This window comes from Methylobacterium sp. J-030, assembly GCF_022829545.1.
Taxonomy (GTDB): domain Bacteria; phylum Pseudomonadota; class Alphaproteobacteria; order Rhizobiales; family Beijerinckiaceae; genus Methylobacterium.
Genome location: NZ_JAKSYM010000270.1, coordinates 1 through 54,733, shown reverse-complemented (window position 1 = coordinate 54,733; position 54,733 = coordinate 1). Strand labels below are relative to the sequence as shown.

Annotated in this window: 56 protein-coding genes and 2 pseudogenes (1 of these 58 cut by a window edge); 25 read left to right on the top strand and 33 right to left on the bottom strand. The window is 71.1% G+C overall.

Annotated features, from left to right (window positions below):
* A protein-coding gene (locus MKK75_RS19995) for an SbcC/MukB-like Walker B domain-containing protein (RefSeq protein ID WP_244044264.1) crosses the window boundary here: on the bottom strand, positions 1 to 12 show its start. The gene continues 3,426 nt to the left of window position 1, outside the view; the window shows 12 of its 3,438 coding nt (coding positions 1-12); the start codon lies at positions 10 to 12; its stop codon lies beyond the left edge, outside the window.
* A 177-nt stretch (positions 13 to 189) separates the two neighbouring features.
* Between MKK75_RS19995 and MKK75_RS19990 the strand changes: the two genes are divergently transcribed.
* On the top strand, positions 190 to 1,866 hold the full coding sequence (locus MKK75_RS19990) for a methyl-accepting chemotaxis protein (RefSeq protein ID WP_244044263.1): 1,677 nt from the start codon (positions 190 to 192) through the stop codon (positions 1,864 to 1,866).
* A 19-nt stretch (positions 1,867 to 1,885) separates the two neighbouring features.
* Here MKK75_RS19990 and MKK75_RS19985 read toward each other — a convergent pair whose 3' ends face one another.
* From MKK75_RS19985 to MKK75_RS19955, 8 genes are all read right to left on the bottom strand, one after another.
* Complete coding sequence (locus tag MKK75_RS19985) at positions 1,886 to 2,512, bottom strand: DUF4194 domain-containing protein (RefSeq protein WP_244044262.1); 627 nt, start codon at positions 2,510 to 2,512, stop codon at positions 1,886 to 1,888.
* Positions 2,505 to 3,875, bottom strand: coding sequence for a Wadjet anti-phage system protein JetA family protein (locus MKK75_RS19980; protein WP_244044261.1), 1,371 nt, complete (start codon positions 3,873 to 3,875; stop codon positions 2,505 to 2,507). The genes MKK75_RS19985 and MKK75_RS19980 overlap by 8 nt, the downstream gene beginning before the upstream one ends.
* 35 nt (positions 3,876 to 3,910) lie before the next feature.
* The gene (locus tag MKK75_RS19975) at positions 3,911 to 4,240 is read right to left on the bottom strand and encodes an FKBP-type peptidyl-prolyl cis-trans isomerase (RefSeq protein WP_409567598.1); all 330 of its coding nucleotides are present in this window, start codon (positions 4,238 to 4,240) and stop codon (positions 3,911 to 3,913) included.
* Positions 4,152 to 4,874 carry a carbohydrate porin gene (locus tag MKK75_RS36400; RefSeq protein ID WP_409567597.1) on the bottom strand — a complete coding sequence of 241 codons (723 nt, stop codon included), beginning with the start codon at positions 4,872 to 4,874 and terminating at the stop codon, positions 4,152 to 4,154. The genes MKK75_RS19975 and MKK75_RS36400 overlap by 89 nt, the downstream gene beginning before the upstream one ends.
* An 842-nt stretch (positions 4,875 to 5,716) precedes the next feature.
* A complete protein-coding gene (coaBC, locus tag MKK75_RS19970; protein ID WP_244044259.1) occupies positions 5,717 to 6,937 on the bottom strand; it encodes a bifunctional phosphopantothenoylcysteine decarboxylase/phosphopantothenate--cysteine ligase CoaBC in 1,221 nt (406 codons plus the stop codon).
* Between the two features lie 44 nt (positions 6,938 to 6,981).
* Entirely contained in the window at positions 6,982 to 7,707 is a 726-nt protein-coding gene (locus MKK75_RS19965; protein ID WP_244044258.1) for a di-trans,poly-cis-decaprenylcistransferase, read from the bottom strand.
* A gap of 77 nt (positions 7,708 to 7,784) precedes the next feature.
* Positions 7,785 to 8,174 carry a transcriptional regulator gene (locus tag MKK75_RS19960; protein ID WP_244044257.1) on the bottom strand — a complete coding sequence of 130 codons (390 nt, stop codon included), beginning with the start codon at positions 8,172 to 8,174 and terminating at the stop codon, positions 7,785 to 7,787.
* Positions 8,161 to 8,778, bottom strand: a complete 618-nt coding sequence (locus tag MKK75_RS19955; protein ID WP_244044256.1) for a hypothetical protein — start codon at positions 8,776 to 8,778, stop codon at positions 8,161 to 8,163. Before MKK75_RS19955 ends, MKK75_RS19960 begins: the two co-directional genes overlap by 14 nt.
* A 277-nt stretch (positions 8,779 to 9,055) precedes the next feature.
* Between MKK75_RS19955 and uvrB the strand changes: the two genes are divergently transcribed.
* Positions 9,056 to 11,818, top strand: coding sequence for an excinuclease ABC subunit UvrB (gene uvrB / locus MKK75_RS19950; protein ID WP_244044255.1), 2,763 nt, complete (start codon positions 9,056 to 9,058; stop codon positions 11,816 to 11,818).
* A gap of 5 nt (positions 11,819 to 11,823) precedes the next feature.
* On the opposite strand, the gene MKK75_RS19945 is transcribed toward uvrB, so the two are convergent.
* Entirely contained in the window at positions 11,824 to 12,036 is a 213-nt protein-coding gene (locus MKK75_RS19945; protein ID WP_243904098.1) for a hypothetical protein, read from the bottom strand.
* 131 nt (positions 12,037 to 12,167) lie between these two features.
* Between MKK75_RS19945 and MKK75_RS19940 the strand changes: the two genes are divergently transcribed.
* Positions 12,168 to 12,701, top strand: a complete 534-nt coding sequence (locus tag MKK75_RS19940) for an ankyrin repeat domain-containing protein (protein WP_244044254.1) — start codon at positions 12,168 to 12,170, stop codon at positions 12,699 to 12,701.
* A gap of 3 nt (positions 12,702 to 12,704) precedes the next feature.
* Here the strand turns inward: MKK75_RS19940 and MKK75_RS19935 are convergent, their stop codons facing one another.
* Positions 12,705 to 13,025 (bottom strand): addiction module antidote protein, encoded by a 321-nt coding sequence (locus MKK75_RS19935; protein ID WP_244044253.1) that lies wholly within the window; start codon positions 13,023 to 13,025, stop codon positions 12,705 to 12,707.
* Complete coding sequence (locus tag MKK75_RS19930) at positions 13,022 to 13,330, bottom strand: type II toxin-antitoxin system RelE/ParE family toxin (RefSeq protein ID WP_244044252.1); 309 nt, start codon at positions 13,328 to 13,330, stop codon at positions 13,022 to 13,024. The genes MKK75_RS19935 and MKK75_RS19930 overlap by 4 nt, the downstream gene beginning before the upstream one ends.
* Before the next feature lie 161 nt (positions 13,331 to 13,491).
* Between MKK75_RS19930 and MKK75_RS19925 the strand changes: the two genes are divergently transcribed.
* The 5 genes from MKK75_RS19925 to MKK75_RS19905 all read left to right on the top strand — a co-directional run bounded on the left by MKK75_RS19925 (position 13,492) and on the right by MKK75_RS19905 (position 19,476).
* Positions 13,492 to 15,201, top strand: coding sequence for a pyrroloquinoline quinone-dependent dehydrogenase (locus tag MKK75_RS19925; protein WP_244044268.1), 1,710 nt, complete (start codon positions 13,492 to 13,494; stop codon positions 15,199 to 15,201).
* A gap of 56 nt (positions 15,202 to 15,257) precedes the next feature.
* Positions 15,258 to 15,677, top strand: a complete 420-nt coding sequence (locus MKK75_RS19920; protein ID WP_244044251.1) for an acyl-CoA thioesterase — start codon at positions 15,258 to 15,260, stop codon at positions 15,675 to 15,677.
* 242 nt (positions 15,678 to 15,919) lie between these two features.
* A complete protein-coding gene (locus MKK75_RS19915) occupies positions 15,920 to 16,837 on the top strand; it encodes a transglycosylase SLT domain-containing protein (RefSeq protein ID WP_409567596.1) in 918 nt (305 codons plus the stop codon).
* 83 nt (positions 16,838 to 16,920) lie between these two features.
* Complete coding sequence (locus MKK75_RS19910) at positions 16,921 to 17,823, top strand: alpha/beta hydrolase (protein ID WP_244044250.1); 903 nt, start codon at positions 16,921 to 16,923, stop codon at positions 17,821 to 17,823.
* 327 nt (positions 17,824 to 18,150) lie between these two features.
* A complete protein-coding gene (locus tag MKK75_RS19905; protein WP_244044249.1) occupies positions 18,151 to 19,476 on the top strand; it encodes an O-antigen ligase family protein in 1,326 nt (441 codons plus the stop codon).
* Between the two features lie 92 nt (positions 19,477 to 19,568).
* Here MKK75_RS19905 and MKK75_RS19900 read toward each other — a convergent pair whose 3' ends face one another.
* The gene (locus tag MKK75_RS19900; protein WP_244044248.1) at positions 19,569 to 20,948 is read right to left on the bottom strand and encodes a CoA transferase; all 1,380 of its coding nucleotides are present in this window, start codon (positions 20,946 to 20,948) and stop codon (positions 19,569 to 19,571) included.
* 93 nt (positions 20,949 to 21,041) lie between these two features.
* On the opposite strand from MKK75_RS19900, the gene MKK75_RS19895 reads away from it, so the two are divergent.
* From MKK75_RS19895 to MKK75_RS19880, 4 genes are read left to right on the top strand one after another with little or no spacing between them, the layout of a single operon-like run.
* A complete protein-coding gene (locus tag MKK75_RS19895; protein WP_244044247.1) occupies positions 21,042 to 22,679 on the top strand; it encodes an ABC transporter ATP-binding protein in 1,638 nt (545 codons plus the stop codon).
* A 2-nt stretch (positions 22,680 to 22,681) separates the two neighbouring features.
* Positions 22,682 to 23,902, top strand: coding sequence for a phosphopentomutase (locus tag MKK75_RS19890; RefSeq protein ID WP_244044246.1), 1,221 nt, complete (start codon positions 22,682 to 22,684; stop codon positions 23,900 to 23,902).
* Between the two features lie 8 nt (positions 23,903 to 23,910).
* Complete coding sequence (locus MKK75_RS19885; protein WP_244044245.1) at positions 23,911 to 24,102, top strand: DUF1192 domain-containing protein; 192 nt, start codon at positions 23,911 to 23,913, stop codon at positions 24,100 to 24,102.
* 3 nt (positions 24,103 to 24,105) lie between these two features.
* Positions 24,106 to 25,392: a leucine-rich repeat-containing protein kinase family protein gene (locus MKK75_RS19880; protein WP_244044244.1), complete on the top strand. Its 1,287-nt coding sequence runs from the start codon at positions 24,106 to 24,108 to the stop codon at positions 25,390 to 25,392.
* Between the two features lie 119 nt (positions 25,393 to 25,511).
* Here MKK75_RS19880 and MKK75_RS19875 read toward each other — a convergent pair whose 3' ends face one another.
* The 5 genes from MKK75_RS19875 to fliL form a co-directional block, all read right to left on the bottom strand.
* Entirely contained in the window at positions 25,512 to 26,111 is a 600-nt protein-coding gene (locus MKK75_RS19875; protein WP_244044243.1) for a cysteine hydrolase family protein, read from the bottom strand.
* A 366-nt stretch (positions 26,112 to 26,477) separates the two neighbouring features.
* The gene (locus MKK75_RS19870; protein ID WP_244044242.1) at positions 26,478 to 27,332 is read right to left on the bottom strand and encodes a MotE family protein; all 855 of its coding nucleotides are present in this window, start codon (positions 27,330 to 27,332) and stop codon (positions 26,478 to 26,480) included.
* Positions 27,329 to 27,826, bottom strand: coding sequence for a DUF6468 domain-containing protein (locus MKK75_RS19865; protein WP_244044241.1), 498 nt, complete (start codon positions 27,824 to 27,826; stop codon positions 27,329 to 27,331). Before MKK75_RS19865 ends, MKK75_RS19870 begins: the two co-directional genes overlap by 4 nt.
* 17 nt (positions 27,827 to 27,843) lie before the next feature.
* Positions 27,844 to 29,061, bottom strand: a complete 1,218-nt coding sequence (fliM, locus tag MKK75_RS19860; RefSeq protein ID WP_244044266.1) for a flagellar motor switch protein FliM — start codon at positions 29,059 to 29,061, stop codon at positions 27,844 to 27,846.
* Between the two features lie 28 nt (positions 29,062 to 29,089).
* Positions 29,090 to 29,650, bottom strand: coding sequence for a flagellar basal body-associated protein FliL (fliL, locus tag MKK75_RS19855; protein WP_244044240.1), 561 nt, complete (start codon positions 29,648 to 29,650; stop codon positions 29,090 to 29,092).
* A 253-nt stretch (positions 29,651 to 29,903) separates the two neighbouring features.
* Between fliL and flgF the strand changes: the two genes are divergently transcribed.
* The 4 genes from flgF to flgH are packed head-to-tail and all read left to right on the top strand — an operon-like array spanning position 29,904 to position 33,391.
* Positions 29,904 to 30,644 carry a flagellar basal-body rod protein FlgF gene (gene flgF, locus MKK75_RS19850; RefSeq protein ID WP_244044239.1) on the top strand — a complete coding sequence of 247 codons (741 nt, stop codon included), beginning with the start codon at positions 29,904 to 29,906 and terminating at the stop codon, positions 30,642 to 30,644.
* A gap of 15 nt (positions 30,645 to 30,659) precedes the next feature.
* Complete coding sequence (flgG, locus tag MKK75_RS19845; RefSeq protein WP_244044238.1) at positions 30,660 to 31,451, top strand: flagellar basal-body rod protein FlgG; 792 nt, start codon at positions 30,660 to 30,662, stop codon at positions 31,449 to 31,451.
* 23 nt (positions 31,452 to 31,474) lie between these two features.
* Positions 31,475 to 32,608: a flagellar basal body P-ring formation chaperone FlgA gene (gene flgA, locus MKK75_RS19840; protein ID WP_244044237.1), complete on the top strand. Its 1,134-nt coding sequence runs from the start codon at positions 31,475 to 31,477 to the stop codon at positions 32,606 to 32,608.
* Positions 32,609 to 32,641: 33 nt separating this feature from the next.
* A complete protein-coding gene (gene flgH, locus MKK75_RS19835; protein ID WP_244044236.1) occupies positions 32,642 to 33,391 on the top strand; it encodes a flagellar basal body L-ring protein FlgH in 750 nt (249 codons plus the stop codon).
* Positions 33,392 to 33,467: 76 nt separating this feature from the next.
* Here the strand turns inward: flgH and MKK75_RS19830 are convergent, their stop codons facing one another.
* The 6 genes from MKK75_RS19830 to MKK75_RS19805 form a co-directional block, all read right to left on the bottom strand.
* Positions 33,468 to 33,866, bottom strand: coding sequence for a type II toxin-antitoxin system VapC family toxin (locus MKK75_RS19830; RefSeq protein ID WP_244044235.1), 399 nt, complete (start codon positions 33,864 to 33,866; stop codon positions 33,468 to 33,470).
* Positions 33,863 to 34,138, bottom strand: a complete 276-nt coding sequence (locus MKK75_RS19825) for an AbrB/MazE/SpoVT family DNA-binding domain-containing protein (protein ID WP_244044234.1) — start codon at positions 34,136 to 34,138, stop codon at positions 33,863 to 33,865. Before MKK75_RS19825 ends, MKK75_RS19830 begins: the two co-directional genes overlap by 4 nt.
* A gap of 126 nt (positions 34,139 to 34,264) precedes the next feature.
* Entirely contained in the window at positions 34,265 to 35,569 is a 1,305-nt protein-coding gene (locus tag MKK75_RS19820) for a Gfo/Idh/MocA family protein (protein WP_244044233.1), read from the bottom strand.
* Between the two features lie 118 nt (positions 35,570 to 35,687).
* Positions 35,688 to 36,446 (bottom strand): phosphatase PAP2 family protein, encoded by a 759-nt coding sequence (locus tag MKK75_RS19815; protein ID WP_244044232.1) that lies wholly within the window; start codon positions 36,444 to 36,446, stop codon positions 35,688 to 35,690.
* Positions 36,447 to 36,477: 31 nt separating this feature from the next.
* Positions 36,478 to 36,996 carry a 2'-5' RNA ligase family protein gene (locus tag MKK75_RS19810; RefSeq protein WP_244044231.1) on the bottom strand — a complete coding sequence of 173 codons (519 nt, stop codon included), beginning with the start codon at positions 36,994 to 36,996 and terminating at the stop codon, positions 36,478 to 36,480.
* A gap of 25 nt (positions 36,997 to 37,021) precedes the next feature.
* Complete coding sequence (locus MKK75_RS19805; RefSeq protein ID WP_244044230.1) at positions 37,022 to 38,143, bottom strand: SPL family radical SAM protein; 1,122 nt, start codon at positions 38,141 to 38,143, stop codon at positions 37,022 to 37,024.
* 73 nt (positions 38,144 to 38,216) lie between these two features.
* On the opposite strand from MKK75_RS19805, the gene MKK75_RS19800 reads away from it, so the two are divergent.
* Positions 38,217 to 39,179: an alginate O-acetyltransferase AlgX-related protein gene (locus MKK75_RS19800; protein ID WP_244044229.1), complete on the top strand. Its 963-nt coding sequence runs from the start codon at positions 38,217 to 38,219 to the stop codon at positions 39,177 to 39,179.
* On the opposite strand, the gene MKK75_RS19795 is transcribed toward MKK75_RS19800, so the two are convergent.
* A complete protein-coding gene (locus MKK75_RS19795) occupies positions 39,173 to 39,397 on the bottom strand; it encodes a hypothetical protein (protein WP_244044228.1) in 225 nt (74 codons plus the stop codon). The genes MKK75_RS19800 and MKK75_RS19795 overlap by 7 nt on opposite strands.
* Before the next feature lie 241 nt (positions 39,398 to 39,638).
* Between MKK75_RS19795 and MKK75_RS19790 the strand changes: the two genes are divergently transcribed.
* The 6 genes from MKK75_RS19790 to MKK75_RS19765 all read left to right on the top strand — a co-directional run bounded on the left by MKK75_RS19790 (position 39,639) and on the right by MKK75_RS19765 (position 43,917).
* Positions 39,639 to 40,616 (top strand): glutathione S-transferase family protein, encoded by a 978-nt coding sequence (locus MKK75_RS19790; RefSeq protein ID WP_244044227.1) that lies wholly within the window; start codon positions 39,639 to 39,641, stop codon positions 40,614 to 40,616.
* A gap of 181 nt (positions 40,617 to 40,797) precedes the next feature.
* Complete coding sequence (locus MKK75_RS19785; protein WP_244044226.1) at positions 40,798 to 41,265, top strand: hypothetical protein; 468 nt, start codon at positions 40,798 to 40,800, stop codon at positions 41,263 to 41,265.
* A gap of 84 nt (positions 41,266 to 41,349) precedes the next feature.
* On the top strand, positions 41,350 to 42,264 hold the full coding sequence (gene trxA, locus MKK75_RS19780) for a thioredoxin (protein ID WP_244044225.1): 915 nt from the start codon (positions 41,350 to 41,352) through the stop codon (positions 42,262 to 42,264).
* 49 nt (positions 42,265 to 42,313) lie between these two features.
* Positions 42,314 to 42,979 (top strand): LON peptidase substrate-binding domain-containing protein, encoded by a 666-nt coding sequence (locus MKK75_RS19775; protein WP_244044224.1) that lies wholly within the window; start codon positions 42,314 to 42,316, stop codon positions 42,977 to 42,979.
* Between the two features lie 12 nt (positions 42,980 to 42,991).
* Positions 42,992 to 43,198 carry a Trm112 family protein gene (locus MKK75_RS19770; RefSeq protein WP_244044223.1) on the top strand — a complete coding sequence of 69 codons (207 nt, stop codon included), beginning with the start codon at positions 42,992 to 42,994 and terminating at the stop codon, positions 43,196 to 43,198.
* A 329-nt stretch (positions 43,199 to 43,527) separates the two neighbouring features.
* Positions 43,528 to 43,917 (top strand): hypothetical protein, encoded by a 390-nt coding sequence (locus MKK75_RS19765; RefSeq protein ID WP_244044222.1) that lies wholly within the window; start codon positions 43,528 to 43,530, stop codon positions 43,915 to 43,917.
* A 6-nt stretch (positions 43,918 to 43,923) separates the two neighbouring features.
* Here MKK75_RS19765 and MKK75_RS19760 read toward each other — a convergent pair whose 3' ends face one another.
* The 7 genes and pseudogenes from MKK75_RS19760 to MKK75_RS19730 form a co-directional block, all read right to left on the bottom strand.
* Complete coding sequence (locus tag MKK75_RS19760; protein ID WP_091719129.1) at positions 43,924 to 44,286, bottom strand: STAS/SEC14 domain-containing protein; 363 nt, start codon at positions 44,284 to 44,286, stop codon at positions 43,924 to 43,926.
* A 78-nt stretch (positions 44,287 to 44,364) separates the two neighbouring features.
* Positions 44,365 to 46,557, bottom strand: coding sequence for a primosomal protein N' (locus MKK75_RS19755; protein WP_244044221.1), 2,193 nt, complete (start codon positions 46,555 to 46,557; stop codon positions 44,365 to 44,367).
* 42 nt (positions 46,558 to 46,599) lie between these two features.
* A pseudogene (locus tag MKK75_RS19750) lies at positions 46,600 to 47,767 on the bottom strand (MFS transporter).
* Positions 47,768 to 47,820: 53 nt separating this feature from the next.
* On the bottom strand, positions 47,821 to 48,078 hold the full coding sequence (locus MKK75_RS19745) for a hypothetical protein (protein WP_244044220.1): 258 nt from the start codon (positions 48,076 to 48,078) through the stop codon (positions 47,821 to 47,823).
* Between the two features lie 150 nt (positions 48,079 to 48,228).
* Entirely contained in the window at positions 48,229 to 49,341 is a 1,113-nt protein-coding gene (locus MKK75_RS19740; RefSeq protein ID WP_244044219.1) for an alpha/beta hydrolase, read from the bottom strand.
* A gap of 125 nt (positions 49,342 to 49,466) precedes the next feature.
* Positions 49,467 to 50,750: an App1 family protein gene (locus tag MKK75_RS19735; protein ID WP_244044265.1), complete on the bottom strand. Its 1,284-nt coding sequence runs from the start codon at positions 50,748 to 50,750 to the stop codon at positions 49,467 to 49,469.
* A gap of 22 nt (positions 50,751 to 50,772) precedes the next feature.
* Positions 50,773 to 51,171: a DUF3775 domain-containing protein gene (locus tag MKK75_RS19730; RefSeq protein ID WP_244044218.1), complete on the bottom strand. Its 399-nt coding sequence runs from the start codon at positions 51,169 to 51,171 to the stop codon at positions 50,773 to 50,775.
* 192 nt (positions 51,172 to 51,363) lie between these two features.
* Here MKK75_RS19730 and MKK75_RS19725 point away from each other — a divergent pair, with 192 nt between their 5' ends.
* A complete protein-coding gene (locus MKK75_RS19725) occupies positions 51,364 to 52,938 on the top strand; it encodes a hypothetical protein (protein ID WP_244044217.1) in 1,575 nt (524 codons plus the stop codon).
* A gap of 59 nt (positions 52,939 to 52,997) precedes the next feature.
* The gene (locus MKK75_RS19720) at positions 52,998 to 54,323 is read left to right on the top strand and encodes an HlyC/CorC family transporter (RefSeq protein WP_244044216.1); all 1,326 of its coding nucleotides are present in this window, start codon (positions 52,998 to 53,000) and stop codon (positions 54,321 to 54,323) included.
* 108 nt (positions 54,324 to 54,431) lie between these two features.
* Here the strand turns inward: MKK75_RS19720 and MKK75_RS19715 are convergent.
* Positions 54,432 to 54,733: pseudogene (locus MKK75_RS19715) on the bottom strand (hypothetical protein); the annotation flags it as partial.

Here is a 54,733-nt window from a genome sequence, read left to right as displayed (position 1 = left end):
GAGGACGTACACGGAATCGGGGGCGCCGGGCCGGTTGCGGTGGTTCGGTCGGACCAGTTGGCCGGGTTCGGCCGCGTATGCAAGCCGGGCCCGCCGCCGCCGGAACGCGGAGCCTGACAGCAAATCATCATAAACTTGGTATAAATCGAGCACATCCGTCGCACTCGTATGCTCCACCGGAAGTGATCGATGCGTCTCAGTCTCAAATCGAAGTTGAGCGGCCTATTCGTCATGCTGCTCCTGGCAGCGACGATTCAGGGCGGCATCACGCTGTACAAGATGCGGACGGTCGACCAGCGGCTGACGGAACTCCTCGACAACGCCGTGCCGTCGATCAACGCGGCGCAGGCCATCAACACCTTCGTGCTTCGGACCCGGCTGTGGCAGTTCCGCTACGTCACGGCCGATACGCAGGCCGAGCGGGATACGAGCCTGAAGAACGCCGACGCGCTGATCCGCGAGCGGCAGGCGCTTGTGGATGCCTACCGCGCCCTGGTGACCTCGAAGGAGGAGCAGGCGCTCTACGAGGATCTGCTGACCAAGCTCGCGGTGCAGCAGGCCGACTGGGACACCCTGCGGGCGTTCCCGGCCGACGCGCGCGAGCCGGCGTTCGCCTATTTCCGCGGGCCGATGAACGCCAATTACCTGGCGGCCTCGGCCGTCAGCCACGCCCTCGCCGAGCTCAAAGTGAAGAACGGCGACACCGCCGGTCTGGCCGCCCGCCAGAGCCACGCGGAGGCTGTCCGGACCACGGTGACCATGCTGATCGTCATGCTGCTGATCGCCCTCGGCGCGATGCTGTATGCCTTCATCGGCGTCTCGCGCCCGCTCACGGGCATGACACGGGCGATGCGGCGCCTCGCGGACGGCGATACGGACATCACGGTGCCCTTCGCGAATCGGCCCGACGAGATCGGCGACATGTCGGCGACCGTCGAGGTCTTCAAGCAGAACCTGCTGCACGCCCGCGTCCTGGAGGCGGAGACCGGGCGCGCCCGGGCCGGCGCCGAGGCGCAGCGCCGGCAGGTGATGCGCGAGCTCGCCGATCGGTTCGAAGCCGCCGTCGGCGGCATCGTCCGCTCGGTCACCGCCGCGGCGACGCAGTTGCAGACCACCGCCCAGAGCCTGACCGCCACCGCGACGCAGACCGCCGGCCAGTCGACCAGTGCGGCTGCGGCCGCCAAGGAGGCCTCCTCCAACGTGACCACGGTGGCGGCCGCCGCCGAGGAGCTCGGCTCCTCGGTCGACGAGATCGGGCGCCAGGTCGGCTCCTCCGCGAACGTGGCGCAGACCGCCGTCCAGGAGGCGGGCGCGACGGCCCATCTTGTCCAGGACCTGAGTACGGCCGCGCGCCGGGTCGGCGAGGTCGTCGAGTTGATCGCCGCCATCGCCAGCCAGACGAACCTGCTCGCGCTCAACGCCACCATCGAGGCGGCCCGCGCTGGCGCCGCGGGGCGGGGCTTCGCGGTGGTCGCCACCGAGGTGAAGGCCCTCGCCGACCAGACCGCCAGGGCCACTGCCGACATCTCCGCGCAGATCGCGCAGATCCAGGGCTCCACCACGCAGGCGGTCCAGGCGATCGACGGCATCGCCGGGCGGATTCGCGAGATCAGCGGCTTGGCGAACTCGGTCGCGGTCGCGGTCGAGGAGCAGGGCGCGGCGACCCAGGAGATCGTTCGCAACGTCGCCGAGGCCGCGACCGGGACGGAGGCCGTCACCGCCAATGTCAGCGGCGTCGCGGGGGCCGCCGAGGAGACCGGTGCGGCGGCCGGGCAGGTGTTGAGCGCGGCCTCCGACATGGCCGAGCAGGCGACCCGGCTCGGGAATGAGGTCGAGCATTTTCTGGCGACCGTTCGCGCGGCCTGAGCGTAGCCCCGTCGACCCGTCAGGCCTCCCCGGCCTCCGTCCAAGCCCGCAGGCGCTCCAGCCACGCGTCGGAGGCCAGCACCGCCACGCCCGGCAGGAGCGCGAGCGGCGTGACCCGCTCCACCCGGTCGCGCTCGCCGAGGCGCAGGCCGCCGCGCCGCGCGTAGAGCCGCAGGATGTCGGCGAGCCGGCCCTCCTCGGGGGGCTCGTTGCGGGCGACCGTGCGGATCTTTTCCACGATCTCGTCGGTGGTGCACTCGACGATCCCGTCCGTGCCGACGCGGTGGTCGCGCAAGCCCTCCTCGTAGAGGAGCCGCAGCGCCAGCAGCACCAGGGTCTCGTCCTTGCGCAGGCGCTCCGACATGATGTCGTGGCGTGGCGCGTCCGCGGACGGGCTCAGCGACACCATCTGGTCGCGGTGCGCGACGGTGAGCGCGTAGCCCAGGCAGGCGAAATAGTCGGTGAAGAACGGCGCGTAATGCCGGGCGAGTTCGTAGGAGCGGCCGATATTGGGGGAATCGGCGTAGATCACTTGCCCCTTCAGCAGCACCTGCAGAGCGCGGCTGAGTTCCTCGGCGTCCGGCGCCCGGGCACCCGGAGGCGCGGGCTCGTCACCGTCGATGATGGCGCGGAATCCCTCAAGCACCGGGACGCCGCTCCAGCAGGAAATCCGGGCAGTCGAGCCAGCCGTTGGCCACGCGCTCCGGCAGGCGGGTGACGGCGTAGCGCGCGCCGAGCCTGGCGTCGAACAGCACGTCGATCTCGCGCAGGCGCTGGAACACGATGAAGTCGTCCACAGTCGTGATCGCGATCTCGGACCCGCGCAGCCGCATCGCCGTGCCGAGCCGGGCCTCCACGAAGGCCGTCATGCCCTCGGGAGTCACGGTGGTGCGACGGCGGAACGCCGCCTTGGCGGCCGCGAAGGCGTCGATCACGGGATCCTCCGCGATGTCGGGCAGGGGCTCCAGGTCGATCACGGCCTTGCGGGCCCGCGGCGTCTGGAGATGCCCCTGGCCGATCGGCGGGCGCAGCAGCGCAACGTCGGCCGGCACGTCGGGGGCTATCTCGGCGCCGCCGACCGCGCGCAGCAGGGCGGCGGTCCGCTCGACGCCGCCGGGGTCCGGCCGGTCCATGACGTGAAGCGCCGCGGCGATCCGGCGCTCCAGCCGCGCCACGACGGCGTCGACCGCGTCGAGGTGGTTGTCGAGCCCCTCGAAGACCGACAGGATCTGGGCGAGGTCCCCGCGCACGGCTCGCTGGGCGGCGTCGAGATCGGGACTGCGGCCCTCGCGGATCAGGCCCTCGGCGAGCGCCCGAACCGTGAGGGCGTCGCGCAAAGCCCGGCCGGCCTCCCGCACCACGCTGGCGCGGAAGCGGAACGGGTTGAAGCGCGTGTGCAGCGTCCGGTAGTCGCTGATCAGGTGGCGCTCGACGAAATCCTCGAAGAACAGCCGGAAGGTCTTGGCCCGGTCGGGCTCGCGCAGGATCCGCTCCTCGACCTTGCGCATCCCGGCCGCGAGGCCGCGCACATGGGCCAGGAAGGCGGCGGAGGCCCGGGCGGCGTTGGACAGGGCCTCGGACCGGCTGCCGGGATCCGAGAGGGCGCTCTCCAGGCCGCCCAGCACCTCCAGCACGGCGCCGCCATACGAGCGGGTCTCGCCCCGCTCGAGGCGGGACAGCTCTTCGAGGAGGAGCCGCGCCTCCGGATCGAACTCCACCACCGGCACGTAGCGCTCACGGCGCTCGATCAGCCAGCCGGTGTCGAGGAGGCGCCGGTAGAGGGCATTGCGCCGCTCCGCGGGGTCGGCCGAGATCGGCTCGTCGCCGCTGACCTCCGGATCGCTCCAGCCTGCCGCGAAGTCGCCGATCTCGGCGAGGAGTTCGGCCTTGCGCACCGGCTCGGCCCCGAGGACGCGCCGGTGCAGGTGCAGCAGAAGGGCGGCGTTGAAGCCGCGGCTCGGGGCGGCCAGCGGCTTGAACAGCTCGTCGGGCAGCTGCGCGAACAGCATTCTCTCGGGACTTCCGCCGCCGTGCAGCCGTGCGTTTACTTGGCGCCGAGGAGCTCGACGTCGAAGATCAGGGTGGCGTTCGGCGGGATGACGCCGCCGGCCCCCCGGGCGCCGTAGCCGAGCTGGGGCGGGATGATCAGGGTGCGCTTGCCGCCGGTCTTCATGGTGGCGACGCCCTCGTCCCAGCCCTTGATCACCTGTCCGGCGCCCAGCGGGAACGAGAAGGGCTGGTTGCGATCGCGGGAGGAATCGAACTTCTTGCCCTTCTTGCCGCCCTCATCGAGCCAGCCGGTGTACTGGACCGTGACCTGCTGGCCCGGCTTCGGCTCCGGCCCGGTCCCGACAACCTCGTCCTGATACTTCAGCCCGGAGGGCAGCGTGACGGTCTCTGCGGTGGCGGCAGTGCTCATTGCAGTGGTCATGGCGATCAACGCGGCTCCGGCGATCAGGGTCAGGCGAGGCATGGTTTCTCCCTGGAACCGGCGCCGTGCGCGCCGGCCGTCGCGCGCCTTCTAGCGGCTCCCGCCGGTCGAGGCCAGGGAGGGAACGGCCGCGCCGGCAGACCGCCCTGGCCGTTCCGACAGGCTCGTCTCGCGTGCGCAGTGCCCGGCGGACGACGAAGCCGGCTGGCGACGCGTCGTTCGCGCGAAGGACCGTTTGGGTCATCGCGGGCACCGGGACGTATATCGAGAACGTGATCAGCGACCTGACGCCGAACACAACCACGTCGGGCTTGATCTCCGGGCTTCCGCGCCGGGTTATGTATTGAATATTTGGACGAACAACAATGTCGTCGGCAACGTCGATACGATAGAACGCTTCGAGGAAGCGCTCTTGCGTGGGCATTCGTCGCGTCGTGCCCGAGACGAGATTGCCCATCGCGACGGCATGAACCGATCGGAGGTTCGGCAGCGTCTGGCCGACGCCGAACCCAATCCAGTCGTTCGGGCGGCCCTCGGACGCCGCCGGCGACGTTGGTGGCCGCCTCGTACACGTCATCGAGGTTCAACAGGACGCCGTGCTCCCAGAGGGAGTCGCGCGCGCCGTCCATGTTCCCGAGGATCCCGAAATACGGCTTCAAGCTCGGCGTATCCGCCGAACCGGCGGCGGGGCGGGTCTCAGGGGCGGGCGTCGAAGGGCGGGCAAGGGGTATTCGCTCCGGCGCAGCCGGATCCGGGAGATTCGGTGATTGACCAGTCTCGGACACCTGAGGAGGTTGCGCGAAACTTTGCCCCACAGCCAACAGGAATGCGCTTATCGACAATTCACGGCAAATACTGAAACGTATTTTAGATAGTATGAAGCAACACATGATCCCAATGCCTTAAAAATACCCCTTTCGGTGTATTTATGCGAACAAACGTATGTCAAGAAGATCTTTTAACAATGATTTGCAACAAATTCGACGATCGTTTCATTATATTGCAAGAAAATATGCATCCAAAGATAGTTGTATAATCTCTTATCGGATAATAAATAATATAAACTCATGCCGATGGAACGCGAAGACGATTTCCTAAATTTTATCGCCGCATTTCTATGATGAATTGAAATGTAATTGGCGGGGATTGAAATGTAGCCATCAAATAGGCGTCCGTCGTGATCGGATGGATGCACGCGCATCGCCGTTTCGCCGGTCGTGATTCGCCGCGTCGATATCGTGGCAGCGCGAGAGCGATGACCGGCCACCGGCGACGTTATACCCGTGGTCCTGGCGGTGGATGGCGCTGGGGCGACGACGCGCGTCCGCGCTACCGATCGCCGCGAGGCGCCGATGTCTTCGGCGGTCAGTGCGGGTCCGCGACACCTCGACGGAGGTGCATCGAGCCGCTTGTCCGGCCTTATCCGTCGAGCATCGCCGCGAGATGCACCACCAGCCGCCGGGCGACCTCGTCCTTCCCGAGCCGCGGCCAGGAATCCACCGCACCGTCCCGGTGGATCAGGTGTACCGCGTTCTCGGCCCCGCCCATCACGCCCCCCGCCGCCGAGACGTCGTTGGCCACGATCAGGTCGCAGCCCTTGCGGGCGATCTTGGCCCGGGCATGATCCAGCACCGTGTCGGTCTCCGCCGCGAAGCCGACCACCAGGGGCGGGCGCCCCGTCGTCCGGTGGGCGATCGTGGCGAGGATGTCGGGGTTCTCGGCGAGGATCAGCGGCGCCGGGCCGGTGCCGTCCTTCTTGATCTTCTTGGCGCCGGCCTCGTGCTCGGGCCGCCAATCCGCCACCGCGGCGGCGAAGATCGCGATGTCGGCCGGCAGCGCAGCCTCGACGGCGGCCAGCATCTCCCGGGCGGTCTCCACCCGGATGACGGTGACGCCCCGCGGGTCCGGGATCGCCACCGGCCCGGCGACCAGCGTCACGGCGGCACCGGCCCGGGCGGCGGCCTCCGCGATCGCGTGGCCCTGGCGGCCGGAGGAGCGGTTGGCGATGTAGCGCACCGGGTCGATCGGCTCGTGGGTCGGGCCGGAGGTCACCAGCACCCGCCGTCCCGCGAGGGGTCGGCCGGCGCCGAGGCCCAGCATCGCCTCCAGGGCGTCGGCGATCTCGTGGGGCTCGGCCATCCGGCCGGGGCCGGTCTCGGGCTCCGCCATCCGGCCGGCATTGGGGCCGACGATGCGGACGCCGTCGCCCTCCAGCGTCGCGCGGTTCCGGCGGGTCGCCGGGTGAGCCCACATCTGCACGTTCATGGCCGGCGCGATCAGGATCGGCAGGGCGGTGGCCAGCAGGATGGTGGTGGCGAGGTCGGCCGCGTGGCCACCCGCCATCCGGGCCATCAGGTTGGCGGTGGCGGGCGCCACCACGACGGCATCGGCCTGCCGGGCGAGCCTGATGTGGCCGATCTCGGCCTCGCTGGCGCGGTCGAACAGGTCGGTATGGGCGCGCTCGCCGGCCAGCGCCGCGGCGGCGAGCGGCGTGACGAATTCCTGCGCCCCCGCGGTCAGGACCGGGCAGACGCTGGCGCCCCGCTCGCGCAGGCGCCGGATTAGGTCGAGGGCCTTGTAGGCCGCGATGCCCCCGCCGATGACGAGGAGGACACGGCGGCCGGCGAGGGTCTCGTTCATGCCGGAAACCCTCTGCGCGCCGAGGCGCGCGCGTCAAGCGCCCCTCAGGCCGCCGCGGGGACGGCCGCCGTCTTCAGGCCGCCGAACCGGCGTTCCCGGCGCTGGAACTCCGCCGTGGCCGCGGCGAGGTCGTCGGGGCCGAAATCGGGCCACATCCGCTCGGTGAAGTGCAGCTCGGCATAGGCCGCCTCCCAGAGCAGGAAGTCCGACAGGCGCTGCTCGCCCCCCGTGCGGATCAGCAGGTCGACCTCGACCGGCGAGCCGTGCATCGGGCCGGCCACCAGCGCCCCGAAATCCTCGCGCGTCACCGCCGCGTCACTCTGGAGGCGCTGCGCCGCCGCGATGATCGCGTCCCGGGCAGAATAGTCGACGCAGATCCGCAGGTGCAGGCGGCTGCCCGCAGCGGTGGCGGACTCCGCCGCCGTGATCGCCGCCGGGATGCCCTCCGGGAGCCGGTCGCGGCGGCCGACGACGCTGAGCCGCGTGCCGGTGCGGGCCAGCCGCTGGGTCTCGTTGCGCAGGTAGGAGCGCAGGAGCCGCATCAGGCCGCCGACCTCCTCGGCCGGGCGCTGCCAATTGTCGGCCGAGAAGGCGTAGAGGGTCAGCGTGCCGATGCCGAGATCCGGGCAGGCCTCGGCGGTCCGCCGGATCGCCTCGACGCCGCGGTGATGCCCGGCGAGCCGCGGCAGCCCGCGCTGCGTCGCCCAGCGCCCGTTGCCGTCCATGATGATCGCGGCGTGCAGGGCCTTCGGCGCCGCCTCACTTCGCATCGTAAAGTCTCCCGGCCAGTGCGTATCGCTGAAGTTTATCGGGGCGGCGTTAACAGTCTCGGGACGATCTAACGGTCTCAGGCCGGTTTCGTGGCCGGATCGAGGCCGCGCCGGCCCGATTCCGGACCGGATGCGGCGGCCTCCGCGGCGTCCCGGACGACCTGCTCCAGGACGCCGAGATAGCCGATGAAGCGCTGGCGCCCGCTCGCGGTCAGCCGGCACACGGTCTGCGGACGGTTCTGCGCGAATCTTTTCTCAAGGGTCACGAAATCCGCCTCGCTGAGAACCGCGAGATGGCGGCTCAGGTTGCCGTCGGTCAATCCGCACAGGCGCTTGAGATCCGGGAAGGGCAACCCCTTCGGGTGAGCCACCAGGGAGGTCAGCACGGAGAGCCGCGCCCGCTCGTGGATGATCCGGTCCAGCCCCTCGTAGGAGAAGCGGCCGTCGTCGCGATCAGAGGCCGTCATCGAAGGCCCGGGCGCCGCGGTGGATGATCGCAGCCAGCCAGGTCTGGCCGACCAGGAAGGGCAGGCCCATGGCCCAGGGCGAGAGGAGCCGGGTCTCCGCCGAGAAGGCGAGCACGCCGAGCCCGGCGAGCAGATACCACGCGCCGACGCCCTGGACGCCCCGAGGCAGGATCCGCGCCGAGGCGAACAGGCCCAGGCCGACCAGAACCTGCCAGAGGCCCGGCAGCATCCAGACCTCCTGGGGCGCGAACCGGGCGATCACCAGCGCGAGGCAGGCCCCCGCGCCTGCGGCCGGCAGGAACACCTCGATGGCGTTCCACACCATGGCGTCCGCGAGGCCGGAATGCAGGCGGCGCGTCCGCCGCACCGCCTCGATGCCGATCATCGCGAAGGCCGCCAGCGCGGCCGCGATCCAGAGGCCGAAGAACAGGCCGGTCCGCGCCGCCGGATCGCCGAGCCACAGGGCTTGGCCCGTCGCGCAGGCCAGCGCGAGGCACCCGGTGCCCGCCACCGTCGCCGCCCCCACGCCGCGGAACGCCGTGTCCCGGGCGATCTGCGAGCGGATCGCCACGATGTCGGCCAAGGCCTTGTCCAGATCCTGCATCCGCCTCAAGCTCCGGGCCGCCTATGCTTTGCGGCGCAAAGTAACGGCCCGGACGATCCGTCGCAAGCCGTTTCAGGTGGTAGGACGGCCGGTTTTCCTGGCCGGTGATTGGCACACCTCGTCAGGATCAACGCGAAATCTGCTTAAAAGTTGTATTCACTTCATCGTTGGCCCGGGACGAGCGCGGCGTGACGCCCCTTCGGTTGCCGGTGCGATACGGCAAAACTCCCCGCGCGACAGGGTTTCTCGCGGCGACCGGGCGGCCCATATTGGGTGCATGCCCGCTCCGAAGAAATCGCGCGCCGCGTCCGTGTCGGCCACGTCCGCCAAGGCGTCGAAGCCCGAGCTGAAGCCGCTCGATACCTATCTCGCCGCGTTGTTGAACCCGGCGCTCAACCGCACCAGGCCGGCGCCGATCGAAGCGCCGCCCGAGCCGCCGGCAAAGGCACCGGCTCGTCCGGGCAAGCCCAAGGGGCGCGACGGCAAAGGCGGGACCACGCCAGCCGCCGCGCGTCGTGCGGAGATCGCCCGCGACGGCTTCGCGGAGGCGCCGCAGGCCGGGTACGCGCTGGGCGACGCCGCGGATGTCGACCCGCGCCTGGCCCAGGCCCTCGGCCTGACCCCGCCCGAAGACGGACCGGTCCCGGAGGGCGCCGACCTGCCCGATCCCGGTGGCGACGGCGGCGCCTCGGCGACGGTCACGGCGCTGGAGCGGCTGCTGACCGAGGGCAACCCGCTGTTCAAGGACGGCCAAACCTGGGTTCCGCACCGCCCGGAGCGCCCGAAGAAGTCCGAGGGCGGCGTCAGGTTCACGCTGAAATCCGAGTTCCAGCCGGCCGGCGATCAGCCCACCGCCATCGCCGAGCTGGTCTCCGGCGTACAGGCCCATGAGCGCGATCAGGTGCTGCTCGGCGTCACCGGCTCGGGCAAGACGTTCACGATGGCCAAGATCATCGAGGAGACGCAGCGCCCGGCCCTGATCCTCGCGCCCAACAAGACCCTGGCCGCGCAGCTCTACGGCGAGTTCAAAACGTTCTTCCCTGACAATGCGGTCGAATATTTTGTATCTTATTACGATTATTACCAGCCCGAGGCATATGTCCCGCGCTCCGACACGTTCATAGAGAAGGAGTCTTCGATCAACGAGCAGATCGACCGGATGCGCCACTCGGCCACCCGCGCCCTCCTGGAGCGCGACGACGTGATCATCGTCGCCTCGGTCTCGTGCATCTACGGTATCGGTTCGGTCGAGACCTACACGGCGATGTCGTTCACGGTCTCGCTCGGTGAGCGGATCGAGCAGCGCCAGCTCATCGCCGACCTCGTGGCGCTCCAGTACAAGCGGATCCAGTCCGACTTCGCCCGCGGCACCTTCCGGGTGCGCGGCGATTCGATCGAGCTGTGGCCCGCCCACCTGGAGGATCGCGGCTGGCGGATCGGCCTGTTCGGCGACGAGGTCGAGAGCATCGTCGAGTTCGACCCGCTCACCGGCAAGACCATCTCCGAGCTGAAGTTCGTGAAGGTCTACGCGAATTCGCACTACGTGACGCCCCGCCCAACGCTGCAGCAGGCGATTAAGGGCATCAAGAGCGAGTTGAACGCCCGAATCGAGGAGCTCACCAAGATGGGCCGGCTGATCGAGGCCCAGCGGATCGACCAGCGCTGCACCTTCGACATCGAGATGATCGAGGCCACCGGCGCCTGCAACGGCATCGAGAATTATTCGCGCTATCTCACCGGCCGGAAGCCGGGCGAGCCGCCGCCGACGCTGTTCGAATATCTGCCCGACAACGCCCTCGTCTTCGCCGACGAGAGCCACGTCACCGTGCCGCAGATCGGCGGCATGTACCGGGGCGACTTCCGCCGCAAGGCGACGCTGGCCGAATACGGCTTCCGGCTGCCCTCCTGCCTCGACAACCGGCCGCTGCGCTTCGAGGAATGGGACGCGATGCGGCCCATGACCGTCCACGTCTCGGCCACACCCGGCAAGTGGGAGATGGAGCAGACCGGCGGCGTCTTCGCCGAGCAGGTGATCCGCCCGACCGGCCTCGTCGATCCGGTGATCGAGATCCGCCCCGCCCGGAGCCAGGTGGACGATCTGCTGGGCGAGGTCCGGGAGGTGGCCCAGGCCGGCTACCGGACCCTCGTGACCACGCTGACCAAGCGCATGGCCGAGGACCTGACCGAGTACCTGCACGAGAACGGCGTGCGGGTGCGCTACATGCACTCCGACATCGACACGCTGGAGCGGATCGAGATCATCCGCGACCTGCGCCTCGGCGCCTTCGACGTGCTGATCGGCATCAACCTGCTGCGCGAGGGTCTCGACATCCCGGAATGCGCCCTGGTGGCGATCCTCGACGCCGACAAGGAGGGTTTCCTCCGCTCCGAGACCTCGCTGATCCAGACGATCGGCCGCGCGGCCCGCAATGCGGATGCACGCTGCATCCTGTACGCGGACAATATCACCGGCTCGATGGAGCGGGCGATGGCGGAGACCGAGCGGCGGCGCGTCAAGCAGCTCGCCTACAACGAGGAGCACGGGATCACGCCGCAGAGCGTGAAGCGCGGCATCGCCGACATCCTGAGCAGCGTGTTCGAGCGCGACCACGTCCAGGTCGATACCGGGCTCGCCAAGGACGCGATCACGGTGGGCCACAACCTCAAGGCCGTGCTGGCGGATCTCGAGAAGCGGATGCGGTCGGCCGCCGCCGATCTCGACTTCGAGGAGGCGGCGCGCCTGCGCGACGAGCTGAAGCGGCTTCAGGCGACCGAGCTGCTGGTCTCGGACGACCCGATGGCGCGCCAGGGTGACGTGGAGCGCGAGGCCGGCAAGTTCGGCCGGAAGCCGCCGCGCGGGGCGGGGGGCAGCCGCATCGCCAAGCCCGACCTCGACAATATGGGCCCCGGGACGGACCGGGAATTGCCGGTGGGTGGCGCCGCGCCGGCCTGGCAGGAGCGGCCGAAGCCGCGTTCGACGCAGGGACTCGGCGGGCAGAAGCCCAAGTACAAGGGCGGGGGCGGTCGCAAGCGCGGGTGATCGCCTCAGGCGGCCTCGTGGTCCCGGCGATACCCGACGGCGACCTCGCCGGCATCGACGATGGCTTGTGCGATCCGCACGACGAGGCCATTGCAGGCCTCGTCGTAGGCGTGTGCGTTCGCCTGAACGGCCGCCTCCGCCACGGCCCCCGCCTGTTCGCGCACGATCTCGCGGGCGGTCCGGAGCGCGTCGGCGTAGGGCTCAAACGGTCGTGGCATCGTTGCGCTCCGGAGACGCGGGGTCTTCTGGCCGGGATCGGGAGGCTGGAACGAGCGTCGCGACGAAACCGTTCCCGGGGACGCAGCGCCGCCTCGGCGCAGGTCGGATCCGGCTGTGAGACGAGCACGTGATGGCCTCAGACCCGAACGCACGCCCCACCCTCGACGACGACACCCTCGCCTTCGCGGCCCGGGTCTTCCAGTACGCTCGGATGGGCCACGCGGAGGAACTGGCGGAGCTTTTCGGCCAGGGTCTTCCGGCCAACCTGCGCAACGACAAGGGCGACAGCCTGCTGATGCTCGCCGCCTATAACGGCCAGGCCGAGGCGGCCCGGGTGATCCTGGAGGCCGGCGGCGACCCGGAACTCGCCAACGATCGCGGCCAGACGCCGCTCGCCGGCGCGGCCTTCAAGAACGACCTCGCGATGGCGCGGCTGCTGCTCCAGCACGGGGCCGCGGTGGACGGGACCGGCGACGGCACCCGCACCGCCCTGATGACCGCCGCGATGTTCGACCGGACCGAGATGGTCGCTCTGCTCCTCCAGCACGGCGCCGACCCGGACCGGCGCGACGGCTCCGGCCAGAGCGCCGCCGACATGGCCCGGGCCATGGGCGCGCAGGCGACCCCGGGCCAGCTCGACGGGGCGGGGCGGGCGGCGGGCTGAACGTCAGCCGCGATCCGCGACCGCGGGGGACTGTGATGGGATTACGGCCATCGTCAGCCCGAGAGCCGCAATCACCCGCTGAACGGTGTCGAGGCTCGGGTTTCCGCCCTGCGACAGGGCCTTGTAGAGGCTCTCGCGTCCGAGGCCGCTGGCATCGGCCACGGCCGTCATGCCGTGGGCCCGCGCGACGTCGCCGAGCGCCTGCCGGAACGCTGCGGGATCGTTCTCCTCCAAGGCCGCCGAAAGGTAGGCGGCGGCCTCCGCGGGCGTGCGGATATAGGTGGCCACATCGAAGGGGCGCGTCGGTGTCGTGCCGTTCATCATGCGCTGCTTGCCCAAACCGTGCGTGCGAGATCGCGGGCCCGGGCGATGTCGCGCGTCTGCGAATCCTTGTCGCCGCCACACAGGAGAATGACGATCCCGCCATCGGCACGCTCGACGAAGTAGACACGGTAGCCGGGACCTGTATCGATCTTCATCTCGCTAACCCCACCGCCGACCGGGGCAACCTGGCCGCGATGACCCTCCTGGAGGCGCACGATCCGGCGCAGGATGCGGGCACGGCCTGCGGCATCGCGCAGCCGGTCGATCCACCGGTCGAACACCTCCGTGGTCAACACGCTGGGCAAAGTCAGTATCCCATAAGATACAAACGATCGCAACGGCGCCCGATATCCGTGGGGGATGCATCCTTGGCGGGACAGGCGACCGAAGAACGGGGAGACGAAACGCCGTGCCGCCCATCACTCGGATCGACACAGGATTCTGGCTCGCTTGCGCGGGGCTGGTCATGGCGCCATTCGGAGCCTCCGCCGCCGAAACCCCCTGGCCGGCCTTCGGCCACGATCCCAGCAACCGCAACTTCTCCGAACTGACCCAGATCGACCGCGACAGCGTCGCTCGGCTGCGCCCCGCCTGGATGTTCCAGACCGGGATCACCGGCTACTTCCAGGCCCAGCCCGTGATGGTGGACGGGACGCTCTACCTCTCGACCACGCAGAACAACGTCGCGGCCCTCGACGCGAAGACCGGCAAGCCGCTCTGGACCTACACGCACAAGCCGCGCACGGATAAGATCTTCGGGCCGCCCTCGAACCGCGGGCTCGCGGTCTCCGGCGGCCGCGTCTTCGAGGCGACCATGGACGGGCGGCTGATCGCCCTCGATGCGAAGACCGGCAAAATGGTCTGGGACAAGGAGGCGGTCCGCCCGGAGGAGGGCGAGACCGAGACCGCCTCGGGCCTCGCGGCGACCCTCGGCGGCAAGCCCGTGCAGGGTTCGAGCCGGCTCGGCTTCAAGATGCCGCCGCTCGTCGCCAACGGGCTGGTGATCGTCGGCGTCACCGGCGCGGGCTACGGCCTCCACATCGAGGACGCGCAGGGCGGCCTCGACGGCGGCGCGGTGGTCGGGATCGAGGGCGGCTACGGGCGGCGCGGCTGGCTCGCGGCCTACGACGCGAAGACCGGCGAAGAGCGCTGGCGCTGGTACGTGACGCCCGCCGAGGGCTGGGAGGGCGGATTTGTCGAAAAAACCGCCGACGGCACGCCGCTCCACCGGGACATCGCGGCCGAGAAGGCGGCGGCGCCCGCCAACCGCGAAGCGTGGCGCGTCGGCGGCGGCTCGCTCTGGATGACGCCGGCCTACGATCCCGATCTCGGCCTGATCTTCCTCGGCACCGGCAACCCGGCGCCGCAGAATTTCGGCCTCTCGCGGCCGGGGGACAACCTCTACACGATGTGCCTCGTCGCCCTCGACGTGAAGACCGGCACCCTGCGCTGGTACTACCAGCAGGTCCCCCACGACGAGTGGGGCTACGACGTCGCCGCGCCGCCCTTCCTGCTCGACATGCCGGGCGGGACGAAGGCGGTGGCCTCGGCGAGCAAGACCGGCTGGATCTACGTCCACGACCGCGCGACCGGAAAGCTGCTGGAGCGCTCGGCGCCGCTCCTCGACCAGAAGAACCTGTTCGCGCCGCCGACCGCCGAGGGCACGGTGGTGGCGCCCGGACCCCTCGGCGCGGTCTCGTGGCCGCCCACCGCCTATGACGGGCGCCTCACCTACGTCCAGGTCCGCCACGGGGCGACGACCTACACGGTTAAGACCGTGCCGGCCGCCGCGGGCCGCCCGGAGATCCACTACACCGAGACCGGCGAGGCGAAGAGTGAGCCGTCCTTCAGCACGCTGACCGCGGTCGACTTGACCGGGGGCGGCAAGATCGCGTGGTCGGTACGGTCGGAGAGCCGGCTGTCGGGTGGAACGCTGGCGACCGCGGGCGGCCTCGTCTTCTCGGGCGAGGAGGACGGCTACCTCGACGCCCACGATGACCGCGACGGCCGGGTGCTCTGGCGCTTCCAGTGCGGGGCCGGGATCAGCGGGCCGGCCATGACCTACGCGCTGGACGGCAAGCAGTACCTCGCGGTGGCGGCGGGCGGCGCGTCCTACACCAAGGCGTCGGGCTTCGGCACCGGCGACGCATTGCTGGTCTTCGCCCTGCCCGATTGACCGCGCCCGAGCTTGGCGGAAAGGGTTCAAACCGACAGCGGGGGCTCGTCCCGACCATGACAGAGGGCCAGCGCGCGGACGGCGGGATCGCCGGCACCCAGCCGACCGATCGTGGCCCGCCGGTGATCCGAACCATCGCGATGCCGGCCGACACCAACCCGGCCGGCGACATCTTCGGCGGCTGGCTGATGGCCCAGATGGATCTCGCCGCCGGCAATGTCGCGGCAAGGCGGGCGCGGGGGCGCTGCGCGACCATCGCGGTGGAAGCGATCACCTTCCACCACCCGGTCTTCGTGGGCGACGAGGTCAGCCTCTACGCGTGGCTGGTGAAGGTCGGGCGCTCGTCCCTGCGCATCCAAGTCGAGGTCTGGCGGCGCGAGCGGGCGGGCGAGGCGACCATGAAGGTCACGGAGGCAACCTTCACCTTCGTGGCGATCGGCGCGGACCGCCGCCCGCGCCCGGTCCCGCCGGAATAGGGACGTTCCTCAGGCCGCTCTGGGGAACGGCTCCCGGAGCGTCGGGGTCGCCCCCGGCGGGCTGTTGGAGGCCGCGCGGCCCTTCCCGGATGCCTGGAACGCGGCGGAAGGCGATCCGGGATCCAGAGCGCAACGTCGCGCGGCGTTCATCGGGATCAAGCCGCGCCGCTGAACCGAACCGCCGATGCTTATGCGCTGCCGGGATCAATTGATCCGCAACCGAAGGTCGCTACAACGCCGATGTGAACAGCTCACGCCTGCGCCGCGCGGCGCTCCTCGCCCTCCTGCTCGTCGCGGCGCGTCCGGCGGCGGCCGTCCCCACCGAGGGGGCGACCGAGACCGTCGAGCAGGCGCTCTGCCGCCTGATCGACGACTCCGCCAAGGCCCGGAACCTCCCCGTCCCGTTCCTGACGCGCCTGATCTGGCGCGAGAGCAGTTTTCGCGTCGGCGTGGTGAGCCCGGCGGGGGCGCAAGGCGTCGCACAGTTCATGCCCGGGACGGCCCGTGAGCGCGGGCTCCTCGACCCGTTCGATCCCGAACAGGCGATCCCGCATGCCGCCCATCTGCTGGCCGACCTGAAGGGCCAGTTCGGCAATCTCGGCCTCGCGGCGGCGGCCTATAACGGCGGCGCGGGGCGGGTGAGCAGATGGCTCGCGGGCGATGGCGGCCTGCCCGAGGAGACTCGCGCCTACGTGGCCGCCATCACGGGCGTCCCGGTCGACGACTGGCGGACCGGCCCCGCCAAGGCGATCGAGTATCCGGAAGGCGGCGCCCCCGCGAAACCGGAGGCCAAGGACGCCAAGGACGCCCCGCCGGCGCCGCCGCAGACCTGCCTGCAGGTCACCGCCAGCCTGCGCATCCCGTCCCGCGGCGACCGCTTCGCCCTCGGCCCCAACGAGGGGCCGGCCGCGCCCTGGGGCATCCAGCTCGCCGGGAATTTTTCCAAATCCCTGGCGCTCCAGAGCTTCAACCGGGCGCGGAGCGCCTATGCGGGGGTGATCGGCGAGGTGCGGCCGATGATCATCGGGACGCGCCTGCGCAACCGCGGCACACGGGCCTTCTACCGGATCCGCATCCCGGCCGAGAGCCGTCAGGCCGCGGACGGCCTGTGCGGCCGGATCCGGAAGGTCGGCGGCGCCTGCCTCGTGCTGCGGACCTGATTTTTCGCGCTTTGCCGCGCCACCGTCATCAATCCGCCCCGAGGACGATGCCGTATGAGCCGGTCGCGACAACCGGATGGGATATGACACGACTCTTCACCGCGCTGGCCAGCCTCCTCTGCCTCGGGCTCGCGGCGTTCGGGTTCAGCGCGGCCTCGCCGCTCTCCCTGTTCGACGCGATCGGGCCGCGCGATCCCGGCGGCCGCCTCGCCGCGAAGGATCAGCCCTTCGGTGAAGGCCCCCGGCGGCGCCTCGACGTCTACGTCCCCACCGCCGGGGCCGAGAACGCCCCGGTGCTGGTGTTCTTCTACGGCGGCTCCTGGCAGAGCGGCGCGAAGGACGATTACGCCTTCGTCGGCCACGCGCTCGCCGCGCAGGGCTTCGTCACGGTGCTGCCGGACTACCGGCTCTATCCGGAGACGGCTTTCCCGGGCTTCCTCGATGACGGCGCGGCAGCGCTCGCCTGGGTGCGCGACAACATCGCGGCTTACGGCGGCGACCCGCGCCGGATCGTGCTGGCCGGTCACTCCGCCGGCGCCTACAACGCCCTGATGCTCGGCCTCGACCCGCGCTACCTGACGGCGGCCGGCGTCGATCCGAAGGCGATCAAGGCGGTGGCCGGCCTGTCCGGCCCCTACGATTTCCTGCCGCTCGATCAGGACACGACGATCAAGGTGTTCGGCAAGGCGCCCGATCAGGCGGCGACCCAGCCGGGGCACTTCGTGGGTCCGCTGTCGCCCCCCGCCTTCCTGGCGACCGGGGATTCCGACACGGTGGTGAAGCCCCGCCACACGGTGAGCCTCGCCGCCCGTCTGCGCGCCGAGCACGTGCCGGTGCAGGAGCGGATCTATCCCGGGCTCGACCACAAGGACACGCTGCTGGCCCTCTCGGTGACCTTCCGCTCGAAAGCGCCGGAACTCGCCGAGATGGCGTCGTTCCTGATGCGGCAATCGGCCGGCCGGTCGCAGTATACGATGCGGCGGTGAGCGCGGCAGGCCTTCGTCAAGGTTATCGCGCGATCGCTGGGTGCAATCTTTGATTTGCCATCGCGTGGGCTGAGCCCGGCGTTAGAATGATGCTGCGGCGGACCAGCCGTCCCAAACGGAAGCGACGATCATCCAACCCAATCCCCTCATCCTGAGGTGCCGGAGCGCAGCGTAGGCCTCGAAGGAGCCTTCCAGGGATCGCGCGGCCGGCTGGAGCCCGCCTTCGAGGTGCGCTTCGCGGTCACCTCAGGATGAGGGGGATGGGTGGGATCATCCGAGCGCTCTCCCGGGACCGCGATGGTGGCGGGCTCAGTGGTGGAACACGACATGGCTTCTGCGGACGCGGCGATCGGCATTCCGGCTGACGGACGGCAGCGCGGCCTCGCGGGGCGCGACGTGCCGGACGTGGTGCGCGTGCTCCTCAACGGGGCGGTCTTCGTCCTGCTCTGGAACCACGTGTGGCTCAAGGACCTGTCCGACCGGTCGATCCTGGCGGCCTCCGAGGATGGGAGCCTGCTGACCCAGGTGCTATTCCTCGTGGCCGGCGGCGCCATGGCGCTGGCGATCCGCCGGATCGGCGTCCGGCACCTGCAGCCGCTGATGACCCGGCCCCTGCTGCTCTGCGCCGTCTGGCTCGGCCTGACGACTCTGCTCTCCATCGAGCCGAGCCTGTCGCTGCGGCGCCTGGCGCTCTTCGTCATCGCGGCGATGCTCTCGGCGGGGGTGCTGATCGTCGCCCGCTCCCCGCGCCAACTCGCCCTGAGCCTCGCCGGGGCGGCCCTGGTGATCGTGCTCGCCTCCTATCTGGCGGTGGCCTTCGTGCCGAGCCTCGCCATCCACTCGGCCTTCGACGTCAATTCCGACCCGAGCCACCCGGGTCTCTGGCGCGGGATCTTCCCGCAGAAGAACGAGGCCGGCGCCGCCATGGTGATCCTGGTGATCGTGGGCCTCTACGTCGCGACGGCCGCCAACCGGGTGCTCGGCTGGGCCATCGTGCTGCTGGCGGCCGGGTTCCTGCTGGCGAGCGGCTCCAAGACGGCGATCGTGCTGCTGCCGGTGATCCTTGGCGTGACGGGACTCTGTCAGGTGGTGACGGGCGGATTCGCCCGGGGCCTGCTGCTGCTCGGCCCGGTGGCCGGGTTCTCGCTGATCTCGATCGGCTCGGTGCTGGTGCCGTCAATCCAGGAGGCGGTCGGGACGCTGCTGACCGACGCGACCTTCACCGGGCGCAGCGAGATCTGGCAGTTCGCCATCGACAACATCCTGATCCGCCCCTGGCACGGCTGGGGGATCGGCGCCTTCTGGATGACCGAGCGGACCATGTATGCCGGCTCCGAGGAGCTGACCTGGGTCAACACCGTCGACCACGCCCACAACGCCTATCTCGACACGGCGCTGATCGGAGGCCTGCCGTTCCTGGCGCTGACCGTTGCGGCCTTCGTGCTCGCGCCGGTGCGCGACCTGCAGCGCGTGGCCGGCGGCGCCCGGCTCGACGCGGAGACGATGCTGTTCCTGCGCCTCTGGTTCCTGGGCCTCGTCTCGGCCTCGTTCGAGACAGTGCTGTGGAACGGCAACAACGCCACCTGCTGTCTCTTCATGATGGCGGTGTTCGGCCTGCGCCTGCGGACGCGCTACGCGCTGGCGGCGGGCTGAAAGCCGATGCTGGCGCGCCTCTCTCCCGAGAGCACGGCGCCCGCGGAGTGCGGCCCGGAGCCCGGCCTAGGACGCGCCGGGGAACGGCATCGTCATGTCGACACGCCGTCGGCCGCCCAGTCCGGCGCATCGTCCCCGAGGCGGCGCGCCGCCCGCGCCCAGTGCATCGGGACACCGGCCATCGCCACCGGGGGCCGCAACCGCCGCGCCGGTCCCCACGACGTCGCTTCGATCCCGGGCGCGAGATCCTCCGGCGACGCGTCCGGGCAGGGGGGTTCGGGCTCCGCCGCACCGGCCTCGACCAGCAATGCCGCCGTGCGGGCCAGGGAGAGCCGTGCTGCGCCGCCGGTCCCGTCGGCGAGCCGGCGCGCCAGCAACCGCAGCACAGCGGCGGCCATCATGTAGCCGGTGGCGTGATCGAGCGCCTGGACGGGCAGCGGCACCGGCTTGGCGGCCTGCCGCCAGTCCTGCCCCGCCTGCGCGATGCCGGTGCTCATCTGGACGAGGCTGTCGAAGCCGCGCCGTCCGGCCCAGGGGCCGGTCCAGCCATAGGCGTCGAGGCAGACCTCGACGAGGCCCGGCGCCAGGGCCCACCGGGCCTCCGCGCCGTATCCGAGACCGTCCAGAGCCCCGGGCCGGTAGCCGTGGACCAGGACGTCCGCCCCCGCGAGCAGCGCCTCGAAGGTCGTCCGATCGGCGTCGCGGCGCAGGTCGAGCCGCGCGCAGGTCTTGCCGAGGGTCAGCTCCGGCTCGATGGGCGCCTCGTTCCAGTCGGGCGGGTCGATCCGAAGCACGTCGGCACCGAAACCGGCGAGGAAGCGCGTCGCCACCGGCCCGGCAAGCACCCGCGTCAGGTCGAGCACGCGCAGGCCGGCGAGCGGGCGGCCGGATCGGGGTGTCCAGGCCGAGCCCGACCGCTCGCGGCCCGGATCGACCCGAACCAGCGGCTCTCCCGCCACCGCGCGTCCCTGCGGATGCGCCGCCCAGTCGACGAGACCGCGCATCTCGGCCGCGCAGCCGCCCTCGGCGAGGATCGCGATCTCCAGCTCGCCCTTGGCCCAGCCCGACACCGCCCGCGCCATGCCACCGCGGTCGACCTGCGGACCGAGCACGCGCTCGGCCGCGGCCCGGTGATGCGGCGCGTTGGTGTGGAGCCGGATCCACCCGTCCCGGGTCTCGTAATCGCCCGCGACCGGATCCCAGGGATCCGGCACCCGCCAGCCCTCGGGCCGCAGCGATGTCGCGCACCAGCAGGAAGCGAGCCTCCGATCCACGCTCACCGGGCCGGTCAGCCCCGCGACCTCCGCGAGCGCCAGCGCGGCCGCCCCGACCGAGCCGGCCACGAGGTCGCTCACCGCGAAGGCGGAGGGCAGGGCGCCGGTGCCGGTGACCTGCAGGCGGCCGAGGACAGCGGGCGGCCCGTCGAGCGCCTGCCAGATCCGGGCGGCGAAAGCGTGGGCGCCAACCGTCATCGCGATCTCCCGTAGGGTCCCCCGGGGGTGGGCGGACGATCGTTGCGGCAGGATAGACTAGGGCCGCCGGCCGGGCACGCTATAAGAGACCGCATGACGTTGGATGAAACCCAGCCGCTCCTCGCCGTCGAGGACCTGTCCGTCGCCTTCCGCTCGCGGGAGGGCGAGACCCGGGCGGTCGACGGGATCGGCTTCACCATCCGGCGCGGCGAGACCGTGGCGCTGGTCGGCGAATCGGGCTCCGGCAAGTCGGTGACGGCGCTCGCCATCCTCCGGCTCCTCGACGGCGCGGCGCGCCCGACGGGGCGGATCCTGTTCAAGGGCCGCGACCTCGCGGGCCTGCCCGAACGCGAAATGCGCGACGTGCGCGGGGCCGACATCACCATGGTGTTCCAGGAACCCATGACCTCGCTCAACCCGCTCCACACGATCGAGCGGCAGATCGGCGAGGTGCTGGGCCTCCACCGCGGGCTGACCGGCAGGGCAGCCAAGCGCCGGATCCTCGAACTCCTCGACCTCGTGGGCCTGCGCGACGCGGAGAGCCGCATGGGCGCCTACCCGCACGAGCTGTCCGGCGGCCAGCGCCAGCGGGTGATGATCGCGATGGCACTCGCCTGCGAGCCGGACCTGCTCGTCGCCGACGAGCCGACCACCGCGCTCGACGTCACCGTCCAGGCGCAGATCCTGGCGCTGCTGGCCGAGCTTCAGAAGCGTCTCGGCATGGCGATGCTGTTCATCACCCACGATCTCGGGATCGTGGAGCGGATCGCCGACCGGGTCTGCGTGATGCTGAAGGGCAAGATCGTGGAGGCCGGCGAGACCGGGGGGGTCTTCGCGAACCCGCAGCACGAATATACCCGCCGCCTGATCGCCTCGGAGCCGAAGGGCCGCGCCAACCCGATCCCGCCCGACGCCGCGCCGCTCCTGGAGGCCGGGCCGCTCAAGGTTTGGTTCCCCCTGAAGGCGGGCCTGCTCCGGCGGGTCGTCGGCCACGTGCGGGCGGTGGACGGGGTCTCGCTCCGGGTCCGCGCCGGCGAGACCGTGGGGGTGGTCGGCGAATCCGGCTCCGGCAAGACCACGCTCGGCCTCGCCCTGCTGCGTTTGACCGCCTCGGAAGGCCCGATCGTGTTCCTGGGCAGAACCATCGACGGCTTCGGCGTCGCGCAGATGCGGCCGTTGCGCAAAGACATGCAGGTGGTCTTCCAGGACCCCTACGGCTCGCTCTCGCCGCGCATGTCGGTAGCCGACATCGTGGCCGAGGGGCTGGTGGTGCAGGGCGCCGTGCGCTCCCGGGCCGAGCGCCGGGCCGTGGTCTCGAAGGCGCTGGCCGATGTCGGGCTCGACCCGGCCGCCATGGACCGCTACCCGCACGAATTCTCCGGCGGCCAGCGCCAGCGCATCGCGATCGCCCGGGCCATCGTGCTGAACCCGCGCTTCGTCGTGCTGGACGAGCCGACCTCCGCGCTCGACCGCTCGGTCCAGGCGCAGATCGTGACGCTGCTGCGCGACCTCCAGCGGGAGCGCGGGCTCGCCTACCTGTTCATCAGCCACGACCTCAAGGTCGTGCGGGCGCTCGCCAATTACGTGATGGTGATGCAGAACGGCCGCGTGGTCGAGGAAGGCCCCGCCGAGACGATCTTCTCCGATCCGCAGACCGCCTACACTCGCGCCCTGTTCAAGGCCGCCTTCGCCCTCGACAGCGATGCGCCGACCGAGCTGGAGCCCGCCTGACCGTGCCGCGCGCGCTGCTCATCGTCCTCGATTCCGTCGGTATCGGCGGGGCACCGGATGCCGAAGCCTACGGCGATGCCGGCTCCGACACGCTCGGGCATATCGCGGAACAATGCGCGGCGGGGCGCGGCGACCGGGCCGGCCTGCGCGCCGGACCGTTACGCCTGCCGCACCTCGCGTCCCTGGGGCTCGGCTTGGCCGCCGCCGGCGCCGCGGGGCGGATCCCCCCCGGTCTCGCCCCCGCAGGCGAGCCGGACGGGGCCTACGGCCATGCGGTCGAGACGGCCGCCGGCAAGGATACGCCCTCCGGCCACTGGGAGATCACCGGCCTGCCCATGCCGGAGCCCTGGGGCCACTTCCCCGAGACGCGGCCGACCTTCCCGCCCGAGCTCACCCGGGCCCTGATCGCCGAGGGCGGCCTGACCGGCATCCTGGGCGACCGGCACGGCTCCGGTGTCGCCATCATCGACGCGTTCGGGCCTGAGCACATCCGGACGGGTAAGCCGATCTGCTACACCTCGGCCGACAGCGTGTTTCAGATCGCCGCCCACGAGGAGGCATTTGGGCTGGAGCGGCTCTACGACCTCTGCCGCCTCGCGCGCCGCCTGTGCGATCCCTACCGGGTCTGCCGGGTGATCGCCCGCCCCTTCGTGGGCTCGGCGGAGGCGGGCTTCCGCCGCACCGGCAACCGCAAGGATTTTGCGGTCGAGCCCCCCGGCCGCACCCTGCTCGACCGGGCCGAGGCGGCGGGCCGCAGCATCGTGAGCGTCGGCAAGATCGGCGACATCTTCGCCCACCGGGCCACCGGCCGCGAGATCAAGCCGGGGCCGAACGCCGCCTGCCTGCAGGCGGGCCTCGACGCCCTGGAGGACCTGCCCGACGGCGGCCTGATCTTCGTCAACCTCGTCGATTTCGACACCGAGTACGGCCACCGCCGGGACGTGCCGGGCTACGCGGCCGAGCTCGAAGCCTTCGACGCGCGCGTTCCGGAGATCCGGGCGGCGCTGCGCCCCGGCGACCTCGCGCTCGTCACCGCCGATCACGGCAACGATCCGACCTGGACCGGGACCGACCACACCCGTGAGCAGGTGCCGGTCCTGGCCTTCGGCCCCGGCGTGAGCCCGGGCTCCATCGGCCGGCGGGACAGCCTTGCCGATATCGGCGCCACTCTGGCGGCCCATCTCGGCCTGCCCTGGGACGGCGCCGGACAACCCTTCCTGTAGGAGGACAGATGCGGGACGACGAAGACCGGCCGCGCAGGGCGATCGCGCACGAGATCGGCCAGCCGCTCGACACCCTATCGCTCGCGGATCTCGACGCGCGCATCGCGCTGCTGCGCGCCGAGATCGTCCGGATCGAGGCGGCGCGGGCGGCCAAGCAGGCGGCGCAGGGGGCGGCCGACGCCTTCTTCAAGCGGGGCTGAGTTTTGGACCGGACCGAAACCCTCGCGGCCCTGCGGCGCGGCGACCTCCAGGGCACCCGCGAGCTGCGCCTGCCCGACGGCCTCACGGCGGTGCCTCAAGAAGTCTTCGCGCTGGCCGACACGCTCGAGGTGCTGGACCTCGGTCGCGGCAGCCTGACCGACCTGCCGGCGGATCTCGGGCGGCTGCGCCACCTGCGCGTGCTGTTCGCCTCGGGCAATCCGTTTCCGCGCCTGCCGCCGGTACTGGGCGAGTGCCCGGCGCTGAGCCAGCTCGGCTTTCGCGGCTGCGGCATCCGCGAGGTGCCGGCCGAGGCCCTGCCGTGCGACCTGCGCTGGCTGACGCTCACCGACAACCGGATCGAGACCCTGCCGGCCGCCCTCGGCGCGCGGCCGGCCCTGCAGAAGCTGATGCTGGCCGGCAACCGGATCGCGACCCTGCCCGACAGCCTGTCGGCGGCCGACAACCTCGAGCTGATCCGGCTCGCCTGCAACCGCATCGACGCGCTGCCCCCCTGGCTGACGCGCCTGCCGCGCCTCGCCTGGATCGCCTATGCGGGCAATGCCGCCGAGCCGGTGACGGAGCCCGCCCCGGCGGCGCGGGTGCCCTGGGACGAGCTGGCGGTCGGCGCGCTGCTGGGGGAGGGCGCCTCGGGCCGGGTGTACCGGGCGGTCTGGCGCGGCGAGGCCGTGGCGCTGAAGCTGTTCAAGGGCGCGATGACGAGCGACGGCCTGCCCGCCCGCGAGATGGAGGCCTGCCTCGCCGCCGGCACCCATCCGGCGCTGACCGGGGCACTCGGCCGGCTCGATGGCCATCCCGAGGGCGCCGAGGGGCTCCTGCTCCGGCTCCTGCCGCCGGATTGGCGCGTGCTCGCCGGGCCGCCGAGCCTCGCGAGCTGCAGCCGCGACGTCTACGACCCGGGCCTCCGCCTCGATCCGGAGCGCGCCCTGCGGATCGCGCGGTGCGTGACGGAGGCGGTGGCCCACCTGCACGGGCGCGGGCTGATTCACGGCGATGTCTACGCCCACAACACCCTCTGGGACGCCGCGACCGGCGCGGCCGTGCTCAGCGATTTCGGCGCGGCCTCGGCGCTGCCGGAGGGTGAGACCGGTGTGGCGCTGGCGCGGATCGAGGCGCGGGCCGTGGGGATCCTGCTCGGCGAGCTGCTCGATTGCTGCGACGCGCCTCCGAATGGCTTGCGGGCTCTGGAGCGCGCCTGCACCGGGCCCGATCCGGCAGAGCGGCCGAGCCCGGCGCAGGTGGCGGCCGCGCTGGAGCGGATCACGGCCTGAGGCTCGTAGCCCTCATATCATCGCGAGCGCAGCGAAGTAACTTAGAGTAGCGCGACATCGATCGAGGGGGCACGATGCTGGATTGCTTCGCTGCGCTCGCAAGGACGGCCTCGCCGATCTCAATCCAGGATATCGGCCTGTCGGCGCGCCACCACGGCGAACAGGTCGCCGAGGGCGGCGAGGCTCGCGGCCTGGAGCTGGGCGGCGGGCACCTTGGAGCCGTCCGGCCCGGGCAGGTCCCGCGTCGCCGTGGCCGCGGCGACGACGGTCGGGCGGAACCCGAGGTTGAAGGCGCTGCGGGCGGTGGAATTCACGCACATATGCGTCATGAAGCCCGCCAGCACGACGTCCTTCACGCCCGCCGCCTCCAGCTGCGCCTGAAGGTCGGTGCCCACGAAGGCGCTCGGATAGCTCTTGGTGATCACCGGCTCGTCGGCCTGCGGCGCGACCTCCGGGCTGATCTGGCCGATCGGGGCGGTGAGGTCGTAGGGCGAGCCCGCCCCGGCATCGTGGCGGATGTGGAAGACCGGGATGCCGGCCTGGCGCGCCCGCTCCAGGAGATCCGCCGCCTCGCGGATCGCGGGCTCGACGCCCTCGAGGCGCATGATCCCCGCGCGGTAGGTCTGCTGCAGATCGATGAGCACGAGGGCCGAGCCCTTCAGGGCGGCCGGCTCCGGGCTGAGACCCGACAGGCCGCGCAGGGTGGCGAGTTCGGACATCCGGTGTCTCCAGGGTGCCGCTCGGCTGCCGCGGCGGTACCGGACCCTACACCGCGCCGCCGGAACCGCGCCACCGGCCATAGGTGCAACGAGCGCCCGGGCGGTGCCGCGGCGCGCTTGGGTGACGACCCAGCCCTTTTAAGGTGTTTGACGCTCGCCTTGCCGGTCAGCCTCCGCCGTCATCGGGAGCGCAGCGAAGCGACCCAGGGCAGCGCAACCTCGGCGGGCGTGGCACCGACTGGATTGCTTCGCTTGCGCTCGCAAAAACGGTGCGCGGATGAAATGCCCACCACGCCGTTGATGATCGCGCAGAAAACCTCACCCCGCCGCCGGTTGGAAACACCTTAAAGGGGCTGGGTTACAACCTTACCGCCCCGGCACCCCCGGATCGATCGCCGGCAGCTCGTTCGCCGGCAGGCCCGCGCCGGCCTGGGCCTGCGCGCCGGCCGCGCCGCGGGCGCGGTTGGCGAGCGCCACCGTCAGGCGCTCGGCGGTCTCGGGCTGCATCACGGCCAGCACCTCGGCCATCTTGCGCGGGTTCATGGCCAGCACGATCGGCACCAGCACCTCGTGGCCGAGCCGGTCGAACACCCGGGCGGCGTCCTTGGGCTTCATCGACTCGTACATCGTGACGATGTTCTTGAGGCCCTGCTTCTCGGCCTCCTCCTTGGCCTTGGCGACCGCCTCGACCTTGTCCTCGGCCTTCTTGAGATCGCCGAGCCCGGTCTCGAGCTTCCGCTCGGCCTCGCCGAGCATCTTCTCGCGCAGCTCCAGCTCGTCGCTCTTCTGGCGCAGGACGTCGCGCCGGGCGCCGAGCTTTTCGAGGAGCAGGCGCTCGGTGGGCGGGGCCGGCCCTTGCGCGGCGGGCGGCGACTCCGGGGGGGGTTCGGGCGGCTTGTCGGCGGGCGCGGGCTTCTCGTCCTTGGCGCCCACCGATCCCGTGGTGACGGGGTCTGGGATGTCGAAGCCGGTGCGGGCCCGGGCCACCGCCCGCCCGTAATCCGGCAGCGCGCCGCTCTCCGGCAGGCCGGCCTGGAGCAGGCTGAGCAGCTTGAGCACGAGGAGCCCACCGGCCGCCAGCGCCACGGCGTCGACGAGGCGCAGCCGAATCGGCCGCGCCGGCTTGGGACGTACGCTGCGCCGCGCCGCGCCGGCACGGCGCAGCTTCTCCTCGGGATCCGGCTTCGGGAGCGGGATCTTCGGAGCCTTGACGCCGGTCATGCGGCGCGCGCCCGGACGCGGGCCAGCGCACGCTCGCTCATGGCGAGCGCCGCCGCGGCGGCGGCGCCAAGGCGCTCCCCGTTCGGGCTGGCGGGCCCCGTCCGGGGCTGCACCGGCTCGGGCGCCGACGGCGCGACGGGCGCCGGCTCGGGCCGGGCCGGCACCGCGCGCATTTGCGCCACGATGGCACCGATCCGGGCCACCACCGTCTCCCCGGCCGCGACCTGCTCGGTCAGCTCTTCGGCCCGCGCGCTGGCGGCCTCCAAGCGGGCGTTGAGGGTGCGGTCGGATTCGTCGATCGCGGCGCGCAGGCCCGCGATGGCCCGCTCGGCGGTGCCGGTGGCCACCATCAGGTCGCCGATCGTCTGGCGGAGCGCCGCCTCGTCGCCCTTGAGCTGACCGATCCGGCGCGACAGCCGCAGGCAGGTGACGATGGTGGCCGCCAGCAGGACCGCCACCAGGATGTCGGCCGCGAGGGTGACGAAGAGACTCATGCCGGGACCCTCACGCCCTAATTGTCCGACCGGTTGTTCATCGAGGCCTCATAGGCCTGGATGGTCGTGCGCGAGCGGCGCAGGGGCCGGGTCACCTGCACGGCGATGTGGCCGTCGACCCGGCCGATCCGCCCCTGCGTCAGCGCCCAGTCGCCGCAGCGGACGGTGATCAGGTCCGACGGCTTGGCCTCGAACATCAGCGTCTCGCCGACCTTGAGGCTCATCACCTGCTTCAGGGGCAGCATCATCTCGTGCAGCACCGCCTCCATGGTGACGTCAGCCTGCCAGATCTCGGTGGCGAGGTGGCCCTCCCAGACGTGGTCGCGGCCGAGCTTCTCGCCCATGAAGCTCTGGGTGAGCAGTTCCCGAATCGGCTCGATCGTCGCGTAGGGGAACAGGATCTGCAGCATGCCGCCGCGCCCGTCGACGTCGAGGCGCAGGCTGATCAGGATTGCGGCGTTGCCCGGCCGGGTGATCGTGGCGAAGCGCGGGTTGGTCTCGATCCGGTCGATCCCGAAGCTCACCGGCGAGAGCGGCTGGAACGACATCTCCAGATCGCCCAGCACGATCTCCACGAGGCGGCGCACCAGCGTCATCTCGATGGCGGTGAACGGCCGCCCGTCGAGGCGGCTCGACGTACCGCCGCGCTTGCCGCCGAGCAGCAGGTCGAAGGTCGCGTAGGCAAGGTTCGAATCGACCGTGACGAGGCCGGAATTCTCCCATTGCTCGGCCCGGAACACGCCGAGCAGGGTCGGCAGCGGGATCGCGTTGAGGTAGTCGCCGAAGCGCACCGAGGTGATGTTGTCGAGGGTCACCTCGACGTTGTCCTGGAACAGGTTGCGCAGGGAGGTCGACAGCAACCGGATCATCCGGTCGAAGACGATCTCCAGCATCGGCAGGCGTTCGTACTGGACGACGCCCGAATCGACGATGGCCTGCACGCCCCCGGCCCCCGAGGCCGAGAGCTCGCGCATGGAGAAGCCGAGGACGCCGTCGATCTCGTCCTGGTTGAGCACCCGGTCGTTGCCGGCGAGTTCGGGGAGGTTGTCGGTCTCCCCGTCCTCGATCATCGTCGCCCATTCGGCGGCGACGTCGCCCGCGTTGCGCGTGGTGCCCTGCTCGGCCAGCGCCGCGCCCCATTCCTCGGCGAGCGAGGAATCGCCGCCCTCGGCCCCCTGCTCCAGAAGGGCTGCCGACCAGTCGTCCTCTGGGAGTTCGTCCTCGGGATCCATCAGGCGTGCGCCGGAACGGTCTGGGGGTTGGTCACTGGACGATCACGTCCTTGAACAGCACAGCCTCGACCCGGGCCGGATAGAGGGCGATGTTGACCCGGCGCAGCAACTCTTCCCGCAGCCGGAACAGGCCCACCGAGCCGGTGAGGTCGCTGGCGCGCAGTTCGCGCATGTAGACCTGCAGCGCGTCCTCGACGCGCGGCATGAGCGGCTTCACCTCCTCCTCGACCTTGGCATCCCTGAGTTCGAGGGAGAGGCGCACCTTGGCGTACTTGGTCTTGTCCTGCGGCTGTTCGGGGCTGAGGTTCAGCACCATCTCGCGGACATCGACGAACACCACGGCCTTCTTGCCGTCCGGGCCGGCCTTGTCGCCGCCCCCGTGGCCGCCGCCATGCCCGCCCCCGGGCGAATCGGCGGCCTCCGCGCCGTCGCCGTGGCCGCCACGGCCCATCATCAGGAAGGCGCCCCCGCCGCCGCCGAGCGCCAGCACGGCGGCGGCTACGATGATCATGAGCTTCTTCTTGCCCTTCGGGGCGGCGTCGGCTCCGGCCTCGCCCTCCTCGGCAGAGGCCTTCTTGGGCTTCTTGGCCATGGAATAATGCTCTCTCGCGGATATCCGCGCTCGGGTACGCCCCGATATCGAAGCATCACGGTTAACGCGCCGTTAAGCGGGCAATTCCTGCCGGGCGAGGTTTGCCGCAGCGCATGCGCGACCTGCCGACAGGGCAACCGAATCCTGAGCCAAGCCATTCGAATTGCGAACGAAATCGGCCCCGGCGGCGCTGGCATGGCGCATGCTGAATGGATCGTTGCCGCCACCGCGGCGGCGAGTCCCAGAGTTCACGATGCAGAATGCCCTCTTCATCGGCGTGTCGAGCCAGATGGCGCTCCAGCGCGAGCTGGACGTGATCGCCAACAACATGGCGAACGTCTCGACCAACGGGTTCAAGTCCCGCAGCAGCCGATTCCAGGAGTACCTGATGCCGGTGGCGAGGGCGGATTCCTTCGCCCGGCCGGACCGGCGCCTCTCCTACGTCATCGACCAGGGCACCACCCTCGACCTCGGCCAGGGTCCGATCGAGCAGACCGGCAACCCGCTCAACGTCGCCGTCAAGGGCGCGGCCTTCATCGCCGTGCAGACGCCCCAGGGCGAGCGCTACACCCGCAACGGCGCCTTCGAGGTCAACCCGCAGGGCACCCTGGTGACCAGCGACGGCTACCCCGTTGCGGGCGACGGCGGCCCGATCGCGATCAACGCGCAGGAGACCGGGCTCGCGATCGGCAGCGACGGCACGGTCTCGACCAACCTCGGCATCCGCGGCCGGATCAAGCTCGTCACCTTCGCCGACCCGCAGGCGCTCACCAACGAGGGCGGCAACCTCTACGCGGCGCAGGAGGCCGGCCAACCGGCCGGTCTCGAAGGCCGCCTGGAGGCCGGGGCGCTGGAGCGCTCCAACGTCCGCCCGGTGATCGAGATGACCCGGCTGATGGACGTGAACCGCACCTACACCATGGTGTCGAGCATGATCTCGCGCCTCGACGACTTGCGGGGCTCGGCGATCAGCCGCCTCGCCAACGTCGCGTAAGGGGGCGTTCCAGCGATGCGCGCCCTCTACTCGGCCGCCACCGGCATGGCGGCTCAGGAGCTGAACGTCCAGGTCATCTCCAACAACATCGCGAACCTGCGGACCACCGGCTACAAGCGCCAGCAGGTGCATTTTCAGGATCTGCTCTACCAGAACCTGCGCCGGGCCGGTTCCTCGACCTCCGAGCAGAACACGCAGCTCCCCGCGGGGCTGGCGATCGGCTCGGGCGTGAAGACGACCTCGACCGCCCGGGTGATGTCACAGGGCACGCTGACCTCGACCGAGAAGGATTACGACGTCGCGATCCGCGGCGAGGGTTTCTTCCGGGTGACGATGCCGGACGGGCGCACCGGCTACACGCGGGACGGCTCCTTCGACCTCTCGGCCTCGGGCCAGCTCGTCACCCGCGACGGCTACCTGCTCGATCCGGCCATCACCGTGCCGCAGACCGCGACCTCGGTGACGATCAGCGCCACCGGCTCCGTTCAGGCGACGCTGCCGGGACAGACGGCGCCCCAGGCGCTCGGCCAGTTCCAGCTCTCGCGCTTCATCAACAAGGTCGGCCTCGAATCGATCGGCGACAACCTGTTCGTGGAGACCGCCGCCTCCGGGCCGGCGATCAGCGCGCTGCCGGGATCCGAGGGCTTCGGCAATCTCCAGCAGAGCTACCTGGAGGAGGCCAACGTGAACGCCGTTACCGAGATCTCGTCGCTGATCGCGGCGCAGCGCGCCTACGAGATGAACTCGAAGGTCGTCACCGCCGCCGACCAGATGCTCTCCACCGCCTCGCAGATGTTCCGCAGCTAAGCGCGCCGCCGAGATTTCCGACGATGTATGCCAACCCGCACCACGACACCGCCTTCGAGGCCGCCGTCCTGCCGCTCGTCAGCACGGCACCGGACGAGAGCGACCTCAGCCCGATCGTCCGCCGGCGCCGGCCGCGGGTCTCGCCCCTCGGCATGGCGGTGGTGCTCCGCACGATGCTGGCCGTGCTGGCCTTCGCGGCGCTCGGCGCGCTGGCAATCCCCGCCATGGCGCGGGCGGACGGCCTGCGCCTGCGCGGCGACGTGACCGCCCGCGGCGACGTGCTGACGCTGGCCGACCTCGTGGAGGGGGCGCCGGCCGGCCTTGCCGGGCGGCCGCTGTTCCGCGCCCCGCCGCTGGGCGCCACCGGGACGATCCAGAGCCGCCGCATCGTCGATGCGGCCGCGGCGCTCGGCCTCACCAGCCTCGAGACCGGCGGCCGGATGCAGATCGCCGTCCAGCGCGCCGCCCGCCGCATCGGCCCGCCGGAGATCGAGGCCGCGCTCAAGCACGGCCTGGAGAGCGGCTACGGCCTCGCCCCGGTCAACGTATCGATCCGGTTCGACGGCGAGGGCCCGACCCTGCTGGCCCCGGCCGACCTTCAAGGACAGGCCACGGCCCTCGACCTGACCTACGATCCGCGCTCCCACCGGGTCGCGGGCCTCGTCAGCATCGGCGAGCGGCAGGCCTCGCTGCGCGTCTCCGGCGTGGTCCTCGAGATGCGCGACGTGGCGGTGCTCACCCGGTCCCTCGACCGCGGCGAAGCCGTGAAGGACAGCGATTACGCCCTGGAGCGCCGGCCGCGCGATTCGGTCCCGAGCGACGCGCAGGCGAGCGCTGCCGTCGCGGGCGAGGTCGCCCAGCACGCGCTGGCGGCCGGCACGGTGCTGCGGATCAGCGACACGGCGCCGCCCGAACTCGTCGTCCGCGGCGAGAGCGTGACCATCGTGTACGAGACGCCGAGCGTCAGCCTGGCGATGCGCGGCCTCGCCAACCAGGGCGGGCGCCTGGGCGCCGTGGTCAACGTCGTCAACACGGCCTCCCAGAAGGTCCTGCAGGCGACCGTGATCGGCCCCGGCCGGGTCTCGGTGGGCCCCGGCCCCGCGCCCCAGCAACAGGCGTCCACGACCCCGCTCCAGGCGACCGCGTCCCTACGCTGATCGCCGATGCCGCCCGTGTTCAAGAGTACCCCGATGCCCCATCGCACCGCCCTGAAGCCGCTCGTCGCCGCGCTGATCGCGGCCACGCTCGGCGCTTGCAACACCGCGGACCGGCTGTCGCAGGTCGGTGCCACGCCTGCGCTGTCGGCGATCGAGGATCCGACCACCCAGCCCGGCTACAAGCCGGTGCGGATGCCGATGCCCGATGTGCAGCCGGTCTCCTACGCGCCGAACTCGCTGTGGCGGACCGGCTCGCGTGCCTTCTTCAAGGACCAGCGCGCCGCCCGGCTCGGCGACATCCTGACGGTGAAGGTCAACGTCACCGATCAGGCCAACATCAGCAACGAGACCAAGCGGACCCGGGCCAACACCGAGAGCTTCGGCCTGCCGAACGCCCTGGGGCTGGAGAACAACGCGGTGGGCAAATCCTTCGGCGTCGGCAGCACGGCGCTGCTGTCGGCCACCTCGGCGACCTCCAACGACGGCGTCGGCTCGGTCCAGCGCGCCGAGACGGTGACGACGAACGTCGCCGCGGTGGTCACCCAGGTGCTGCCCAACGGCAACCTCGTGGTCGAGGGCAAGCAGGAGATCCGGGTGAATTTCGAGATCCGCGAGATGGTGGTGGCCGGCGTGGTCCGGCCGGAGGACATCGAATCCGACAACACGATCGACTCGGCCAAGATCGCCCAGGCCCGCATCGCCTATGGCGGCCGCGGCCAGATCACCGACGTGCAGCAGCCGCGCTACGGCCAGCAGATCGTGGATATCCTGCTGCCGTTCTGAGACGAAGCGGTTCCGTGGTTGTGATACGACGCACGCCCCGTTCTGGAAGCGATGCCCAGAACGAGGCGCGCCGCGCTCAACCGAGCAGCTGAGCGCAATAGCCTCGCCGGGTGAGAAGCTTTACGGCCTTCCTGTCGAACGACACAAAGGTCACACCTCCGAGCCACATGCCGTCGTAAGCGACGATTCCATCGGCGAAATCTCCGCCAGCGTCGAGAAGTTCGAGGCCTGCTTCCACCGCGGGCCGGTTCAGCACCACATTCGATGTCTTCATGAACAGCCGGATCGCAGCGGCAATCTCGGCCCGCGGCGCGTCGTAGGTCCGCTCCATCACCCAGGCAAGTTCGCACAATACGTGGACACTGATCGCGACCGCCTCCGCCGCTCTCAACGTCTCGATCGCCAAGCGCTGCTGCGCCTCGTCCCCGGGGACTACGACGCGCAGCAGCACGTTCGTATCGACGCTGATCCTCATCCCTTGATCGAGCCGGCCTCAACCGCGGCGGCGGCCGCTTCCGAAACAGCCTCGTTCAAGTCTTCGATCGAGAACTGCTGACCATTCGTCTTGCCGGCGAAAAAGTTCTGCAGCTCGTCCCACGAGCCCTGAGTCTGTTCCGCCATCAGTTCAGCCCGGCCATTCGGCAATAGATTGAGCCGGATCTTGTCGCCGGGCCGAATGCCCAAATGGTCCAGCACGTCGCTCTGGAACGTAACCTGACCCTGCCCGGTGACCGTCAACATCGTCATGGTGAGCCTCCATGTCGGCGCTGATCATACAGCATCGCCTCATCTCCGACACAGGTGATGCGCTCATCCCCATCCCAGGGACTCGGCGACGCTGACCGTATCCGCCCGGCCAGCTCGCGAGCACCTTCAGCCCGCCTCCTCCGGCTCCGGCCCCCGCGTCACGTCGAGCCCGGTTCCGGCGCCGTCCGGCGGTCCCACCTTCACCGGCACCCCCGTCCGGGCGGCTTCGTAGATCGCCTCCATCAGCACCTGGTCCTGGAGACCCTCCTCGCCGGGGGTGCGTGGGCGCAGATTCTCCTGAACGCACCGGGAGAAGTGGTCCATCTCCAGGGCGAACTGGTTCTTCGGGCTCAGGATGCGCTCGTCCCGGGCTGCGTTCTTGCCGTCGCGGTGGCCCACGAACAGCCGCTGCCCCTGGTAGGCGAAGGCGTTCTGCAGATCGATCGACCCGTTGCTCGTGTGCAGGGTCAGGCTGCGCGCCTCGTAGACGCCGTAGCTGGACAGGCACTGCGCGATCACCCCGGAGGGGAAACGCAGCGTGAAGCTCACCGTCTCCTCGACCTCGCGGTACTTCGGATCGTCGGGCGGCGAATGGATCTGGGCCTGGATCAGGTCCGGCTCCTCGCCGAGCAGGGCGCGGGTCGTGTTGAGGCAGTAGAGGCCGATATCCGGCAACGAGCCGCCGCCGGCCAGCGCCTTGCGCAGGCGCCACTGCTCCGGCAGGCCGGTGGTCTGGCCGTTGAAGGCCTGGATCAGCTTCGGCTTGCCGAACTCTCCTGTGCGGGCGAGCTTGAAGACCGCCCGGTTGTGCGGCTCGTACTGGCAGCGATAAGCGATCATCAGCTTGACGCTGGCCTTCGCGCAGGCCGCGATCATGTCGCGGCATTCCTGCGAGGAGACCGCCATCGGCTTCTCGCAGAGCACCTGCTTCCCGGCCGCAGCCGCAGCCACGACGTTGTCGCGATGCACGCCGTTCGGCGTCACCACGTAGACCGCGTGGACGTCCGGGTTGGCCTTCAGCCGGTCCCATTCGTCGTAGCCGTAGACCGCGTCCTCGGGCAGGCCGTACTGGCGGGCCACGAGCTTGGCCTTGTCGGGCGAGCCCGACATCACCGCCGCGAGCCGCGAGCGCTTGGCCTCGCCGAAGGCCGGCAGGATCTCGTCGAGGCTCAGCCGCCCGAGGCCGACGATGCAGTAGCCGACCCGCTGGCCGGGGGGCTGCGGAGCGGGGGTCGGCGCAGGCGGACGGTCGCCCGCGCCCCGCCAGTTCGGGAACAACACCCGGCCGCCCTGGACCGCGCCGGTATCGGCCGGGACCATGGGCGCCGGCGGGGCCGCCTGGGCGCCGTTGCCGCCGATCGCCGCGCCCGCCAGGGCGCTGCCGGCCGCCAGGAGGGTGCGCCGAGAGAGTCGAGAATCGTCGTCCGCCATGGGCCTCGCCGCGTCGCTGATCGGAAGGGCAGCGCCGTCCTTGAGGAGGGATCGGCGCCGTCCACAGGTGGAACGCCGTCGGGCATCAGGCTGTTTCCGGCTCCGCGCCGACGCATCGTCACGCCGGGGGCGGCGGGTCGGGGGCCTCGACCTCGCCGCGGCGCTGCAATTGAAGGGCGACGAACCAGCACAGGCAGGCCCAGGCGGCACCGATGCACCAGCCGGCCAGCACGTCGCTCGGCCAGTGGACGCCAAGATAGATCCGGCTGATCCCGACGAGCAGCGTCAGGCTCACGCCGAGCCCGATCACCAGGGCCTTCGCGCGGCGGTGCCGCTCCACCCGCGCCACCAGGGTCGCCAGCGTCAGGTAGGCGATGGCCGACATGGTGGCGTGGCCGCTGGGAAAGCTCGCGGTGAACACCTCCATGCCGTGCGGGACGAGGTCCGGCCGCGGCCGCTGGTAGAACAGCTTCAGCACCGTGGAGACCAGTTCGCCGCTCCCCACCGCGGCGAGCACGTAGAGGCCGATCCGCTGCCGGCCCGCGGCCGCCAGATAGGCCGCCACCGCGCAGGTCAGGAACAGGACCGTGAAGACGCTGCCGAGGCCGGTGATGTCGCGCATCGTCTCCTCGAGCCAGGGCGGCCCGATCGGGTCGGCGAGGTCGGCCGGGTTGCGCAAGGCGAGCAGGATCCGGCGGTCGAGGGCGGCGGTCGAGCCCTCGCCGACCTCGTGGGCGAGGTAGAAGAAGCCGTAGCCCAGGATGCTGAGGCCGAGGAGCGCCACGAGGGGCCCGACCTCGTTGAGGCGCAGCCGCAGCCAGACTGCCGTGGCGGGCTCGATCAGGCGGTTGTGCCGCAGGCTGCCGGGCGCCCTCACGGCGTGATTACCGGGCGCGGGGCGGGCGCCATCAGGCGTTCTCACCGAAGGGCAGGCGGGCCACAGCCTCCCACGGCCCCCTGAGATAGCGCCAGAGCAGCGTCGCCGGAGCCGTGAAGCGGAACGGTGCGAAGCCGGCCTGAAGATCGGCGTGGAGCGCCCGCGCCGTACCGGGGTCGACCTTGTTCTGCACCGTCACGTGCGGGCGCCAACCCTGCCGGTCCTGCGCGGTGAGATGCGGCCCGAATTCCTTCGCGAGGCGGCTGCGGAAGCCCGCCAGGGCCTCGGACTCGAGGGCGTAGGCGACGCCGCGGCCGGTGAAGCGGACGCCCGTTACGGCGACCTCCGGGGGCGGGAGCGCCCGGGCGAGTGCCGTGATGGCCTCTATGACGCCGCGCTCCCGGTCCCCGGGCAGGTGGTGGAACAGCGTGGCGTGGGCCGGGATCAAGTTCAGCGCTTCGGGAAAGAACCGGCGCCGCTCGCCGTCGAAGCGCGCGAAGGTCGGCTCGTCGAAGGCCAGAGTCAGGATCAGGGGGGCAGCGTCTTGCATCGGGCCGAGATGGCGCCGGCGGCCCTCAGGTCCAGTACAGCACCCGCGCCGCCGGTAGGTCGCGGGCGAGGCAGGCGGTCAGATGGCCGCGCATCGCCTGCATCAGCGGCTTCGGGAAGACGTGCTTCACCGTGCCGAACTTGGTGCGCTTTTCCACGCGCTCGGCCTCGTCGAGGGGCAGGTCCGAGCCCGGATACCAGCCGCGCAGCACCGCCTTCGAGCCGGGGGTGAAGCGGTGGGTGATGAGTTCCGCGGTGAGGTCGAGGTCCGGCACACCGGCCAGCGCATCGGCGGCGTCGCGGATCAGCCCGGTATAGGCCGCCTCCCAATCCGGCACCGGCAGGATCGGCGCGATCGTCAGCCCCACCGGGTACCCCGCCCGCGCCATCTGGCCCAGCGCCCAGAGCCGCGCGTCGAGGGTGTCGGTGCCGCCCTCGTAGCGGGCCGCCGGACGGGCGTTGACCGAGAACCGGATACGCGTGCGCCGGTTGTGCGGCAGATCGAGGAGCGGCGCGACGGCGGCGAACTTCGTGGTGAAGCGCAGCTGCACCGGCGCGTCCCAGGCCCCGAAATGCCGGATCGCCGCCGAGAGCGAGCCGGTGAGGTGCTCGATGCCGAGCGGATCGGTGTAGCAGGAGGCCTCGAAGGTGGTGCCCTCCTGCGCCCGCTCGGCCGAGGCCGAGGTCACCGCGCCGTGCCCGGCATAGGCTTCCAGATTGCCCAGGATCGCGTCGAGATTGGCGTAGGCGCGGGTCACCGGCGGCCCCTGGAGCGAACCCGCGAGGTAGCAGTACTGGCAATGGGCCGGGCAGCCCTCGGCGAGGTCGAAGCGCCAGTCGGCCGAGGGCGGGATCGGCTGGAGCCGCAGCTTCGTCGGCGGCGCGACCGTGAGGGCGAGGGTCGCCTTGGCGGCCACGTAGGCGCGGCGCGGGTCCGGCTCGCGCGGGCTCGGCAGGCGGTTGGCCGTCAGGCGCTCGACGGCCAAGCCCAGCGCCTCGGCGCGCGCCAGCATCGCCCGGCCATGGGCGTGCTCCAGCGCCGCCGGTGTCACCAGCACCCGGCGCGGGCGCCACAGGCGGGACGGGCGTGGCGTTGCGACCGGCGCTTCGACAGGATGGTCTAGGGCCAGGGCGGGGGCGGGCGGCATACCGGTCGAACGCACCACTGCCCGGGACGGGTCCGGCCTAGTCGGCCGGTCCCGGTGCGGCTAAAGCACCGCCATGTCTGCAGGCAGGGAGAGCGTTCATGTCGGCCGCGACGGCTGGTTGTTTCTCACCGGGGGCACGAACCGCGTCCTCGACCGCTATCGCGGCGGCCTGCGGCACTGGCTGCTGCTGCGGAGCTGGGCGCGGCTGATCCGGGCCCGCGCCCGGCGCGCGGAGCGCCTCGGCATCCGCTGCCTCCACGTGGTCGTGCCGGAGAAGCTGTCGGTCTACGACGACCGGACCGACGGCCTGCGCTACGCCCCCACCCGGGCCTCGACCCGGCGCCTCGCCAGACGCCTCGCGCGCCACCCCGCCTATCTCGATCTCCTCGCTCCCCTTCGGGCCGCCCGGAACGGGCCGGTGCCGCTCTACCTGCGCACCGACACCCACTGGACCGTCCATGGCTGTCTGCTGGCCTATCGCGAGATCATGCGCGTGCTCGGCACCATTCCCCCCGCCGATATCGGGGCGCGCCCGCGGGTGGAGTCGGACGAGCTCATGGATCTCGGCGAGAAGCTCCGCGAGCGGCCGCGCGAGCGCATCGAGCGGTTCATGCTGCAGCGCGATTCACGCCGGGTCGAGACCGGCCCGCTGCTCGCCGCCTACGAGGCGGAGGGGCGCGACCGGGAGGTGCATGTCGGCGCCCACGTCGTCTACCGGAACGACTCGCCGACGGCCGATCCGCGCCGCCTCGTCCTGTTCGGCGATTCCTGTGCGCATTTCGACCCGTTCATGCTGACCGGGCTCCTCGCGGAAAGCTTCAGCGAGGTTCACTTCGTCTGGTCGTCGGGCCTCGATTGGCCCTACATCGAGCGCGTGCGCCCGGACATTCTGCTGTTCGAGGTGGCCGAGCGGTTCCTGGCACGCCTGCCGAAAGACGATTTCGACGTGACGGTCGCAGGCCAGCGCGGGACGGGCGGACGGCTCGCGCAGATCCGGCGGGGAGGCCTGACGCCGCGGCCGGCCGCCGATCAGTAGATCGCCGTGTCCAGGTGGGTGAAATCGTTGATGCCGGCTGCTTGGTACTTGGCGAAGGATTCCGGCGCGCAGGCGATGCCGATCATGAGGACGAGGAGGGTGGCGAGGCAGGCCAGCGTCGCCGTGACCACGTCGGCGTGGCGTCTCAGCGTGTGGATCAGCAGGCATCCGAACGTGAACAGGGCCGCCTCGGCGACGGGCACCAGCGCGAACGACATCACTCTTCCTCCATACACGTCGCGAACGGCCGGTCGGGCCACGACCGGCTGCAGGGACAGATGCCGGATTTTGCTGCACTGCAACAGAAGCGCAGGCGCAAGCCTGCCTTGCGCCGACATCGCAGGCCGACGGGAACCCGCAGCGCGCCGGGCGATGCGCATCCGATGTCTTCCCGCGCGCGCCGCGAGACCCATCTGGGCGTAGGATCGCCCGGGACGGGTGCGGCGACGGGATACGACGATGGGCCTCCTGGTAGACGGCGTCTGGCGCGACCAGTGGTACGACACCGCCGCCACGGGCGGCCGCTTTGAGCGGAAGGCCTCGCGCTTCCGCGACTGGGTGACCGCGGATGGAGCACCGGGGCCATCGGGGGCGGGCGGCTTTCCGGCCGAGCCGGGCCGCTACCACCTCTACGTCTCGCTGGCCTGTCCCTGGGCCCACCGGACCCTGATCGGCCGCGCCCTGAAGGGGCTGGAGGCGGCGATCGGCGTCTCGGTGGTCGATCCTCATATGGGCGCGGAGGGCTGGGTGTTCGGCGACACGCCGGGCGCGACGCCGGACCTGATCCACGGCGCCCGGCGCCTATACGAGGTCTATCTGGCGGCGGAGCCGACCTATACCGGCCGCGTGACGGTGCCGGTGCTTTGGGACCGGCAGCGCGCCACGATCGTGTCGAACGAATCCGCCGAGATCCTTAGGATGCTGAACGGTGCCTTCGGGGGTACCGGTCCCGACCTCTATCCCGCGGATCTGCGTGACGACATCGACGCGCTGAACGCGCGCATCTACGACCGGGTGAACAACGGCGTCTACAAGGCGGGTTTCGCGACCGCGCAGGCGGCCTACGCCGAAGCCTTCGAGGCCCTGTTCGCGGAACTCGATACCCTGGAGGCACGCCTCGACCGCGGCCGCTACCTCTGCGGCGCAAGGCTGACCGAGGCGGATGTCCGTCTGTTCACCACGCTCATACGGTTCGATGCGGTCTATGTCGGCCACTTCAAGTGCAACAGGCGCCGGATCGCGGACTACCCGAACCTGTCGAACTACCTGCGCGACCTCTACGCGCTCCCCGGCGTCGCGCCGACCGTGAACCTCACGCACATCAAGCGGCACTATTACGAGAGCCACCCGACCATCAATCCCACCGGGATCGTGCCGCTCGGGCCGGAACTCGATTTTTCCGCGCCCAACGACCGGGCCCTGCGATTCGCGGCGTAGCGCGCTGCGGCACCCATCGCGTCCTTCGACAACCCCAGGGCCCGCGGCGATGCGGCCGCCTCGGACGAGGGGAGCATGGCGCCGGATCCGCGATTTGACGCGCTGGCTTGAGCCGAACCGGTATCCCCTTCGGCAGGGAGCGCTCTAGTTCGGCCTTCAACCGGAGGATGCCCGACACGCCATGACGAATCGTCTGCGCCTTGCGCTGTTCTGCGCCCTCGTCAGCCTGCCCGCCTCCGCGCACGCCCAGGCGGCCCTGCGCCTGGAGGGGACCTGCGAGAAGCTCGTGATCGGCACGCAGGATCTGAGCGCCACCTGCAGCGACGTCCTGACCAACGCGGTGAGCCGCAACCGCACCAGCTTCGACTTCACCACCGCGGACGGCCAGACGCTCAGCTTCAGCGGCAACGGGGCCCAGCAGGAGGCCACGGAGGAGACCGACCCGCTGCAGCCGATCAACGTCGTGACCATCGGCAAGGACGCGGCCCCGACGCTGGCGATCGGTGCCTGCCGCTTTTCCACACCGGAACCGGGGCGCACGGCGATCTCCTGCGAGGCGAGCGCGGCGGACGGACGCCCCTTCGCGGGGACCTTCGTGACGGCCGCCAAAGCCGCCGCGGGAGCGCCGGCCGCCGCACCGGCTCGCTGAGGGCGGACGCGGATCCGGACTGGTCAGACGGCCTCGGAAGCCCCATTTAACAGCCTCCAGCAAAAAGGTTCCAAAGCCAGACCGATGCTCAATGACAGCCTCGCCGGAGGCGCCCCCCCGGCCGTCGATACCGGCTCCCTGATCAAGGACACGACCACCGCGAGTTTCCGTCAGGACGTGCTCGCCGAGTCGATGCATCGGCCGGTCCTGGTCGATTTCTGGGCGCCCTGGTGCGGGCCCTGCAAGCAGCTCACGCCGGTGCTGGAGAAGGTCGTCACGGAGGCCGCGGGCGCCGTCGCCCTGGTGAAGATGAACATCGACGAGCATCCCTCGATCGCGGGCCAGCTCGGCATCCAGTCGATTCCGGCCGTGATCGTCTTCCAGAAGGGCCAGCCGGTCGACGGCTTCATGGGTGCGGTGCCGGAGAGCCAGATCAAGGAATTGATCGGGCGCGTCGCCGGGCCGGTTCAGGATCCGGTCGAGGCCGCGCTCGCGGATGCCGCCGCCCTGATCGAGGAGGGCGACCTCGCGGGCGCCTCCGAGATCTACGCGGCGGTGCTGGAGCAGCAGCCCGACAACGTCCCGGCGCTGGCGGGCCTCGCCAAGATGCAACTCGATGCCGGGGAGATCGAGAACGCCAAGCGGGTGCTGGCGATGGTGCCGGAGGCGAAAGCCAACGACCCGGCGCTCGCCGGCATCCGCGCCGCCCTGGACCTCGCCGAGCAGGCCGCCTCGCTCGGCGATCTCGCAGGCCTGCAGAGGGCGGTGGAGGCCGATCCGGACGCCCATCAGGCCCGGTTCGACCTCGCCCTGGGTCTGGCCGCCCGGGGCGAGCGCGGGCAGGCGGTCGATCACCTGATCGAGCTGCGCAAGCGCGATAAGGACTGGAACGACGACGGGGCGCGCAAGCAGCTCCTGCAATTCTTCGAGGCCTGGGGCGTGATGGATCCCGAAACGATCCGCGGGCGACGCAAGCTCTCGACGCTGCTCTTCTCGTGAGGCGCCGGCTCGCGCTCCGGCCCACCCGTCCGTCCCTTTGGGAGGCGCCATGAGCACCCATGCGAGCTACAAGGGCCCGGCGGATTGCCCCGCGGTGATCCCGGTCTTTCCCCTGTCGGGCGCGCTGCTGCTGCCGCGGGGGCAGATGCCGCTCAACATCTTCGAGCCGCGCTACCTGGCGATGGTCGATGATGCGATGCGCACCGACCGGATCATCGGAATGATCCAGCCCGATCCGGAGAGCGCGGGGGGCATGAACCCCAAGCTCTACCGTGTCGGCTGCGCCGGCCGGATTACCCAGTATGCCGAGGCCGGCGACGGCCGCTACCTCATCTCGCTCACCGGGATCAGCCGCTTCCGGGTCGAGAGCGAACTGGCCTCCGCCAGCCTCTACCGGCGCTGCCACGTCTCCTACGACGGCTTCGCGGTGGACTTCGCGCCGCGGGCGGGCGAGGAGCATGTCGACCGCGCGGGCGTGCTGAAGGCGTTGCGCGACTTCGTGGAGTCGAACGACCTCAAGGTGGATTGGGCGGGGATCGACGAGGCGCCCGACGAGGCGCTGGTCAACGCCCTGTGCATGATGAGCCCGTTCGGCGTCCGCGAGAAGCAGGCGATGTTGGAGGCCCCCGACCTGAAGACCCGGGCGGAAATCCTGATCGCCGTCACACAGATGGAGTTGGTTCGCGGCGCTGGCCCCGAATCGACGATGCAATAGGTTTCGAGCGCGATGAGCAACGAGTTGACGGCCCCCGTCGAGGCGACCCGGGTGGATCCGAAGCTTCTGGAGATCCTGGTCTGCCCGCTCACCAAGGGCACGCTGGACTACGACGCCGCCCGCCAGGAGCTGATCAGCCGGTCCGCCAAGCTCGCCTACCCGATCCGCGACGGCATCCCGATCATGCTGCCCGAAGAGGCGCGGCCGCTGGTCGATTGAGGGCGCGCCTGCGACGGGTTGCTCACCGCATCTCTCCCGCCCCCTTCTGCGGGGAAGGGGGATGCGCGGCGCCAGCGCGGCCCCAATCCGAAATTCTTCGAGTCCTGAGCGGAAACAAAGCCTCGCCGTCCGGACACGTACGGCCAAGCATACGAGGTTCCCGGGTCGACGATCCAGCGGAAAGAGGCTATCAGAATTGATCTCGCCGGCCATAGCTGCCGGCCATACACTTGCCGCGTCACGCGTTCAGCGTGGAGTCATCATCGATCGACGATTCTGCTCCGTGTGTCGCCCGGCGCGGCACCCGAACCGCTGAAAGACGATTCCACATGATGAAGTCCGTCGCCTTCGCGGCCCTCGCCGCCGGCCTCGCCCTGCCGATCTGTGCCGCCGCATCCACGGAACCCGGCACGCATAACGGGACGTGGTCTGTGGAGCTGGTGACCGAGAGCGGCCTGTGCAACGCCCGCTACAGCTACGCCCTGGCCATCCGGGAGGGGCAGGTGCAGCTCGTCTCCGGAGGCGCCGGCGTCCGAGTGAACGGCCATGTCGGGCCCGACGGCCTCGTGGGGCTCAACGTCAGCAACGGTGCGGCCACCGGCACGGGGACGGGCCGGCTCCAGGCCGGGACCGGCGCCGGCACCTGGAAGGTATCGTCGCTCTGCTCCGGCCGCTGGACCGCGCGGCGCAGCGATACCCGCACCGCGCAGGCCGAGTAAGCCCGCTCAGGCCGCCGCGGCGAGCCAGTTGCGCGCGTCCTCGAGGCGGGCGCGCTCGAACACCTTGATCTGGGTCGGCGAGACGAAGTTGAAGGTCTCGGCGAGCGCCTTCAGCCAGGGCGCGTCCGTGACCAGGGCGACGTGGCTGATGCTCTTCATCATCGAGATGCCGAAGCGCGGATCCTTGAAGAAGGCCGCCGGCTCCATGCCCTCGAAGGCGCGGATATCCTCGAGCAGCTTGATCTTGCCGCCCTTGTCGAGGTCGGCCTTCATGGCGGTCATCGCCGCGTTCATCTCCTCGTCGGTGATCTTCCCGTCGACCACGATCTCGGCGACGTTGGAATCCGGCGTCTTGGTGTAGGTCAGCACTGATCGCTCCTCCGGGAATCGCCCGCGTCCCGCCGCCGGTCTCCGGCGAAGGGTCCGCGGCCCGTGTAGACGAGTCTCCTACAAAAAGCTCTGCGGGTCGACATCGATCGCGACCCGGACGTTGCCGCGCACCTTCGGACCCCGGGCGAGCCAGGCCCGCAGGTAGCCCTGGAGATCGACGTTGCGCTCGGTCTTCACCAGCAGCCGGAACCGGTAGCGCCCCCGTATGAGGGCGAGCGGCGCCTCGGCGGGGCCCAGCACCATCACGCCGTTGGGCGGATCGGCGGCGCGGGCGAGGGCCTGCCCGTGCGCCTCCGCGACCGCGCGGTCGCTCGCCGAGACGATCAGCGCCGCGAGCCGGCCAAAGGGCGGCAGGCCCGCCGCCTCGCGGGCCTGGATTTCCTCTGCGTAGAACCGCTCGGCATCCCCCGACAGCAGCGCCGCGATCACGGGATGGTCCGGCTGATAGGTCTGGACCAGGGCGCGGCCGGCCTTCTCGCCGCGTCCCGCCCGGCCGGTGACCTGCTGGAGAAGCTGGAAGGTACGCTCCGCGGCCCGGGGGTCGCCCGAGGTCAGGCCGATATCGGCGTCGAGCACGCCGACCAGCGTCAGGAACGGGAAGTTATGGCCCTTGGCCACGAGCTGCGTGCCGATCACGACGTCGCACTCCCCGGCCGCCACCGCCTCGAGCTCCTGCCGCAGGCGCTCGGCCCCACCGGGGAAATCGCTCGATAGAACGACGATGCGCCGGCCCGGAAACACCTCGGCCGCCTCCTCGGCGATCCGCTCGACGCCGGGGCCGCAGGCGGTGAGGTTGTCGAAGGTGCCGCACTCGGTGCAGGCCTCCGGCCGCCGCTCGGCGTAGCCGCACTGGTGGCAGACCAGCGCCCGGCGGAAGCGGTGCTCCACCAGCCAGGTCGAGCAGTTCTTGCACTGGTAGCGGTGGCCGCAGGCCCGGCACAGGGTCAGCGGCGCGTAGCCCCGCCGGTTGAGGAACAGCAGCGCCTGCTCGCCGCGCTCCAGCGTGTGCTTGACCGCATTGACCAGCGGCGGGCTGAGGAAGCGCCCGCGCTCGGGCTGGTCCCGGCGCATGTCGATCGCCGCGATGTCGGGCATCCGCCGGCCGCCGAAACGCTCGGGCAGGAGCACGTGCCGGTAGCGCCCGCGGGCGGCGTTCACCCGGGTCTCGATCGCCGGCGTCGCCGAGGTCAGCACCACCGGGCAGCCTTCGAGGCGCCCGCGCACCACCGCCATGTCGCGGGCGTGGTAGTGGACGCCGTCCTCCTGCTTGTAGGCGGTCTCGTGCTCCTCATCGACCACGATCAGGCCGAGGCGCGCGAAGGGCAGGAACAGGGCCGAGCGGGCGCCGACCACCACCAGCGCCTCGCCCTCGGCCACGGCCACCCGCAGGCGCTCGCGCCGCTTGCCGCCGATCCCCGAATGCCAGGCGGCCGGCCGCACCCCGAAGCGCGCCGCGAACCGGTCGAGGAACTGCGCCGTCAGGGCGATCTCCGGCATCAGGATCAGCGCCTGGAGCCCCGCCCGGATGCAGGCCGCCACCGCCTCGAAATAGACTTCGGTCTTGCCCGAGCCGGTCACGCCCTCCAGCAGGACCGGCCTCAAATCCGCGGGTTCGGCGTCGCCGGACGGCCGGTGCCACGGGAAACCCTCCAGGAGTTCGGCGACGGCCTCCCCTTGAGCGGGGGAGAGCGGCGTGCGCGGACAGTCGGGATCGGGCCGCGGGGCGACCGGCTCGGGCTCGACCGCCACGGTCTCCAGGGCGCCGTCGTCGATCAGCCCGTCCACCACCGAGAGGGAGACGCCGGCCTCCTTGGCGAGGGCGCTCTTGCCGCGCAGGACACCGTCGGCGGCGGCGTCCAGAACTTTGGTGCGGGCGGGCGTCGGCCGGGCCGGCGGCTTGCCGGAGATGCGGACCGCGACCCGGATGGTCTCGGCGGCGTTGGCCTCGTCGGGCAGGCGCAGCACCATGGCGAGCGCCGACCCCTTCGGCGCCAGCGTGTAGCGGGCGATCCAGTCGACGAGGCTGCGCAGCGGCTCCGACAGGGGCGGGTAGGGCAGGCGGCCCGTCACCGGCCGCAGGTTGGAGCCGCCCGCGGTCTCGGCGAGCCCCCAGACGACGCCGACGATCTCGCGCGGACCCAGCGGCACCTGGACCACGTCGCCCGTCGCGAGATCCAGCCCGGCCGGCACCCCATAGCTGTAGGGCGTGTCGAGGGCGAGCGGGATCAGGATCTCGGCGACAGACGGCATCAGGGCGTTTCGGCGGCTCCGTTCCGGGTCCGTACCACAGCTTCAGCGCGTCCGCAGGCCCGGCACCAGGGGCAGCGCGGCGAGGCTCAGGGCTGCCATCGCCCAGAAGGCCTCCGCCCCGAAGGCGCCGTAGAGCCAGCCTGAGGCGAGCGTCGCGAACACCCCGGACAGGCCCAAGCCGAGGGTTCCGTAGAGGGCGAGCGCGGTGGTACGCAGGTTCGGCGGGGCGATCTCCTCGATCAGGCCGAGGCAGGCGAGGTGCAGGAGCGCGAAGCTCAACCCGTGCAGCGCCTCGACGGCGGCGAGCCAGGGCACCGCGACGGTGGCGCCCAGCACCGCCCAGCGTAGCGACCCCCGCGCAGGCGGCCACCGCGATGCCGGCCGGGAGCCCGATCCGTCCCAGCACGGGCGGTCCGACGAGCAGGAACACGAGGACTTCGGCCGAGACCGACACCGACCAGAGCAGGCCCGCGATCCCGGCCGAGATCCCGGCGGAGCGCCACAGGATCATGGCGAACCCGTCATGCATGGCGTGCGCCCCGATCACCAGGGCGGCGGCCAGCACCGTGCGACGGAAGCGCGGGAGCGCCGCGAGCGCGGCGAACCCGCCCCAGGGCGGTTCGGCGGCCGCGGATCCGGCCCGGTCGGACGGTAACGCGAGGGCGGCGGCGGAGGCGGCGAGGAACAGGGCGCCGCTGGCCCACAGCGCCGCGGCAAGGCCGAGGGACGCGATCAGCCAGCCCGCCGCCGCGGTCGCGGCGATGAAGGCCGCCGAGCCGGCGCCGCGGACCCAGCCGTACTGGAAGGCCACCCCGCCGCGCGCCGCGGCAAGCGCCAGGGCATCGGCGAGCGGCGCCGGGGCGGCCGTACCCGCTGCGTAGAGGAGGGCCGGACCGATCAGCTGCGCGAAGCCGGTGCCGGGCAGGTGGGCCAGGGCGGCGAGGCCCGTCACGGCGAGGCTCGCCGCCAGGATCGGGCGGGCTGCCTGCCGCCGGTCGGCCCAGGATCCGGCCAGCGGACCGATGACGAGGCGGAGGGCTCCCGCCGCAGCCAGCACTATCCCGATCTCACCGGGATCGAGACCGCGTATCGCCAGAAAGCCCGGCAGGATCGGCGAGAGGACGCCGTAGGCCCCGTAAAGCGTGCCGTAGAGGACGAGGAAACGGACGAGGCCGTTCCTCCACCCTGCGCTGGTCGTGTCTCCCCCCATGGTCGGAGCGTACCACCGCCGGGGGGCCAGGCGTCAGGGCCGATGCGCTCCCCTCAGCAGGGGCGACGGACGGCGTAACGGTAGCGGCGGCCCCTTTCGTCCAGCAATTCGCTGTCCGGCCCCTCCTGCCAGACGACTTCGTCCTCCGGACTCGCCGCATCCGTCAGGGTCGCACCGCGGACGATGTCGAGGCTCAGGCCGAAGCCGTAATTGGTGGCGGTCGCGTCGGTGATCGCGGCCGTGATGTCGGCCTCGTCGGGCAGGCAGGCGAACAGGACGCCGTCGGCGATGGCGAGGGTGTAGGTTTGCACGGTTGGGCTCCAGCGGATTCCACGAGCATGGACCAGCATGCGAGCGACCGAACGTAGGCATCGCGACCGGGATGTGAACCCTCCCGATCGCGATGCTGCAATGCACCATTGCGTGAGGTCCGCGCCGCGCCGACGCCCAAATCCCGTTTGTCAGCGGCCCAGATGGGCGTCGAAGAACTTGGCCATCTCACCGAACGCCTCCGTGGTCTCGGGTGCGTCCGGCGTGAACAGGTACTGGGCATGGGACAGGCCCTCGAACACCTGAAGGGACGCCTCGATCCCGGCGGCGCGCAGCTTCCGATGGGTGCGCACGGTGTTCGACAGGAACAGGTCCCGGGTGCCCGTGATCAGGAGCGCGGGGGGGAGGCCGGTGAAGTCGCCGTAGATCGGCGAGAGCTGCGGGTCCTTCAGGTCGCGGCCGGCGGCGTAGAGCTTGGCGGCGGGCGTGAGGTAGCCGGAATAGCTGACGAGAACGTTGTCGACCCATTCGTTGGTCCGGTAGCTGTCGCCGGTCTCGGTCATGTCGGCCCAGGGTGTGCCGAGGCCAATGGCGGCCGGCAGCGGCAGCCCCTCGGCCTTCGCGCGGAGCATCAGGGCCAGGGTCATGCCGCCCCCGGTCGAGGTGCCGAACACCGCCATGTTCTGGGGCTTCTGCATGGTCTGCATGGCGCGCCAAACCGCGGTCGCATCGTCCATGGCGGCGGGGTAGGGGGCGTCGGGCGGCATCCGGTAATCCACCGAGATGACCTTGAAGCCGCCGAGGCCAGCCATCAGGATCGCCTCCAGCGTGCCGGACTCGCCGGGATTGTAGACGTAGCCGCCCCCGTGGATGTGCAGGAGCAACCGGTTGCGGTTGGCCTCCGGTATCTGCCGGGGCTGGATCACGAAGGCCTTCACGCCGCCGATCACCGCGGCCTGGCTGGTGACGCCGAGTTTCTCGCGCAGGGCCGGGAGGGTGGCGGCCCCGGCGGCGGCGAGCTTATCCACCAGCGCCTTCCAGGCCGCGGCATCCGGCGGGTTCGCATTCCAGGCCGGCACGCGGTAGGGCGCCGCCACGGCCGTGCGGAATTGCGGGCTCACCGTATCCGGCACCGGCACGACCTTGGCCGGAACCGTCCGCGGACCCGGCGCGGCATTGGCCGCTCCGATCTCGGCCTCGAGCTGCGCGAAGGGCCGGTCAGACCCCGCGGCGGGTGCAGCCTGCCCGAAGGCCATGTGGGGGCCGCAGGCGATCAACAGCAGCGCGGACAGGCTCAGGCGCATCTCGGTTCCTCCTGCGGCAGTCCGGTCTGCGAACCCGTCTCGGCGAGTGCCGGCTGCGCATGGACGGAGGATATGGGACGGATCGGTCCGGACCAGCGTTCCGGATGACGTTCGTGGCCGGGCGTTCAGGCACCGAGGCGTGGGAGCGTGGCCGGCGCCTCCGGCTCGACCACCAGGGTCGCCGGCACGGTGTCGTCGCCCGCCAGCGCCTCGGCGATCACCTCCGGCGCGATCGGATCCTTCGCGGCGGGTCCGGCGGGTTCCGGCGTGATCCGGGCGGTCTCCCGGCGGGGCCCGGTCTCGGCGGCAGCGGCATGCTCGTCGGCGACTCGCGCGACGCAATCGGGGGCGATCAGGCCGATCGCGGCCGCGTGCTCCGCCATGGCGACGCTGTCGGCGGCGAGCACCAGGCTGGACCCGGCCCGGGCGACCGCGCCGGCCAGGCGCACGATCTCCTCGATCCGCGCGGCGTCGCGCGACACGTTGCGGATGTAGACCGCCAGCACCCGGCCGGGATTCTCCTCTACGATCTGCGCGTACACCTCCGGATCGTGCTGGCCGCTGTCTCCGATCAGCACGAAGGGCAGGTCCCGGTAGAGGGCGAGCATGTGCCGGATCAGCGCCTGCTTGTGGTCGGTGGCCCGGCGCGGCAGCGGATGCGTCCAGGACAGGCCCCATTCCCGCAGGAACAGCACCGGCCCCGCAGGAATGCCGTGCCGCTGGAAGAACTCCGACAGCATCTCGTAGAGGCCCCAGGGCGCGCGGGAGACATAAAGCATCGGGTTGCCCTCCGCGCCGCCCGCGCCCGCGTGCAGGGCGCGGTACAGGGCGGCGACGCCCGGGAAGGCGACCCGGCTCTCGGCATCTTCCACGAACAGCCGCCAGAGCATCTTCAGCTTGTTGGCGACGCCGGTGCGCATCACCGTGTCGTCGATGTCGCTGACCACGACGCAGCGGCAATGTTCGGGCGGGATGAACACCGCGCCTTCCGCCGGGATCGGCGGATCGTTCTCGAGGACCAGCTCGACCGGATGCCACGCATCGCGGTCCGCGGGGGGTTCGTGCGGGTGAAGGTGCACGCGGAAATAGCCGTCCCGATCGGTCTCGACCCGCACGGCGGCGCCGCCGAACCTCGCGGAGACGCAGGCCCCCGCGACCGTCCGCCGGGCGATACGGCGGCGCAGGTCGCGCCACTGCGCCCGCAGGGAGTCCGGGTCCTCCCCGGGGATGCCGGGGGACTGGCGAAACACCCGCCCGATCAGGAAGATCGCCTCCCGCGAGCCGTAGCCGCGATAGGGCTCGACCACGAGCCCGCCGCGGCCCTTGCCGCCGTGGCCCTGGGCCCGGCGGACCGGCCGGACGAGGACCCGCAGCGCCTTGCCGGCGCCCCTGCGCACGCGGGAGGTCATGCCGGTCGTCATGGGCGGCCGATCAGGCCTGGGGAAGCTCGGGGCTCAGCCCCAGCGCATCCAGGCCCTCTTCCAAGAGATCCCCGGCATCGGGCGAGCCCAGCAGCTCCTTCACGGCGCCGTCGCCGGCCGCCTCGCGCTCCCGGGCGAACCGGACCGCCTCGCCCCATTCCTCCGGCTCCATGTCGCCGCGCCCGATGTAGAGGAGGGCCAGCAGCTCCGCGCGGGCATCGTCGTCGAGCCCGGCAATCATGCCGCGGACCTCTTCCTCCGTCGCATCGTCGGTGCCGGAGATCAGGACGTCCGTGGACCCGTCGTCGATCGGGTTGGAGCCCGAATCCGGATCGGTGTTGCCCTCCTTCACCTCGATGGCCCGCAGCCGCATGACGATGTCGGTGATGGTGTCGACGGCGATATCCATGCGCTGCTCTCCGGACGCTGAGACGATCGGACCCGCGGGGCCCTCAAGCCGCGACAACGGGCGAGCGGGCGCCGGGTTCGCCCCATCCGCAGCGAACGGTGCATGCGTGGTCCGCGCCCCTTCCCGGCCCGATGGCGGTAGGATAGAGCCTGCGGGACTTCCTCGACGACCGGATGAAAACTGGCGATAGACGTGGTTTCTCAGAAGACTGCCCGCCCATCGCCCGCCGATACCGTCGATCTCCGAGTTCAGGATTGTAGGTCCGGGCTTGCAGCCGGGCTGGTCCCGGTCCTCGGCGCCCTGGCGGCTGCTGCGCTGCTTGCTCCGAATCCCGCGGTCGCCCGTTCGGCGGGCTTCGAGGGCAGCGCGCCGAGCTGCTACGTCACCGGCGGCGGGGCCTTGGAGATCTGCCGCGACGGCTCCGAGGCCGAGGGCGTGCTGATCGCGCCCGCGCCCTGCGCCTTCGTGCGCGGCGTGCAGATCCTGAAACTGCCCCGCGCCGAGGCGCCCGGCCCGCTCCAGGTGCTGTTCCAGGGCCAGACCCCGATCGCGTCCCGCCGGGACGAGCCCTGCCCGGAGCGCCGCGCCACGGATAGCCGCGACGGCGGATCCCTGCGCACGGGCCGGACCGTCGAGGCGCTGGTGACCACGCTGCCGCCCTCGGCCGACCGGTTCTCGGTCGACCTGCCCGAGGAACGCGCCCGGTCCCGCGGCTGGTCCGAGCCGGCACCCGCCGCCGAGGGGATCGGCCCGCGCGACCCGATCGCGATCGCCGGCCGCGACTGGGCCGGCGAGGCCTACAGCTACGTGTTCCTGCTGGGCCAGGAGCGCGTGGGCGTGGCCGCCGCCCAGGACGAGGCGCAGCCGCGCCGGCGACGCGGGAGGCAGGCCGAGGCCGATGCCGCCGGACCGGGGCCGGCCGATGTCCGGCGGCGGGTCCAGATCGAGGCCCGGACCCTGGACTTCCAGACCTTCGAGATCCGCACCCGCGCCGCCGACGGCTACGGGCTGGCCTGGACGCCGTTCGAGCCCAAGTCGGGCATGAAGTCCGGCCGCGGGCGGAGCGACCCACCCAATCCCGCGCCGGTGATCGACGAGGCCGGCAAGCCGGTGGCCTCCGCCTGCACGGCGCCCGCCTTCGAGACGCACGGACTGGCCGGCTCGATCAGCATCGTCGATCGGACCTATCACTATGTCTACACGGACGTGATCCCCGAGGATTGCGGCCTCGCCCCGGAGAAGCGCCGCACGGCCCTCTACCTGCGCACCGCGCAGGACCTGTCCGGCCCGAAGGTCTGGTCGGTGGCCAAGAAGCTCGCCGGGCCGCTGCCGCCGGGCAGCCTCGTGCGGGTGGCCCGCGCCAAGGGGATGCAGCGCTGGGCCGTATCCTACACCTGCCAGCGGCCCGCCAACGCGCCGGGCGGGCCGGTCGCCGACATCTGCCTGCAATACACCGCCGACCTGAACCTCGACGGGATCGGCGCCCTCAAGCTGTACGCCGACCCGGTCGAGGCGGGCCGCTCGCCGACCTATCTCGGCCTGCGCTCGGGGGGCGACGGCAGCGGCCGGTACGACCGGAGCGCCCATTTCTGGATGACGGATGCGCAGGGCAACCTCGACACGCCGTCGATCTACCCCAACAAGGCCGGCTTCCTGACCTGGCTCGACCGGCTCGCCCCGACCGCGTCGGGCCGCGACACGTCGAGCCTCTACGGCCGGCCGGTCTACTGGGCGACGTGGACGGTGCGCCGGACCGACGCGCAATAAGCCGCGCAAGCCGCTATATGGGCGGCCGACTCGCCGCATGAGCGTGCTTCTTGGAACCGATGGACGACACCCATATCGATCTGTGGTTCGCCGCGAGCATCGTGGTGATCTCACTCCTCCTCTCGGCCTTCTTCGCGGGGGCCGAGACCGCCTTCACGGCCGCCTCCCGGGCGCGGATGCACGCCCTGGAGCAGGCGGGCGACCCGCGCGCGGCGATCGTCAACCGGATCCTGGCGATCCGCGAACGCTTCATCGGCGCCATGCTGATCGGCTACAACATCGTGGCAATCGGCGCCTCGGCCTTCACCACCAGCGTGCTGACCGCCCTGTTCGGCAAGAGCGGCGTGATCTACGCCACGGTGGGCATGTCGGTGCTGGTCATCGTCTTCGCCGAGGTGCTGCCGAAGACGCTCGCGATCTCGAAGCCCGACCAGGCCGCGCTGATCACCGCCCGCCCGGTCGCCTTCGCGGTGGCCGTCATGGGGCCGCTGGCGCTCGCCATCGAGCAGCTGGTGCGGCTGATGCTGAAGCCCTTCGGCGTGACCATCGGCGAGCACCAGTCGATCCTGACCGCCGCCGAGGAGCTGCGCGGGCAGGTGGCGCTGATGCACCGGGAGGGCGGCGTCGCCAAGGCCGAGCGCGACATGCTGGGCGGCCTCCTCGATCTCTCGGACCTGTCGGTCTCCGACGTGATGGTCCACCGCACCAAGATGCGGGCGATCGACGCCGACCAGCCCTCCGAGGACATCGTGCGGGCGGTGCTGTCCTCGCCCTACACGCGGATGCCCCTGTGGCGCGGCACGCCGGAGAACATCGTCGGCGTGCTCCACGCCAAGGACCTGCTGCGGGCGCTCGACGCCGCGGGGGGCGACGCCTCGGGCCTCAAGGTCGAGGCGCTGGCGCTGGAGACGTGGTTCGTGCCGGGCACGACCTCGCTGCGCGCCCAGCTCAAGGCGTTCCTGACCAAGAAGACCCACTTCGCGCTGGTGGTCGACGAGTACGGCGAGGTGATGGGGCTCGTGACCCTGGAGGACATCCTGGAGGAGATCGTCGGCGAGATCGCCGACGAGCACGACGTGACGGTCACCGGGGTGCGGCTGCAGGGCGACGGCTCGGTCAACGTCGACGGCGGCGTGCCGATCCGCGACCTCAACCGGGCGATGGACTGGAACCTCCCCGACGACGAGGCCACCACGATCGCGGGCCTCGTGATCCACGAGGCGCGGACCATCCCCGACCAGGGCACGGCCTTCAACTTTCACGGCTTCCGGTTCCAGGTTCTGCGCAAGGCCAAGAACCGGATCACGACGCTGCGGATCACGCCCCTGACCGCGACGGCCGTCCAGGCGAGCACGCCCCCGGAGGCCCAGCGCAGCGTGGGGTGAGCACCCTGTCGGGGTTTCGAACGGTCGAGACCTTTCGCGGGTCCAGGGCGGAGCCCTGGCCAAGCTCTCAGGACTCCGCCCTGAGAACCCGCCAAGGGGCTGGGCCCTTTAAACGCATCCGGGATTAACGGTCAGACCTGACGGCGCCATCAATCCCGCAGGACACCGCGGACCGTCTCTCCCCGGCACCGCCTCCAGCCTCTCCGCCCGGATCCAGTCCCGCGTGCGGTCCAGCGCGCGGCCCAGGCGGTCGAACAGGGCGTCGATCTCGGCCGGCGCGATGATCAGGAGCGGGCACACGGCGAGCCGGTGGCCGGCCAGCGCCCGCACGATCAGACCCTCGCCCTGCGCGAAGGCCACACAGCGGGCGGCCACCCCCATCTTCGGGTCGTATTGCCGCTTGCTCGCCT

Excerpts from the sequence above, each read along its gene's own strand:
- MKK75_RS36400 (WP_409567597.1), bottom strand. The coding sequence starts at position 4,874 with ATGACGTGTACGAGGCGGCCACCAACGTCGCCGGCGGCGTCCGAGGGC.
- MKK75_RS19720 (WP_244044216.1), top strand. The coding sequence starts at position 52,998 with ATGGACGACACCCATATCGATCTGTGGTTCGCCGCGAGCATCGTGGTG.
- MKK75_RS19955 (WP_244044256.1), bottom strand. The coding sequence starts at position 8,778 with ATGCAGGATCTGGACAAGGCCTTGGCCGACATCGTGGCGATCCGCTCG.
- MKK75_RS19805 (WP_244044230.1), bottom strand. The coding sequence starts at position 38,143 with ATGCCGCCCGCCCCCGCCCTGGCCCTAGACCATCCTGTCGAAGCGCCG.
- MKK75_RS19885 (WP_244044245.1), top strand. The coding sequence starts at position 23,911 with ATGCGGGACGACGAAGACCGGCCGCGCAGGGCGATCGCGCACGAGATC.
- MKK75_RS19990 (WP_244044263.1), top strand. The coding sequence starts at position 190 with ATGCGTCTCAGTCTCAAATCGAAGTTGAGCGGCCTATTCGTCATGCTG.
- coaBC (WP_244044259.1), bottom strand. The coding sequence starts at position 6,937 with ATGAACGAGACCCTCGCCGGCCGCCGTGTCCTCCTCGTCATCGGCGGG.
- flgH (WP_244044236.1), top strand. The coding sequence starts at position 32,642 with ATGCCCCATCGCACCGCCCTGAAGCCGCTCGTCGCCGCGCTGATCGCG.
- trxA (WP_244044225.1), top strand. The coding sequence starts at position 41,350 with ATGCTCAATGACAGCCTCGCCGGAGGCGCCCCCCCGGCCGTCGATACC.
- MKK75_RS19960 (WP_244044257.1), bottom strand. The coding sequence starts at position 8,174 with ATGACGGCCTCTGATCGCGACGACGGCCGCTTCTCCTACGAGGGGCTG.
- MKK75_RS19895 (WP_244044247.1), top strand. The coding sequence starts at position 21,042 with ATGACGTTGGATGAAACCCAGCCGCTCCTCGCCGTCGAGGACCTGTCC.
- MKK75_RS19935 (WP_244044253.1), bottom strand. The coding sequence starts at position 13,025 with ATGATGAACGGCACGACACCGACGCGCCCCTTCGATGTGGCCACCTAT.
- MKK75_RS19810 (WP_244044231.1), bottom strand. The coding sequence starts at position 36,996 with ATGCAAGACGCTGCCCCCCTGATCCTGACTCTGGCCTTCGACGAGCCG.
- MKK75_RS19785 (WP_244044226.1), top strand. The coding sequence starts at position 40,798 with ATGACGAATCGTCTGCGCCTTGCGCTGTTCTGCGCCCTCGTCAGCCTG.
- MKK75_RS19735 (WP_244044265.1), bottom strand. The coding sequence starts at position 50,750 with ATGACCTCCCGCGTGCGCAGGGGCGCCGGCAAGGCGCTGCGGGTCCTC.
- MKK75_RS19940 (WP_244044254.1), top strand. The coding sequence starts at position 12,168 with ATGGCCTCAGACCCGAACGCACGCCCCACCCTCGACGACGACACCCTC.
- MKK75_RS19980 (WP_244044261.1), bottom strand. The coding sequence starts at position 3,875 with ATGCTGTTCGCGCAGCTGCCCGACGAGCTGTTCAAGCCGCTGGCCGCC.
- flgA (WP_244044237.1), top strand. The coding sequence starts at position 31,475 with ATGTATGCCAACCCGCACCACGACACCGCCTTCGAGGCCGCCGTCCTG.
- MKK75_RS19765 (WP_244044222.1), top strand. The coding sequence starts at position 43,528 with ATGATGAAGTCCGTCGCCTTCGCGGCCCTCGCCGCCGGCCTCGCCCTG.
- MKK75_RS19870 (WP_244044242.1), bottom strand. The coding sequence starts at position 27,332 with ATGACCGGCGTCAAGGCTCCGAAGATCCCGCTCCCGAAGCCGGATCCC.
- MKK75_RS19945 (WP_243904098.1), bottom strand. The coding sequence starts at position 12,036 with ATGCCACGACCGTTTGAGCCCTACGCCGACGCGCTCCGGACCGCCCGC.
- MKK75_RS19770 (WP_244044223.1), top strand. The coding sequence starts at position 42,992 with ATGAGCAACGAGTTGACGGCCCCCGTCGAGGCGACCCGGGTGGATCCG.
- MKK75_RS19910 (WP_244044250.1), top strand. The coding sequence starts at position 16,921 with ATGACACGACTCTTCACCGCGCTGGCCAGCCTCCTCTGCCTCGGGCTC.
- MKK75_RS19800 (WP_244044229.1), top strand. The coding sequence starts at position 38,217 with ATGTCTGCAGGCAGGGAGAGCGTTCATGTCGGCCGCGACGGCTGGTTG.
- fliL (WP_244044240.1), bottom strand. The coding sequence starts at position 29,650 with ATGGCCAAGAAGCCCAAGAAGGCCTCTGCCGAGGAGGGCGAGGCCGGA.
- MKK75_RS19755 (WP_244044221.1), bottom strand. The coding sequence starts at position 46,557 with ATGCCGTCTGTCGCCGAGATCCTGATCCCGCTCGCCCTCGACACGCCC.
- MKK75_RS19900 (WP_244044248.1), bottom strand. The coding sequence starts at position 20,948 with ATGACGGTTGGCGCCCACGCTTTCGCCGCCCGGATCTGGCAGGCGCTC.
- MKK75_RS19830 (WP_244044235.1), bottom strand. The coding sequence starts at position 33,866 with ATGAGGATCAGCGTCGATACGAACGTGCTGCTGCGCGTCGTAGTCCCC.
- MKK75_RS19775 (WP_244044224.1), top strand. The coding sequence starts at position 42,314 with ATGAGCACCCATGCGAGCTACAAGGGCCCGGCGGATTGCCCCGCGGTG.
- uvrB (WP_244044255.1), top strand. The coding sequence starts at position 9,056 with ATGCCCGCTCCGAAGAAATCGCGCGCCGCGTCCGTGTCGGCCACGTCC.
- MKK75_RS19875 (WP_244044243.1), bottom strand. The coding sequence starts at position 26,111 with ATGTCCGAACTCGCCACCCTGCGCGGCCTGTCGGGTCTCAGCCCGGAG.
- MKK75_RS19925 (WP_244044268.1), top strand. The coding sequence starts at position 13,492 with ATGGCGCCATTCGGAGCCTCCGCCGCCGAAACCCCCTGGCCGGCCTTC.
- MKK75_RS19825 (WP_244044234.1), bottom strand. The coding sequence starts at position 34,138 with ATGACGATGTTGACGGTCACCGGGCAGGGTCAGGTTACGTTCCAGAGC.
- MKK75_RS19820 (WP_244044233.1), bottom strand. The coding sequence starts at position 35,569 with ATGGCGGACGACGATTCTCGACTCTCTCGGCGCACCCTCCTGGCGGCC.
- MKK75_RS19730 (WP_244044218.1), bottom strand. The coding sequence starts at position 51,171 with ATGGATATCGCCGTCGACACCATCACCGACATCGTCATGCGGCTGCGG.
- flgF (WP_244044239.1), top strand. The coding sequence starts at position 29,904 with ATGCAGAATGCCCTCTTCATCGGCGTGTCGAGCCAGATGGCGCTCCAG.
- flgG (WP_244044238.1), top strand. The coding sequence starts at position 30,660 with ATGCGCGCCCTCTACTCGGCCGCCACCGGCATGGCGGCTCAGGAGCTG.
- MKK75_RS19965 (WP_244044258.1), bottom strand. The coding sequence starts at position 7,707 with ATGCGAAGTGAGGCGGCGCCGAAGGCCCTGCACGCCGCGATCATCATG.
- MKK75_RS19905 (WP_244044249.1), top strand. The coding sequence starts at position 18,151 with ATGGCTTCTGCGGACGCGGCGATCGGCATTCCGGCTGACGGACGGCAG.
- MKK75_RS19920 (WP_244044251.1), top strand. The coding sequence starts at position 15,258 with ATGACAGAGGGCCAGCGCGCGGACGGCGGGATCGCCGGCACCCAGCCG.
- MKK75_RS19795 (WP_244044228.1), bottom strand. The coding sequence starts at position 39,397 with ATGTCGTTCGCGCTGGTGCCCGTCGCCGAGGCGGCCCTGTTCACGTTC.
- MKK75_RS19740 (WP_244044219.1), bottom strand. The coding sequence starts at position 49,341 with ATGCGCCTGAGCCTGTCCGCGCTGCTGTTGATCGCCTGCGGCCCCCAC.
- MKK75_RS19865 (WP_244044241.1), bottom strand. The coding sequence starts at position 27,826 with ATGAGTCTCTTCGTCACCCTCGCGGCCGACATCCTGGTGGCGGTCCTG.
- MKK75_RS19790 (WP_244044227.1), top strand. The coding sequence starts at position 39,639 with ATGGGCCTCCTGGTAGACGGCGTCTGGCGCGACCAGTGGTACGACACC.